General features: G+C 68.2%; 42 protein-coding genes and 1 pseudogene. 20 read left to right on the forward strand and 23 right to left on the reverse strand.

What is annotated here, in order from left to right; translation table 11 throughout:
• Positions 1 to 95 precede the first annotated feature (95 nt).
• Together Pth03_RS27975 and Pth03_RS27980 are read left to right on the forward strand one after the other, a co-directional pair.
• Positions 96 to 425, forward strand: a complete 330-nt coding sequence (locus Pth03_RS27975; protein ID WP_203947397.1) for a hypothetical protein — start codon at positions 96 to 98, stop codon at positions 423 to 425.
• Between the two features lie 154 nt (positions 426 to 579).
• Positions 580 to 1,845 (forward strand): hypothetical protein, encoded by a 1,266-nt coding sequence (locus Pth03_RS27980; RefSeq protein ID WP_203947398.1) that lies wholly within the window; start codon positions 580 to 582, stop codon positions 1,843 to 1,845.
• A 368-nt stretch (positions 1,846 to 2,213) separates the two neighbouring features.
• Here Pth03_RS27980 and Pth03_RS27985 read toward each other — a convergent pair whose 3' ends face one another.
• Complete coding sequence (locus Pth03_RS27985; protein ID WP_203947399.1) at positions 2,214 to 3,044, reverse strand: SDR family oxidoreductase; 831 nt, start codon at positions 3,042 to 3,044, stop codon at positions 2,214 to 2,216.
• 381 nt (positions 3,045 to 3,425) lie between these two features.
• On the opposite strand from Pth03_RS27985, the gene Pth03_RS27990 reads away from it, so the two are divergent.
• Positions 3,426 to 3,860, forward strand: a complete 435-nt coding sequence (locus tag Pth03_RS27990) for an SMI1/KNR4 family protein (RefSeq protein ID WP_203947400.1) — start codon at positions 3,426 to 3,428, stop codon at positions 3,858 to 3,860.
• A 113-nt stretch (positions 3,861 to 3,973) separates the two neighbouring features.
• On the opposite strand, the gene Pth03_RS27995 is transcribed toward Pth03_RS27990, so the two are convergent.
• Both Pth03_RS27995 and Pth03_RS28000 read right to left on the reverse strand, forming a co-directional pair.
• Positions 3,974 to 4,513 (reverse strand): DUF1990 domain-containing protein, encoded by a 540-nt coding sequence (locus tag Pth03_RS27995; RefSeq protein ID WP_203947401.1) that lies wholly within the window; start codon positions 4,511 to 4,513, stop codon positions 3,974 to 3,976.
• Between the two features lie 398 nt (positions 4,514 to 4,911).
• Entirely contained in the window at positions 4,912 to 5,787 is an 876-nt protein-coding gene (locus Pth03_RS28000) for an LLM class flavin-dependent oxidoreductase (protein WP_239119424.1), read from the reverse strand.
• Between the two features lie 593 nt (positions 5,788 to 6,380).
• Here Pth03_RS28000 and Pth03_RS28005 point away from each other — a divergent pair.
• Positions 6,381 to 7,181, forward strand: coding sequence for a hypothetical protein (locus Pth03_RS28005; protein WP_203947402.1), 801 nt, complete (start codon positions 6,381 to 6,383; stop codon positions 7,179 to 7,181).
• 674 nt (positions 7,182 to 7,855) lie between these two features.
• On the opposite strand, the gene Pth03_RS28010 is transcribed toward Pth03_RS28005, so the two are convergent.
• Both Pth03_RS28010 and Pth03_RS28015 read right to left on the reverse strand, forming a co-directional pair.
• Positions 7,856 to 8,851, reverse strand: a complete 996-nt coding sequence (locus Pth03_RS28010; RefSeq protein ID WP_203947403.1) for a WGR domain-containing protein — start codon at positions 8,849 to 8,851, stop codon at positions 7,856 to 7,858.
• Positions 8,852 to 8,941: 90 nt separating this feature from the next.
• Entirely contained in the window at positions 8,942 to 9,166 is a 225-nt protein-coding gene (locus Pth03_RS28015) for a hypothetical protein (protein ID WP_203947404.1), read from the reverse strand.
• Here Pth03_RS28015 and Pth03_RS28020 point away from each other — a divergent pair.
• A complete protein-coding gene (locus Pth03_RS28020; protein ID WP_203886291.1) occupies positions 9,138 to 9,752 on the forward strand; it encodes a dihydrofolate reductase family protein in 615 nt (204 codons plus the stop codon). The genes Pth03_RS28015 and Pth03_RS28020 overlap by 29 nt on opposite strands.
• Before the next feature lie 367 nt (positions 9,753 to 10,119).
• Here the strand turns inward: Pth03_RS28020 and Pth03_RS28025 are convergent, their stop codons facing one another.
• Complete coding sequence (locus Pth03_RS28025; RefSeq protein ID WP_203947405.1) at positions 10,120 to 10,962, reverse strand: nitroreductase/quinone reductase family protein; 843 nt, start codon at positions 10,960 to 10,962, stop codon at positions 10,120 to 10,122.
• 583 nt (positions 10,963 to 11,545) lie between these two features.
• Between Pth03_RS28025 and Pth03_RS28030 the strand changes: the two genes are divergently transcribed.
• Positions 11,546 to 11,755 (forward strand): hypothetical protein, encoded by a 210-nt coding sequence (locus Pth03_RS28030; RefSeq protein ID WP_203947406.1) that lies wholly within the window; start codon positions 11,546 to 11,548, stop codon positions 11,753 to 11,755.
• Positions 11,756 to 11,875: 120 nt separating this feature from the next.
• Here Pth03_RS28030 and Pth03_RS28035 read toward each other — a convergent pair whose 3' ends face one another.
• From Pth03_RS28035 to Pth03_RS28070, 8 genes are all read right to left on the reverse strand, one after another.
• The gene (locus tag Pth03_RS28035; protein WP_203947407.1) at positions 11,876 to 12,808 is read right to left on the reverse strand and encodes an alpha/beta fold hydrolase; all 933 of its coding nucleotides are present in this window, start codon (positions 12,806 to 12,808) and stop codon (positions 11,876 to 11,878) included.
• Positions 12,805 to 13,794 carry an NAD-dependent epimerase/dehydratase family protein gene (locus Pth03_RS28040; protein WP_203947408.1) on the reverse strand — a complete coding sequence of 330 codons (990 nt, stop codon included), beginning with the start codon at positions 13,792 to 13,794 and terminating at the stop codon, positions 12,805 to 12,807. The genes Pth03_RS28035 and Pth03_RS28040 overlap by 4 nt, the downstream gene beginning before the upstream one ends.
• Entirely contained in the window at positions 13,791 to 15,467 is a 1,677-nt protein-coding gene (locus tag Pth03_RS28045) for a fatty acid CoA ligase family protein (protein ID WP_203947409.1), read from the reverse strand. The genes Pth03_RS28040 and Pth03_RS28045 overlap by 4 nt, the downstream gene beginning before the upstream one ends.
• A 4-nt stretch (positions 15,468 to 15,471) precedes the next feature.
• On the reverse strand, positions 15,472 to 16,491 hold the full coding sequence (locus tag Pth03_RS28050) for a 3-oxoacyl-ACP synthase III family protein (RefSeq protein WP_203947410.1): 1,020 nt from the start codon (positions 16,489 to 16,491) through the stop codon (positions 15,472 to 15,474).
• Positions 16,492 to 16,627: 136 nt separating this feature from the next.
• Positions 16,628 to 24,172: a type I polyketide synthase gene (locus tag Pth03_RS28055; RefSeq protein WP_203947411.1), complete on the reverse strand. Its 7,545-nt coding sequence runs from the start codon at positions 24,170 to 24,172 to the stop codon at positions 16,628 to 16,630.
• A gap of 405 nt (positions 24,173 to 24,577) precedes the next feature.
• Positions 24,578 to 25,288: a phage tail protein gene (locus Pth03_RS42220; protein ID WP_275413221.1), complete on the reverse strand. Its 711-nt coding sequence runs from the start codon at positions 25,286 to 25,288 to the stop codon at positions 24,578 to 24,580.
• A gap of 121 nt (positions 25,289 to 25,409) precedes the next feature.
• Positions 25,410 to 25,697 (reverse strand): LysR substrate-binding domain-containing protein, encoded by a 288-nt coding sequence (locus tag Pth03_RS28065; protein ID WP_239119425.1) that lies wholly within the window; start codon positions 25,695 to 25,697, stop codon positions 25,410 to 25,412.
• Positions 25,694 to 25,957, reverse strand: a complete 264-nt coding sequence (locus Pth03_RS28070; RefSeq protein ID WP_203947414.1) for a LysR family transcriptional regulator — start codon at positions 25,955 to 25,957, stop codon at positions 25,694 to 25,696. Before Pth03_RS28070 ends, Pth03_RS28065 begins: the two co-directional genes overlap by 4 nt.
• A 54-nt stretch (positions 25,958 to 26,011) precedes the next feature.
• On the opposite strand from Pth03_RS28070, the gene Pth03_RS28075 reads away from it, so the two are divergent.
• Positions 26,012 to 26,752 carry an arginase family protein gene (locus tag Pth03_RS28075; RefSeq protein WP_203947415.1) on the forward strand — a complete coding sequence of 247 codons (741 nt, stop codon included), beginning with the start codon at positions 26,012 to 26,014 and terminating at the stop codon, positions 26,750 to 26,752.
• A gap of 205 nt (positions 26,753 to 26,957) precedes the next feature.
• Here Pth03_RS28075 and Pth03_RS28080 read toward each other — a convergent pair whose 3' ends face one another.
• Together Pth03_RS28080 and Pth03_RS28085 are read right to left on the reverse strand one after the other, a co-directional pair.
• Positions 26,958 to 27,854: a polysaccharide deacetylase family protein gene (locus Pth03_RS28080; RefSeq protein ID WP_203947416.1), complete on the reverse strand. Its 897-nt coding sequence runs from the start codon at positions 27,852 to 27,854 to the stop codon at positions 26,958 to 26,960.
• A gap of 158 nt (positions 27,855 to 28,012) precedes the next feature.
• Positions 28,013 to 28,624 (reverse strand): TetR/AcrR family transcriptional regulator, encoded by a 612-nt coding sequence (locus tag Pth03_RS28085; RefSeq protein ID WP_203947417.1) that lies wholly within the window; start codon positions 28,622 to 28,624, stop codon positions 28,013 to 28,015.
• A gap of 223 nt (positions 28,625 to 28,847) precedes the next feature.
• Between Pth03_RS28085 and Pth03_RS28090 the strand changes: the two genes are divergently transcribed.
• From Pth03_RS28090 to Pth03_RS28110, 5 genes are all read left to right on the forward strand, one after another.
• Positions 28,848 to 29,639: an oxidoreductase gene (locus Pth03_RS28090; protein WP_203947418.1), complete on the forward strand. Its 792-nt coding sequence runs from the start codon at positions 28,848 to 28,850 to the stop codon at positions 29,637 to 29,639.
• Positions 29,640 to 29,967: 328 nt separating this feature from the next.
• The gene (locus Pth03_RS28095) at positions 29,968 to 30,216 is read left to right on the forward strand and encodes a hypothetical protein (RefSeq protein WP_203947419.1); all 249 of its coding nucleotides are present in this window, start codon (positions 29,968 to 29,970) and stop codon (positions 30,214 to 30,216) included.
• Positions 30,217 to 30,666: 450 nt separating this feature from the next.
• Positions 30,667 to 31,023 (forward strand): STAS domain-containing protein, encoded by a 357-nt coding sequence (locus tag Pth03_RS28100; protein ID WP_203947420.1) that lies wholly within the window; start codon positions 30,667 to 30,669, stop codon positions 31,021 to 31,023.
• 324 nt (positions 31,024 to 31,347) lie between these two features.
• Positions 31,348 to 32,277, forward strand: coding sequence for an AraC family transcriptional regulator (locus Pth03_RS28105; protein ID WP_203947421.1), 930 nt, complete (start codon positions 31,348 to 31,350; stop codon positions 32,275 to 32,277).
• Positions 32,278 to 32,374: 97 nt separating this feature from the next.
• Complete coding sequence (locus Pth03_RS28110) at positions 32,375 to 32,854, forward strand: helix-turn-helix transcriptional regulator (RefSeq protein WP_203947422.1); 480 nt, start codon at positions 32,375 to 32,377, stop codon at positions 32,852 to 32,854.
• Here Pth03_RS28110 and Pth03_RS28115 read toward each other — a convergent pair.
• Positions 32,848 to 33,432 carry a TetR/AcrR family transcriptional regulator gene (locus Pth03_RS28115; protein ID WP_203947423.1) on the reverse strand — a complete coding sequence of 195 codons (585 nt, stop codon included), beginning with the start codon at positions 33,430 to 33,432 and terminating at the stop codon, positions 32,848 to 32,850. The two genes, Pth03_RS28110 and Pth03_RS28115, sit on opposite strands and share 7 nt — an antisense overlap.
• A gap of 319 nt (positions 33,433 to 33,751) precedes the next feature.
• On the opposite strand from Pth03_RS28115, the gene Pth03_RS28120 reads away from it, so the two are divergent.
• The 3 genes from Pth03_RS28120 to Pth03_RS28130 all read left to right on the forward strand — a co-directional run bounded on the left by Pth03_RS28120 (position 33,752) and on the right by Pth03_RS28130 (position 37,234).
• Entirely contained in the window at positions 33,752 to 34,468 is a 717-nt protein-coding gene (locus Pth03_RS28120) for an alpha/beta fold hydrolase (RefSeq protein ID WP_203947424.1), read from the forward strand.
• A gap of 36 nt (positions 34,469 to 34,504) precedes the next feature.
• Entirely contained in the window at positions 34,505 to 34,741 is a 237-nt protein-coding gene (locus Pth03_RS28125) for a hypothetical protein (protein ID WP_203947425.1), read from the forward strand.
• A gap of 189 nt (positions 34,742 to 34,930) precedes the next feature.
• Positions 34,931 to 37,234: an XRE family transcriptional regulator gene (locus Pth03_RS28130; RefSeq protein WP_203947426.1), complete on the forward strand. Its 2,304-nt coding sequence runs from the start codon at positions 34,931 to 34,933 to the stop codon at positions 37,232 to 37,234.
• Positions 37,235 to 37,288: 54 nt separating this feature from the next.
• Here Pth03_RS28130 and Pth03_RS28135 read toward each other — a convergent pair whose 3' ends face one another.
• Positions 37,289 to 38,269 carry an AraC-like ligand-binding domain-containing protein gene (locus Pth03_RS28135; RefSeq protein WP_203947427.1) on the reverse strand — a complete coding sequence of 327 codons (981 nt, stop codon included), beginning with the start codon at positions 38,267 to 38,269 and terminating at the stop codon, positions 37,289 to 37,291.
• A 316-nt stretch (positions 38,270 to 38,585) separates the two neighbouring features.
• On the opposite strand from Pth03_RS28135, the gene Pth03_RS28140 reads away from it, so the two are divergent.
• From Pth03_RS28140 to Pth03_RS42615, 4 genes and pseudogenes are all read left to right on the forward strand, one after another.
• Positions 38,586 to 39,557 (forward strand): alpha/beta hydrolase, encoded by a 972-nt coding sequence (locus Pth03_RS28140; RefSeq protein ID WP_203947428.1) that lies wholly within the window; start codon positions 38,586 to 38,588, stop codon positions 39,555 to 39,557.
• Between the two features lie 19 nt (positions 39,558 to 39,576).
• Positions 39,577 to 40,296: an alpha/beta fold hydrolase gene (locus Pth03_RS28145; RefSeq protein WP_239119427.1), complete on the forward strand. Its 720-nt coding sequence runs from the start codon at positions 39,577 to 39,579 to the stop codon at positions 40,294 to 40,296.
• Positions 40,297 to 40,479: 183 nt separating this feature from the next.
• Positions 40,480 to 41,355: an alpha/beta fold hydrolase gene (locus Pth03_RS28150; protein ID WP_203947430.1), complete on the forward strand. Its 876-nt coding sequence runs from the start codon at positions 40,480 to 40,482 to the stop codon at positions 41,353 to 41,355.
• A gap of 121 nt (positions 41,356 to 41,476) precedes the next feature.
• Positions 41,477 to 41,782: pseudogene (locus Pth03_RS42615) on the forward strand (hypothetical protein); the annotation flags it as partial.
• A 206-nt stretch (positions 41,783 to 41,988) separates the two neighbouring features.
• Here Pth03_RS42615 and Pth03_RS28160 read toward each other — a convergent pair.
• Positions 41,989 to 42,534: a hypothetical protein gene (locus Pth03_RS28160; RefSeq protein WP_203947431.1), complete on the reverse strand. Its 546-nt coding sequence runs from the start codon at positions 42,532 to 42,534 to the stop codon at positions 41,989 to 41,991.
• Positions 42,535 to 42,957: 423 nt separating this feature from the next.
• Between Pth03_RS28160 and Pth03_RS28165 the strand changes: the two genes are divergently transcribed.
• A complete protein-coding gene (locus Pth03_RS28165) occupies positions 42,958 to 43,167 on the forward strand; it encodes a hypothetical protein (protein ID WP_203947432.1) in 210 nt (69 codons plus the stop codon).
• A 269-nt stretch (positions 43,168 to 43,436) separates the two neighbouring features.
• On the opposite strand, the gene Pth03_RS28170 is transcribed toward Pth03_RS28165, so the two are convergent.
• From Pth03_RS28170 to Pth03_RS28185, 4 genes are all read right to left on the reverse strand, one after another.
• Positions 43,437 to 44,018, reverse strand: coding sequence for a GNAT family N-acetyltransferase (locus tag Pth03_RS28170; protein WP_239119428.1), 582 nt, complete (start codon positions 44,016 to 44,018; stop codon positions 43,437 to 43,439).
• 187 nt (positions 44,019 to 44,205) lie between these two features.
• On the reverse strand, positions 44,206 to 44,973 hold the full coding sequence (locus tag Pth03_RS28175; RefSeq protein ID WP_203947434.1) for an SDR family oxidoreductase: 768 nt from the start codon (positions 44,971 to 44,973) through the stop codon (positions 44,206 to 44,208).
• A gap of 186 nt (positions 44,974 to 45,159) precedes the next feature.
• Complete coding sequence (locus Pth03_RS28180; protein ID WP_203947435.1) at positions 45,160 to 46,185, reverse strand: NADP-dependent oxidoreductase; 1,026 nt, start codon at positions 46,183 to 46,185, stop codon at positions 45,160 to 45,162.
• A 42-nt stretch (positions 46,186 to 46,227) separates the two neighbouring features.
• Positions 46,228 to 46,864 (reverse strand): SDR family oxidoreductase (locus tag Pth03_RS28185; protein ID WP_203947436.1); only part of this gene is annotated, 637 nt, incomplete at its 5' end.

The raw sequence follows: 46,864 nt of genomic DNA on the forward strand, positions 1-46,864 counted from the left end.
GCGCGCCCTTCTGCCGCGAGCACGCGGTTATGCCGATGCATTGACGTTCTCTGCATGACATTTTCGATGAGCACCATTGAGTGCGACGATGAATCATGATGTCCGGATTGCGTGACGGTTGGGATCCTCTGGCAGCGATCGCGGCTCTGATCGCCCTGGTCATGATGGGCCTCTACGTGGGGCTCATACTTCAGCAAGGCGACCAGGCGGTGGCCTGGTTCCTCGGCGGACTGGCCGCGGCCGCACTTCTTGCGATCTACGGTGCAGCCCGCGCGGCACCCCGACGGGGGTTGGCGCTGGCGGTGGCGGGCACGGTCCTGACGGTGCTGGGAATTCTCGGCATCCTGTCGATCGGTCTTCCCATTCTCGGCGCGGGTGTGTTGGCCTTGGTCGCAGCTGCACGTTCGCAGCAAGGTCGACGTTGAGGCGTGACTTCTGCGTGGACCGCTACATCACTATCGCCAACATGCGCTCATGCCGCGAATCGCGCGGTCTTCGACTGTTGCGCCGTCGTCCGACTTTGCCGAGTTGAGTGCGCCGGGTTAGCTCTGCCTACGGAACCGTTCGTAGGCTGGGCGGGTGTTTGATGCCGATCATGTCCGGTTGGGGCGGATCGCCGGCAAGCTCGCGGCGGCGCGTGCCATGCTCGTGCCGCCGAAGGCTTTCGGCGTAGAAGCGCATGGGTTCAAGCTCGGTGCGCCGTTGTTCGAGGCCGTAGTGGCCGAGTTTGAGGAGCGGCACGAGGTGACGCTTCCCCCGGCGTATCGGTTGTTCGTCACCGAATTGGGCGACGGCGGTGCCGGGCCGGGCTACGGGCTGTGCCGCCTCAGCGCCTCGTGCTGTGCGCGTCGCCGGTCGGGGCACCTGGCTCAGCCCAGTCCGTACCTGCCCGGGCCGCGTTACCTCGACGATTGGGACCAGCGGTATGAGGACCCGCCGGGCCCGGATCGGATCTTCCTGCGGGGCACGCTGCGGATCGCCGATCATGGATGTTCCCTCGGCACCCAGTTGATCGTAACGGGACCGGCACGAGGGCGTTTGCTCAACCTCGACTACGAGGGACCGGTCGGCCCGTACGTGGTCGAGGACACCGACTTTCTCGCCTGGTATGAGCGGTGGCTGGACGAGGCTATTGCCGGATACGACGTCGGCTGGTTCGGTGAGCGGCTCCCGCTGGAGGAACCCGAGCTGGTCGCCGTGCTCGCCGATGATCCATCACCAGAGCGGCGGGCCCGGGCCGGGAATTCGCTGCTGCAGCTACCTGCAATCAGCGACAGCGCCTGGACTGCTCTGGTCGGCACCATGACCACCGACGTGGACGCCACCGTGCGCGCCGAGGTGTGGGATCTACTGAGGTGGCAAAGACACAAGCACCAGCGCCGGCTGGACAACGCCGAGGCGATCGCGGACGATGTCGCGCGGTACGCCAGGTCGTGTACCCCACCGGACCTCAACGCACTCGGCGTCCTGCGCAGACTCACCTTCACCGATGTGCTGCCGGAACTGGCGTGCCACGATCTCGAACGGCGCCGACGGGCGGCGTACCAGCTGGCCCGGCAGCCTTGGGAGTTCAGGCGGGAAAACCTCCGGCAAGACCTGCTCGACGACGTGGTCGGTGGACTCCTGGGCGACGCGGACCCGCTTCCTCGTTCGCACGGAGTTGCCGTGGTCCGCTGGTTCGGCCTTACCCACCTTCACCCCCTGCTGCGCGACCTGCAGGAGACCGAGACCGACCCCTGGGTCCAGCACCACCTCAGCTGGTGTCTCTCCGAGCAACCGACCTACACCTGGGACGAGTCCTTGACCTCAGCAGCGCGGGAGTGGAGTGAGCAACCCCCGTTCTGACCCACACGTCCCTAGCGCTAGACCGACGAGAGGAGGGCAACGCGCAAGACCCACGACCGGCGCCAGTTGGGTCCGGCGATCACCTTGGAGTATTTGCTGGGCATGCTCGCGGCACACCATGTCGAGATCGACTTGCGCTGAGCCGTGAGCCAACGCTGACCACGGCTACGTCGCCCGGTCGAACCCGACGAAGGACTGGAATCAACGGTGTAGGCGGCCGGAGCCGCGATCCTCCATGATCGGGTGCACGCTCATGCCGCTGAGGCGGTGCTGCGGCTCACGTCGATCGTCACGGTCCGTACGCCGCTCAGCAGGCCATTGATCACAAGTCTGGCGAGCGCGCCACATGGCGACGATCTTGGCTCGGCTTACGCCACCAGCTCCTCGCTGAGGGTCCATAGACGCGCGGCCGCCTCGGGGTCGCGGGCCAGGGAGCTCGGCTCGATCTGCTTGCCGCGGAAGAAGTAGCCTCCGGTGACCTCGGCCGCCTCTGGGGCGCTGGCCAGGTGGACCGGGGTGGCCGCGCCGGTCTGGACGGTACCCATGAAGGGCTTGGCGGCCGCGACGAGGAGCTTCGCGATGCCGCGGACCTCGCGGCCCAACTGGGTGCGGATGAGGCCCGGGTGCAGGCAGTTGGCGACCACGCCGGTGCCGGTCAGGCGCTTGGCCAGCTCGGCTGTGAACAGGACGTTCGCCAGTTTCGACAGCGGGTAGCTCGGCTCGCCGCGGGCCAGTTCGTCCCAGGGAATCTGCTTGGCCGAGCGATGCACATTGGACGAAACCGTGATCACGCGGGCCGGCGCGCTGCCTACCAGCCGTTCCCGCAGCAGGCTGGTCAGCAGGAACGGCGCCAGATGGTTGACGGCGAACATGGTCTCGTAGCCGTCGACCGTGAACTGCTGCTTGAGCATGATCACACCGGCGTTGTTGTCGAGCACGTCGAGCCGGTGGTACTTCTCCAGCACCTCGGCGGCCAGTCGGCGCACTTCGGCCAGGCTCGACATGTCGGCCGTCAGGAGGTCCACCTCGGCGCTGGGCGCCCGATGCCGGATCTCCTTTACGGCCGCTCGCCCTCGCTCGACGTCGCGCCCGACGACGACCACGGTGGCCCCCAGCTCGGCCAGCCGGGCCGCCGTCTCCCGGCCAATCCCGCTGGTCCCGCCGGTCACCAGACACACCTTGCCGGACATTGTGGTCATCGACCCTCCCGGATCTACTTGCCGCAGCGCCATTCTCTCCACGGCGACGCCTCGGGTACCAGGTGTGGCTCGACGCCGTCAGCAGACGTGCCCAAGACACACGAGCGCGACGAGCAATCCCTCCGTCGAGCGAACGCGTCTGCCCTCGTACATGTGGCAAGCGCCTGAAGACGTGCCAGCCTTCAGGTATCTCTGATTTCCGTGCCCGGCGCACTCATTTGCCGCCGAGCGGGCGCCGCCCGTCGGTACTGGGGCAGCCGGCGCTCATACGATCATGCGGTGACGTCGTCAGAAGGTTCCCTGACTGCCTTGGCTGAAGTGTTGCGCGAGATCGCTGGTCGGCCGGGGTGCCACGTGGTCCCCAGCAGTGGGTCTGCCGCCATGTCCGGCAACATCGTGCTTCCCGAAGATCTGCGGCAACTGTACGAGCTATGCGGCGGGGCGCTCCTGTTCGAAGACGCCCCTTTTCCGCGGCGCGTGTGTGGGCCTGGTGATTTCGTGCCCGCCAGTCCGCGATTGCTGACGCCGGAGGTCGCTCAGCAGGTTGCAGAGGAAGATCCCACAGATCTGACGAACAACTGCTACGTGATCGTGGACGGGGGCGAGGGGCTGTCGACCGAGCCGCATGTGGTGATGGACCTGTCGCCCGAGCGAGCGGGACGCTGCTATGCCGCAGCGTGGGACACGTACGGTGTGCTCGGTGAGATGCCGGTTCTCGCGACGACGGTCGTCGAGTTGCTTCAAGCGCTCCTGGCTGACGGAGGCAACAAGGCGCTGCCAGCGGGGGTATCCGGCGGCGACGCCTACGAGTTTTGACCCCCGCCCGCTCCTGGTGCCTGACCAGACGTTCGGCAAGTCCAACGCATCCTCATCTGCCGCGATGTGCTCTGGCCGTGGGGTGAGTGCGTGTACCGCGCGATTGCGAGAGGTCAGCGTTCATCACGCAGAGCATCGATGTAGCGGTCGGTGACCAGGGACTGTACCTTGCGGGTCATCGGTCCGCCGAGACGGCTGAGCAGGCGGGCAGGACGCGAGAACGCGCGGATGTCGAGCCAGACCTGGTCCTCCGGGGTCCGTTCGACGAAGAATGCTTCCTCGCCGCATTCGGGGTGGCCTGGAAGGGTGCCGTAGGCAAACCCACGACGGTTTGGCTCCTCCACCGCGTACACGACGCGGCACGGCGCGCTGATGCTCAGCCAACGCCACCTGATGGTCAACAGGACGACGCTACCGGGGACGGCTACGGGGGCGGACGTGGTTACGCCGAGTCCCGCTCGGCGGTGCATGTCCCAGTGGGACAGCGCGTGTGCGGCCCGTTCGAAGGCGACTTGGCCAACGCCCACCAGTGCGCGGCGATAGACGTGGTGGTAACCGGCCGGAAGCGCGTCACGCGTGGCGCCCTGTTCTCGGTAGGTCAGACGTGCTTGCCGTAGTGCCGCACCGCCGCGCGACGCACGCAGGATTCTCATGACTACAATTCTCGGCGCGCGAGCCCGACAGCCGGTCGAACATGCTCATCCGCCACAGTGGGCAGTCCAGCGCGTCGGCCCAGCACACGGTCATGCCGCGTAGCGGCGCGCGCTCTTCTGCCGCTGATCGCGCGTTGATCTTCGAATAGTCAACACGCGACTTTGCCGATGTCAGGATGTTTCAAAGGGTGCGATCAAGCCATTGCTGTTCTCGCTTTGGCCACTGTGGGCACGTCAACCTCATGCGAGTCTCATGCGAGGACGGCGGACGGCGGTGGAACCATGGCCGCCAGGCTGGCTGTCAACGGACCGAGGAGCAAGGTCGTGTCCACCCGAAGTCGGACTGGGCGACGCGTGGCCGGCTTCGGCAAGTCCGCGACAGGACACCGGCGACCTGGTCAGATTGTCCGCAGGGTGAGCGCACGGACCAGCCGATCCACGGACCGCCTGGTCCTAGGCGTCAGCGCGACGATCAGCTCGTCGACGCCCAGCATGGCGTATTCATCGATGACGCGGGCCAGATCGTCGGGTGAGCCGACGAACGCGCCGTCGTTGTCGTCCACGCCCGTGTGGTCGGGATCGGTCACGGACACGCCCACCATGACGCGTAGCGAGCCCGCTTCTCGGCCCTCGTCGGCCAGTGCCTGCGCCATCGCGGCAAGCTGTGCACGCAGCCGGTCATCGGGCGCGCCATGCCAGGCGGTGGTCCAGGCTTGGGCGTGGCGGGCGGCCAAGCGCAGCATGCGCGGGCCGCCACCGGCGACCAGCAGTGGTATCCGTCGGTCGGGCGGTGGCAGCAGCAGCGCATTGCGCAACTGGTGGAACCGGCCGGACGTGGTGACGACGGCGCCGCCCAGCAGCCCACCGACGATCTCCAACGTCTCCTCGAAGCGAGCAAGGCGATGATCGTCCGGGAAGCCGTACGCTTCGTACTCGAGGCCGGGGAACCCGGCGCCGAGCCCGAGCACAAGGCGTCCACCGCTGATCGCGTCGACCGTTGCCGCCATCTTGGCCAGCAGCGCCGGATGCCGAAACGAACTGCAGGTCACCAGCGTGCCCACCGTCACCCGCCGGGTGGACGCGGCCAGCGCGGACAAGATGGTCCATGCCTCCAACACGCCTTCCGGTGGGTGCCCTGCCGGCTCACTCACCAGATGGTCACAGACCCACACCGAATCCAGACCCGCTGATTCCGCGTGCAGAGCCAGTGCACACACCTCGGCCCAGCCCGGCATCCGACCCGGCCCGTCCGACATGGACATCGGCAGCGTCACACCAATCCTCACCAACGCACAGTAAGCCGGGTTCGCACAAACGACGAGGGCATCGCCACGCACCGGGCGTCAGCGTGACCGAACCGGCACCTGCGAGGAGTTCGGCCGATCGCCAGCAGAGATTTGTTGATCATGGTCGCCAGGGCGGCGAAGGCCCGCGTCCGCCAGCAGCGGTCGGAGCCGCGCGAATGGCATCGCTTGGGGTCAGGTCCGGAGCTGAACCGCCATCGATGTCGACGACCGGCCGGAGCACGGCAAGCTCACCATTGGGCGCCTCCCAAGGCGCGAGGTCTCGGCGTTACCAGGCTTTCCAGCGGGTGATCCACTTGCCCCACTGACGACCGCCCACCCATGACGACCCTCAACACAGCAACCGACCAGCAGATCCGCAATCAGGAAGGCGAAGGCTCTGGACCAGCGCCCAGCGCCCGCTGGCTCATCTGCGCTGAGAACGCACGCACATGCCGCGATCCGCGCTCTCTCATGCCGCCGACCGCGCGCTATGGGGTGTCATGGTGAGCGGATCGAGTCGGCGCCCGGACGTGCCGATGTGCGTGCATGTCAGGTCGATGAGGTCCCGGTATGCTCCCCCCATGGGGGCAGACGAGATCACGCCGCAGCTGTTTCCCAACCGTTTTGCGGATGCAGTCGGACCCAGTGCGGGCGGGCCTGCCCGCGATCATTGCCGGTGCGTCGGCCACTCGGTCGCGACCCGGCCTGCGACCGTCTCCTTCCACGGGGACCGGCAGGATACCGAGGCGGCGGGCTGGCAGCATCTGCTTGCGCTGATCGACGAGGCGGTTGCGGATGGACGGACGGTATTCAAGCCGTTCGTGGATCTGAGCGCTCCCGAGCGGCGGCAGATTGTCACGCTACCGCCAGCGATCGCGAAGCTGACCGCCGTCAAACATCTGGTGCTCTACGGCACAAATCTGGTTCGCATCCCGCCCGAGATCGGGGCCATGACGAGCCTTGAGGTCTTCGAGCCCTACACCTCCCACAGACTGCATTGGTACCCGTATGAGCTGACCAGATGCGCCAAGTTGGCCGACAGCACGGTGAGCACGCGCGTCCTCTACGGCAATTTCAAGTTCCGGCCGCCGTTTCCGAAGCTGCGGCCGGTGACTGGCGTAGGAGAGGCAGACTTCACAGCGCTCGACCCGGGCATGTGGGGCGCCGACGCGGTGCGGACCTGCAGCATCTGCGACGGGCCGGTCCAAGGTGAGCTTCACCAGGTCTGGATCTCTCGCCTGGTGGGCACCGACGTGCTGCCGTTCCTGGTGAATGCATGCTCCGTGGCGTGTGTGGCGGCGCTGCCGGAGCCGCACCCCGGGTACTTTCCAACGCCGCACACCGGCGGTCCGGACATCGTGCAACCGGCCGCCAGACGATGAGGTAACGACCGCGATCCCGTCGCGAACTGTCACCACGGACCACCGGCTCGCTCTGGCTTGGCACGCTTTGGCGGACAGCAGGCGATTGCGGCTCAGCTACGCACCGTCGAGGCAGGCGATCCATCCCAGTCACTACGGCCGTGGTGAGGCGATCCGACACGCTGATCGACCGCTCCGCTCCCAGAAGCATCCTCTTCTGCCGCGAGTCGCGTGGATACAACCATGCTGGCGAGTGGACGTCTGGCGTCGGACCTTACCTATACGACGGGCTGGTAAGCGTCGTGCTTTGCGTAGTAGATGATCGCCAGCGTTGCCTCCTCGGGTGTCGGTGTGGCCCCGTCCCTCCATGCGCTCCAGACCTCCACTACCTCGTGAGCGATGTCGACCTCCAGCAGATAGGCGTGGTCTGGAGCAGTCGACGCCATGCAGTCAACGGCCTGGTCTCGGAGAACGAGAGCATCGGACTCCGGTGCCCATGGGCGACGAGCGAAGATGGTTGGTCCCGCTCCCTCGAATCTGTTCCCGTCAGGGATGTCATTAAGGTGGGTGACCACGTCGAGCAGGTTCGGCGTGCCGCCGATCGTAGTTCGACCACCTTCCTGTGAGTGTCCGTCGCCACATCAGCGCCGCCCGCTCATGCCGAGATGAGGGCGTTGCTAGTCCCGCCGGGGCAGCTATATCGCCGGTTGGGAGTCGAGCAGGAATCTGTCTAGGTCACTAGGGGCAGCGAGATTGGTTGGGGTCAGCCGGCGGATCTCACCGCGAAAGGACCGGACTTCCAGCCAACTGTCGGGTGCAGCTGCCGCGAGCTTGGGCATCAGGGTGTCCAGGCGGACGCGTTGGTACACCTTGAAGGTGCGATCGCGCTCGGGGTGGGGGCCTTGGATATCGAAGCGCAGGTCGACGACCGGATGTGGTCGACGGGCCCAGTCGCTGTACGGCAACGCCCCATGCCCGCGGATCCGGGCGTCGACGAAGACCTCCGCATCGGCGTCGCCGATCTCGCAGTCATAGATCGGGAAAGCGGTGGCCACCCTGGCCGCGATCGTCGGGTACGCGACGGCGGCTTGACCCAGCGCGGGCGAGCACAGCAGCGCGTGGCTGAACGGCCCTACTGGACGGGCAAGGGCGATCTTGTGGTGCGGTTGCCCGTCGAAGGGCAGGTCACGAACGGTAACGACCGTCTCCAGGAACCCCGCGACGGCCTCCGGCCGATGTGACGATTCGCGGACATTGAACGCGAGAGCGCTGCGGCCTTCGTCACGCAAAACCAGGTAGTGGTAGAACCCCCTACCCGGAGACTCCGGATGGATTCGCGCGTGGCAAACGACGTCACGGAACCCATCCACGGGCCGATACTGAGGTCGGGGAAGCCCGTAAGCCGGCTTCGCTTGCGCGTCGGCAATGGTCTCCACCACGAGCGCGTCCGGGTCGCCGATCGGTGCAGGTAGCCCGGCCACCTCAAGGAAACCCTTGCGAAGCTGCCCCCTGATCTTCTTCTCGACGTGGGACTTCGCGTGACGCTCATCCAGCAGTGCCACGGTCGTCGACCCGCCACGACGGCTACCGTCACTGCCCCAGCTGATGTGGCAGCGGATGCCTTCCTGACGAATCTGCCAGAACTCACAGGCGCCGTCTTGGACCCGCTCGAACCGCCGCCAATTTTCCACCCGAGGCCCGCCTTCCTGCCTCAGGGACCCTACCAACGACGCACGCTCATGCCGCAGATGGTCCGGACTGATCGAGATCCCTTGAACGCATCACCGGTCGGGACAGAACGACAGGGCTCGAGGAACCCGGTCGCCCATCTGCATCCGGTCGGCGAAACTGTGCCGATGCATCACGCCGACCTCGAAATGCCGACTCTCCATCGGGACGGGTCTGTGGCCGGCGATGAGTTTGGGATGCTGCGCCGGTCTACCTACCGATACCGCCTGACTCGAAGGGATCACCACGATGGCAAAGGTCATCTCCACGCTGTTCATCTCGGCCGACGGTGTGGCCGAGATCAACCCCGATTGGCACTTCCCCTATTTCGACGAGAACATGGGCCGCGCCGTGGGCGAGGATTATGACACCGCTGATGTGCTGCTCATCGGCAGGGAGACCTACGACAGCTTCGCCGGAGCCTGGCCCGACCGCGAGGCGGCGGGTGGGGACGACGCACCGTTCGCCAAGCAACTCGGGGACGTGCGCAAGGTGGTCGTCTCGCGCCAGCCGCTGGAGTTCTCCTGGCGCAACTCCGAGCTGATCAAAGGCGATCTACTCGATGCCGTCACCTCGCTCAAGGCCGATGCCGGCATCAGAGGCATCCTCATCCCCGGCTCGATCTCCGTGGTGCAGCAGTTGCTCGCCGCGGGGCTGGTCGATGAGCTGCGCCTGCTGGTGCACCCGGTGGCGGCGCGTAAGGGCCGCAGGCTGTTCGACGACGGCGAAGCGCCGTACCACCTGAGAATGACGGCGACGGAGGCGTTTCCGACGGGCGTGATCCGCGTGATCTACTCGCCGACCGAGGCACCCACCAAGGTCGGCTACGACGAGGTCAAGGACCAGGTGCCCGGCGGGAAGTAGTGGCCTTCTCGGGAGGATCGCCGTAGCGGCGCCACATCCGGTGGTCGGCGATGTGATCGTCCGATGGCGCCCCACCTGGGCAGAGTGAGCCGAGAGACCAGGTAGGCGGATGCCGGACTACTGGGTTCACTCTCATGTCGCGAGTCGCGCGCGCATGCCGAAGTGAGGACGTTCGCGATGCAGTACGCCTGTCCGCGCCGTCATGATCGTGACCGTTTCCGAACCTCGTCGGCCCGGCGAATGGAGAACGGGTTTGAGCCCGCATCTTGGTACGGCCTCATGCGGCCCGCGCGAGGTACTTCGGCAGGAGGGATCTGGTCGGATGACGACGCAGATCCCTCCGGATCGTGCCGAAGAGCCGTCGTGGTTAGGGCGCAGTCGCGTCGAGCAACGGGATGAGTTGTTCCTCCTCGTAGGTCAGGTGGTTCTCAAGTTCGGCTGTCAGGCGCTCGACTTCCCGGCATACCGTTGCCGGGTCGGCGTCCACTGTTGAGACGGCCGCCTGCAGGTCGGCCAGGAGTGTTGCCAGTCGCTCGTGTTCGGCGCGTAGGCGGTCCAGCGTGGGCGAGATCTCTGGTCGGTTCCGCTCCAGGAACGGGAAGATTCCCCGGTCTTCGCCGGTGTGGTGGATCTGCAGGCCGTGGCAGGCGGACAAGCAGTTCACGCGCAGTTGCGCGCCAAGGGTAGGCCCGGATGTGGCGATCTCCTTGCGGATCCTCGCCAGTTCACCGCGGAACGCGTCGTGGATCAGTTTGAGGGCCGCGCCCCACGACGGTGCGTTCGTGTTCGGCGGTCCGCTGGAGACGTTCCGCAGAGCGACCACCGGGATGACGCGCGCCGTCTTGGCTTGGTAGGCAGCCCAGCCCGGATCGGCCTCGGCGGCGCGGGCGAAGACGCGATCGCGCTCGTCGCCGTCGAGGACGGTGGCCTCGGCCTCGTAGATGAAGGTGCCGTCCTCGACCGTGACCCGGGGGTCGGCGATCAGGTTGTGGAACCAGTCCGGGTGTTTCGCTGCGCCACCAGCCGAGGCGATGATGAGGATCTGGTCCCCGCCGTCGGGAAGGTAACCGACCGGGTTCGTATGCAGTGCGCCGGTCCGGGCGCCCTTGGTGGTCAACAGGATCAGTCGGCCGCCCTCGAACGGGCCGCCGACCCGTCCCTGGTTGGCGCGGAACTCGTCGATGACGTGCTGGTTGAAATCGTTCGGCATATGTTGCTTTCTGCTCAGCCTTAAGGGGCCCGCTGGACGGGCGAGGGAAGGAAGACAGAAAGGCAAACGGCGGGCTGCGGGCCCGGCCAGCGATCAAGCCTGGGCCGGGTGCCTCACTCGGTAATGGCCAAGGGCCGACCCGGCAGTCACATGATCAACCGTACTGGCATGTCGTCGACAATGACAACCCACGAAACGAGGCCTTTATCACGCTCATGCCGGTGAGCGCACGACGTACGACGCTCCCCGCGAGGTGCGTGCCCTAGCTTAAGGCTGTGTCGGGATTGACAGATCTGGAGCGGCGGTGCGTCTTGCCGTTCTACTTGGCGATGATGGGCCTGAATGCACTAAGGCGTGACGTCCCGTTCGACACGCTGCGCGAAGTGGCGCGAGGGACGACCGACGACGAAGTCGCTGAGCTGCTGGCGTCGCACGGGCGGCCGCGCGTCATGGGCGCTTGGCTCGCGTCTGGTCGGACTCAGCGCCTAGAGGCTGCGCTGCTGGAAGCCTGGAGACCTCGCTAGGGACGCTGACAGCGCCGCCTCTGGCGATCGTCGCCCTGCATGGTCTGGGAGCGAAGGCCGTGCCCTCGCTCAAGACCTACCTGCGACTGGACCTCGAGCATCGACGGGGCTCGGCCTCGTTCGTAGCCGCCGTACTCGAACGACCGGACGTCACGCCGACCGGCGTTGCCATCGACGACCAAGACCGCAGGGCCGTAGACGGAATGCTGATCGTCGCGCGCCGCCTAGCCGAGGCAGAAGCAGAAATCCCTCTGGACGCCGCTCACTGAAGCAACGCAAGGAATGCTGGGAGCGTCCTTCAGCGCGGGGGACCTCGATCCTCGTTGCTGGACAACGGGTGCTGCCGTCTTATCGTCTGACAAGGAACTCCTTCATTGACGAGCCTCGTGTCAGCCATCGGTACGAGGCGGGGTGCGCAGAAACGAGCGGATAGCGGGGACGAGGTCGGCGTGGGCGTCTTCCAGCAGGTAGTGGCCTGCGCCGTGATACAGGCGAGTCCGGGCGGCGGGAAAACGCCGCCGCCATTCGCCCAGCACGGCACGGTCGAAGACCGGGTCGCTCAGCCCCCAGGCGATCAGCATGGGCCGGTCGGCGAACTGCGCCAGCGACGCGCCGGTGCCCTGCAGGACAGGCCAGGAAGGGTCGCCGGGGCGCAACGGGATGTCCTGAACGAATTGCTGGATGGCCACGCGGTGCTCGGGCCGGTCGTAGGGGGCCAGGAACGCCGAGCGCACCGCAGCGGGCATCCGGCGCCGGACTCCCAGCGGACGCCAGGTGGCGCCGCGGGCGAAGAGGTTGTGGCGCAGGAACAGGCGGGTTCCCAGCCGGGTGTCGCGCAACACCCGGAACGGCAGCCGCAGCAGAGGACGTACGCGTTCGCCGTGCGGGTTGGGAAAGGCCGCGGTGTTCAGCAGCACCAGGCGGGCGACGCGGCTGGGGTGGCGGCAGGCCCAGGCCATGCCGATCGGCCCGCCCCAGTCGTGCAGGACGAGTGTCCACCCGTGTTCGGGGGCACCGCCGCCGGTGATGAGGTGTTCGATCAAGGCGTCCAGGTCGTCCACGCGGGCGGCCAGGTCATAGGGGTAACGGTCGGCTCCCGGCTTGTCCGACAGGCCCATGCCGATGTGGTCGGGAGCGATGCAACGGAACTCCTCGCGCAGCGCGAGGATCGGCCGCCGCCACAGGTAACTCCAGGATGGGTTCCCGTGCAGGAACAGCACCGGCTGTCCCGCCCCTTCGTCCAGGTAGTGCTGGCGCAGGCCATCACGACGCGGGTGGGCGAACCACCGGGAGGTGAACGGGTAGTCCGGGAATTCGGTCACCGGGTGCTGCCCGCGGACAGGTGGGCGGTGAGCCGGGCCAGTCCTTCCGCCATGCTCACCCGGGGCTCGTAGCCGAGATCGCGACGCGCCGCGGAGATGTCGAACCAGTGCGCCGTCGAGGCCTGCTCCACCAGGAACATCAGCGGGGGCAGGTGCCGCGTCCACGGTAGCCGGCGACCCTGCTCCAGCAGCCGGGCCGCCCGCAGGACCGGTCCGACCGGTGCCCGGCGTGTCACCGGAGGCAGCCCGGCGGCGCGTAGCAGCAGGTTGAGCCATTCCCCGAAACCGCAGGGCTGGCCCTGGGTGATGAAGTAGGCCCGGCCGGCCTGCGGTGAGCCGGGACGTAACCGGTCGAGAGCGAGCAGGTGGGCGTCGGCGGCGTTGTCGATGTAGACGGTGTCGATGGTCTTGTCGGTCTCGCCCAGCAGCCACACCAGGCGGCGGTGTGCCACCAGCCTGGGCAGGAAGTGCGGATCTCCTGGCCCCCAGATGAGATGCGGACGCAACGCGACCGCCGTCACCCGCCCGGCCGCGGCATCGGCGAGGACGAGCCGTTCGGCTTCGGCCTTGGTCCGCGGATAGGCGGCGAAAAAACGGCGGGCGTAGGGCGCCGACTCGTCCACTCCCTCCAGGTCCCGCCCGTCGTGGACGACACTCGGTGAGGACGTGTGGACCAGGCGTGCCCCGTGGCGCGCGCAGGCGTCCAGCACGTTCCGCGTTCCCGACACGTTGATCTCCTCGTAGTCCCGGTCCCGTCCATGTACGCCGGCCTTCGCGGCGCAGTGGACGACCGCCTCGCATGCGGCGATGGCGGTCAGCACCGCCGCGCGGTCGCGGACGTCGGCCAGGTGCTGGGTGACCCCGAGAGCCGCCAGCGCGGGGCTGTGGTGACGCTGAAGGGCGTGCACGGTGTCACCGCGGGCGGCCAGTCGCCGGCAGACGGCCTCTCCCAGGAAGCCGCCGCCCCCGGTCACCAGGACCCTCATGATCGGCCTGCCCGGAGACGCCGCGAGGCCCACAGGGCGAGCTCGTGCCGGCGGATCTTGCTGTTGTGCCGGGCGTCGACCGGGAACCCGGGGTGGAACAGCACCTCCCGGAGCTCGGCGGTGTGCGGATGGCGGGCCGCGACGTCCAGGATGTCGGCCTTCACGCGAGCGTTGTCCCGGGATCCCGGTTCGCACTCCACGACCAGGACCGCACGCTGGCCGCCGGCGGGACCGACGCCGACCAGCGCGGTGCGGCGGACCCCCGGCACGGCGGCGAAGACGGGTTCGACCTGGTCGGTGTACAGGTCGCCGCCGGCGGTGCGGACCCGTTCTGATTTACGTCCGGCGAACCAGAGCCTTCCCTGCTCGTCGAACCGGCCGACGTCGCCCATCCGGTGCCAGATGCGGTCCCCATCGCCGATCCGGGCCAGCGCGGTGGCCTCCGGATCGTCGAGGTAGGGGTCACTGACGGTAGGGGCGGCCACGGTGATCTCCCCGATGGCGCCGGGCGGCACGACCAGATCCTCACTCCACCGTTCGATGGGGTCGTCGCTGAGGGCGATGACGCGTACCTCGGTGCCCGGGAGTGGAGGACCCAGGCAGGTGCCCGCCCCGGCGGCGGTGGCCGCGGCGTGCTCGGCGAGCAGGCGGCTCTCGATCGCGGCCACCGGCATGCATTCGGTGGCGCCGTACACCGACAGCACCCGCGCGTCGACGCGCAGGCAGCCGCGCAGGCGGTCCATCACCGGCATCGGCAGCGGCGCCCCGGCGGACACCACGTCGCCAAGCGTGTCCAGCACCAGATCATGGGCGGCGCAGTGACGCGCGAGCCGGTCCAGCAGCGCGGGAGCGGCGAACATCCCGGCCACGCGATACCGCTGGATGTCGGCGACCAGGGCGGCCGGGTCGACCCGCACCGGATGCCGCGGGTCCATGTCCGGGATCACCACGGTCGCCCCGAACGCCGCCGCTCCCAGGGCGAACGGCACGAACGTCGACAACACCGGCGTTCCCGGTTCCACCGTGCCCAGCACGCCCAGCAGGTTGAGCTGCGCGGCCAGGTGCCGGTGACGCAGCGGCACACCCTTGGGCGGGCCGGTGGATCCGGAGGTGTAGGCGATCAGCGCCAGGTCGTCGGGGCCGGCGGGGGACCACCGTCCCGGCTCGCCGGGCCCAAGGCTGCGTCCAGGCCCGCCTGACGGCCATGCCGAGCTGCGGGGCCGCCGCGAGGGGACCGTGATGGACACGCGGACGTCAGGGGTCCAGCCCAGCAGCCTCCTGGCCAGTTGCACGGCGGGAATCGCGATGAACGCCTCGGGCGCCGCCTGGCGCAGACAGCGCTTGATCGCGTCGAGCGGCAGCCCGGGATCGACCAGCACCGGCACCGCGCGGAGCCGTAACAGGGCGACGGCCAGCGCGCCCAGTTCCGGACCCGGCGGTACCAGCAGGCCGGTACGCATGCCCGGGCGGATCCCGGCCCTGGCGAGGGCCGCAACGGTACGGTCCACCGACCGCGACATCTGCCCGTAGGTGGTGGCCTCCGGGGTGCGGCCACCGACCTGGCAGGCGATCACGTCGGGCTGCTCGCGAAACCAGCGCTCGGCGCGGAAGGTCAGCTCGCTCTCCGGCTCGGCCGGGCCGGAGTCACTCGGCGGGGTCGCCTGTGCGGTCACCCGATCACCACCGCACGACGACGATTCCGGCACTGGCCCCGCTGGCCAGGCCGACCAGGGCGACCAGGTCGCCGCGCCGTACCCGTCCCGAGCCGACCACCCGCGCCAGTTGCACGAGCAGCGTCGCCGCGACGAGGTTGCCGTGCTGGGCGATGGTGACGACGACCTTGCCCTGCGGTATGCGCACCTGGTCGCAGAACCACCACAGCGTCGCCAGCGATGCCTGGTGCACGCAGATGGCCGCGAAGTCGTCCCAGGTCAGCCCGAGATCGGCGAGGGGTTTGTGGAAGACGGCGTAGTCGATGTTCTCGATGCCGCGCACCAACTGGGCGGAGTTGACGATGAGCGGCCCGATGGTGGGCCGGCCAGCCCACGGGTCGGTGGTGAGGTTGTCCACCGCGGAGACCGCCGCCTCCCATCCGGCGGAGTACGCGGAGAACCGGTGGGCGAGCACCCCCGGTTCGGTGCCGGCCTCCAGCAGCAACGCGGCGCCGGCGTCGGAGACGGTGTAGGACGCGGCGACGGTGACGTACTCCTCGGCGCCGGCCAGGGTCCACGGTGTGCCGGCGGTGGGCAGTTCTCCGCAGCAGATGAGGACCCGCCGATGACGGCCGCCGGAGATCAGCGCATCGGCCACCTGGATGGCGTTCAACACGCTGTTGCAGGCGTTGCGTATGTCGAACACCGGGCAGCAGGCCCCGATCTTGGCGGCGACGACGTGTCCGGTGGCCGGCTCCACGGCGTCGGACGACACTCCCGCGTAGATGAGCAGATCGAGGTCGGCGGCCTGCAGGTCGTTGTCCTCCAGGACCCGGCGGGCGGCGTGCGCCGCCAGGTCGGACGGTTTCTCGTGGGGGAGGGCGATGTGCCGGCGCCGGACTCCGCTGTGGTCGTGGATCAGTCCTCGGGGCAGGTCCAGGGTGGGGTTGCGGTCGGCGAGCCGGTCTTCCAGCTCAGCCGTGCTCAGTGTGGTCTCTGGCAGGTGGGCGGCCACCCCGGTCATCCGGGTGTGCAGCTGGGTCAACGCAGACCTCTCTTCAGTGCCGTTCTACTGGGCCGTTCTTCTGCGCCGGGCCTAGCACGGCCGGCGGTCGGGAGGGGGACGGAAGGGGCCGGTGACCGCGGACGGTGCCGCGGTCACGGGCCGCATCGTCGCTGGTTCAGGCCGGCTCTCCGGTACGGGGGCTCGCACCGGCGGGCTGCTGTTCGCCGCGCAGCCCGAGGCGGATGAGCATGCTGTTGGCGATGTCGGTGACGGTGCCGCCGCCGCGCATCAGCTCCATGGGCGGGATGTCGATGCCGAACTGGCTGCGGATGGAGGTCAGCAGTTCGGTGGCCATCAGGGAGTCCAGTCCGTACTCGTCCAGCCGCCGGTCCTCGGCGATCTGGTCGGCTGGGGTGAGCAGGACGGTGGACAACAACCGGGTGATCTGCTCGGTGACGTACGCGTACTTCTGCTCGTAGCTCATCTCCGCCAGCAGCGACAGCAGGTCGGGCCCCTGCTGCTCCGTGCCGGGCGGCAGCACCAGGGACAACCACGGACGCTGCAGGCTGGGCAGGACCTGCCGCAACCGGCCCCAGTCGCAGCGGCCCACCATGGCGACGTCGGCCTGCTCGCCGAGCATGGCCTCCACGGCGTCCAGCGCCCGGGCGGGAGGCATCGGCGGGATCCCGGCCTTGGCCAGCGCCTCTCCCTGCCTGCCCCGGGTCAGGACCCCGGTTTCCGCGAGCGCGCCCAGGCAGGCCGCCAGTCCGGGCAGGCCCTGCCGGTGTCGCTGCCGGGCCAGCGCCTCCAGGAACAGGTTCGCGGCGACGTACGACGTCTGACCGATGTTTCCGACGGTGGTGAGGGAGGAGTACATGACGAACAGGTCGAGGGGGCGATCCCGGGTCAGTTCGTCCAGCACCATCGCGCCGGCGACCTTGGGGTGCAGGACGGCTCGGATCCGGTCGTCGCCGAGGTCGGCGAGCGGGCCGTCGTCGAGGTGCATGGCCGCGTGTACGACGCCGCGCAGCGGGTGACCGCCGGCGTCCAGGTCGTCCAGGATCCGCCGCATGGCGTCGCGGTCGGCCACGTCGGCCGCGTACGCGCGGACCTCCACCCCCGATCTCTCCAGTTCCTCCAGCAGAGCGGGAGCCTCGGGCGCCTCGGCGCCCCGGCGGCCGAGCAGGGCCAGGTGGCGGGCACCCCGCCGGGCGAGGCGGCGAGCCGTCGCCGCGCCGAACCCGCCCAGGCCACCCGTGACCAGGTAGGTGCCCTCCGGTTCCAGGCGTGGCTCCATCTGCTGGGGCCGGACGGTGACCGGTTCGTCGCGTGGGTCGAAGGACACCACGACTTTTCCGATATGCCGGGAATGGCGCATCATGGCGAAGGCGTCGGCGACGCGGGCCGCCGGATACACCGTGTGCGGCAGCGGCCGGAACCGCCGGGAGCGGTAGAGGGGCGCGGCCTGCGACGTGCTGTCCGCCATCAGCTCGGGCGCCTTCCACATGAGAGTGCCCACGTCCACGCCGTAGAACGCGATGTTGTCGGAGAACGGGCGCAGCAGCAGGGACCTGTTCTGGTAGATGTCCCGTTTGCCGAGCTCGATGAACCGGCCGCCGTGCCGCAGACATTCCATGCCCCGGGTGATGGCCTCACCGGCCAGCGAGTTGAGCACGATGTCCACTCCCTGGCCCCCGGTCAGTTCCTTGACCTGCTCGGCGAAATGCAGGCTGCGCGAGTCCAGGACGTGGTCGGCTCCCATCGCGAGCAGCAGGTCACGTTTGGCGGCGGTGCCGGCGGTCGCGATCACGCGGGCTCCGTGGTACTGGGCGTACTGCAGCGCGGCCAGGCCGACCCCACCGGCGCCGCCGTGGACCAGGATCGTCTCACCCGCCTTGACCCGTGCGCAGTACCCCAGCGAGTGGTGCACGGTGGAGAACGCCATCGGCATGGTGGCGGCTTCGGTGAAGGTCATCCCCTCGGGCATGGTGACGGCCGCCCACGCCTTGACCCTCGCGTGACTGGCGAATCCGACGGGTCCCGCGGCCATGATCCGGTCACCGGGCTGCGTCCCGGTGACGGCGGCACCGACGGCGGTGACGATCCCGGCGCATTCCAGGCCCAGTTCGTGCCCGCCGAAGACCGCTTCGACGGCCTCGGTGGGCAGCAGGTTCACCGCGCGCATCACGTCGCGGTAGTTCAGCCCGATCGCCCGTACCTCGACCACGACCTCGTCAGGCCCGGGCTGCGGCATCGGGATCTCCTCCCAGGCCAGCGTGTACGACAGCCCGGGATCACACACCTTGAGCCGGTAGGCGCCGCCCGAGCCGACGGGCAGGCTGCGGGCGTGCTCGCCTGACTCCAGCAGCCGCGGCACGAAACGTCCTCGGCGGGTGAGCAGGATCTCGTCCTCCTCACTCGGGGCGAGCAGTTCTGTGGCCAGGCGGCCGGCGTCCTGTGCGGCGTCACCGGTGGGGTGCAGGCAGAGCCGGCGTATCGCCAGCCGCGGCTGCTCGTTGCTCAGCGAGCGCATCGTCCCCCAGGTCGCCGCGTCCTCGGGGTGGAGCCGGACGTCGGTGAGGCGGGGTTCTGGCAGCGCGGCGCAAGGGCGGGCCACCAGCCACACCGTGGTCGCGACGTGCTCGGGCAGTTGCTCGCAGGCCAGCGCGACGGCCCGCAGCGCCGCGGCCCGCCGGGTGATCTGCTCGACGGTCTCCTTCGGATCCGTGTCGTCCGCTCCGCCCAGGATGACCGCGATGGTGACCGTCTGGGCGGTGGGTGGGAGGTGAGCGGTCCAGTGGTCGGGATCGTCGCTGAGCGGCGAGCGGAGCACGTCGCCGCCGCGGGTTCGCAGCAGAGCCTGCAGTTCGGCGGTCAGAGCGTCTGTGCCGTCCTCACCGGCGAGGATCCACGTGCCGGCGGCGTCCGGTACGGGGTGGCCGGCGGCCGGAGTGCCCCCGGCGGTGGCCAGCATCACCGAGAAGTCGCCCGCCGCGAGTTCGTCGTCGTCGCCGGTCTGGACGACCTCGGTGTATCCGGCCTCCGCCAGCACCTCCGGCCATCTTTCCCGGGACAGCAGCGGCGAGCGCGGGCGCAGGTGCCGGTCGGTGAAGTTCCAGAACTCCTCCTGCATGCCGAGGAACGGCAGCAGGGTCCCCATCCGGTGCGGTTCGGCGATGAGCAACTGGCCGCCGGGAACCAGGAGGGCGGACAGGTGGTGCAGCGCGGCGGGCAGGTCACGGGCGAGGTGCAGGCTGTTCGCCGCGACCACGAGATCGAATCCGCCCGCGGCCAGCCCCTGCTCGATCGGGTCGGCGTCCAGGTCGAGGACGGCGTAATCGACGAAGTCGAAGCCGGCGAAGCGCTGCCGTAGCCGGGTCAACGCCCCTTCGGCGAGGTCGGTGACCAGGTAGCGGGTGCGGTCGGCCGGCAGGACGGGCAGCAGCATGGCGGTGGTGCCGCCCGTCCCCGCACCGGCTTCCAGGACACGCAGGGGACGGTCGGCCGGCCATCGCCGGACGATCTGGTCGACGAGCGCCCTGGCGATCCGGTTGGTGAACAGGTTGACCGGTCCGACGTCGTGGAACTGCTCCATCAGCTCATGACCGCCGCCGGAGCCCAGGACGTCGGAGCCGGCACGCCGGCCTGCGAGCAGTTCGGGCAGACACCGGCCGGCCCGCACGGCCAGGGCGCTCTGGGCGGGGAAGGCTGCTCCCCGGGTGAGGAGGTTCCGGTGCAGCTCGCGCGGGTCCGCACCCGTCAGCGTCAGGCGAGGGCCGCCCTCGACCGGCCGCTCCAGCAGTCCGTGCTGTTCCAGCAGCGGCAGCGCCGCATGGAGCATCCGCCGGTGGTGCGCCTCTGGGCACGCCTCGATCAGTTCCTCGAGGCCGGTCGACCGCTCGGCGGTCAGCTCGCCGAGCGCGCCGGCCAACGTGTGGGCGAAGACCTCTTCGAGCCGTGCCGCGTACCGCGGGTAGTCCAGTTCGTGCCACGCCGAGCGCAGCCGGTCGATCTGCTCGGCCGCGCCGGACAGGATCTGCCCGGGGCGGGGGGCCGGCCACGGCTCGGCGGGCGTGCCGGTCCGGGGCGCGGCCCGTAGCGCCATCTCGTAACGGGTGACCGGGGTGATGTGGACGCCGGGCATCCGGCGTAGCCGGCAGCCCTCCACTTCGGCGGCGATCCGGCCGTCGTCGTCGGCGACCACGATGTCCCAGCAGACCTCCTCGGCACTGCTGGAGCGTTCCCGCACGTACACCAGTCCCTGTGCTGCGGGCGTTCCCCACAGGCGGACCGAGCCGATCGCGGCGGGCATGTAGCCGCGGCCCGCTCGCAGCGACTCCACCAGCCACAGAACGCCGGCCTGCAGGGCGCTGTCCAGCACCACCGGATGCATCTGGTAGCGCCCCTGCCCCTGCTCCGGGCACGAGTAGGCGCCCAGCACCTCCCGCTCGCCCATCCACAGCTCGGTCAGGACCTGGAACTCCGGCCCCCACACCATGTGTCCTTCGGCGGCCCGCGCGTAGTAGCCGGGCACGTCGACGCGCGTGCCGATGCGAGCGCGGAGCGCGGCCACGTCCAGCGGCGGCGGGATCCGGCGCAGCAGCGGGCGTACCCGGGCCCGGAAGTGCTCGCGGGGCTGCTCCGCCTGCCGGCCGGCGCTGGCCACGGTGACCACCCCGGTCTCGGCGGAGAGCGACGTCTGCGCGTATATCGGATCGGCGGCGGCCTGTGACGGCACCACCATGGCCCGGCTGATGTCGACCCTGTCCACCTCCACCGCGTCGGCGGCGTCCGGCATGGCCAGCCGGGCGGCGGCGATGGCCATCTCCACGTATCCGGTGGCCGGCATGACGGCGGCGCCGCCGGCCCGGTGGTCGGCCACCCAGGGCACCCGTACCCGGTCGATCTCCCCCTGCCAGGTGGGGTCCAGCACCGGCATCCGCTGTCCCAGCAGCGGATGCTGGATCGTCGTGTCGACGTTGGTCTGCACCCAGGTGTGCGGGCCTCCGATCCAGTGCCGTTCGCGCTGCCAGGGGTAGGCAGGCAGCGATCGCACCGCGCCGGGGCGGGGGAAGTACCGATCCCAGTCGAGCCGCGTACCGGCCGCGACGAGTTCGGCGACCGCGGAGCGGACGCGCGCCGGGCCTGGCTCGTCACGGCGCAAGGTGGTCACGACGGCTGCGCGTACCCGGGCGGTGCCGCTTATGCGGCGCAGGTACGAGCGCAGCACCGGATGCGGGCCGATCTCCAGCAGCACGTCGAAGCCGTCGCCGAGCACCCGCTCGACCGCCCCGGCGAACCGCACCGGCTCCCGGACGTTCCGCCACCAGTACGCCGCGTCCAGCTCCGGCCCCCGGACCAGGTCGCCTGTCACCGTGGACACCATGGGGACACGCGCCGGGCAGGGCCGCAGCCCGGCGAGTCCCTCGGCCAGGGGCTGCCGTACCGGGTCCATGGCGCCGCTGTGGAAGGCGTAGTCCAGGTCCAGCTCGCGGAAGAAGATCTCGCGCGAGGAGAGGTCCTCACCCAGTTTCTTCAGCGATGCGTCCGGTCCGGCGATCGTGACGTCGCGGTCGGAGTTGACCGCCGCGACCTCCAGTTGCGGGTAGCCGGCCAGGATCTGCCTGGCCGCGGTCTCGGGCAGCCCGAGCGCGGCCATCCGGCCCTGCCCCCGGGTGACCGACTGCGCCATGCCGCGCTCGGAGATCACCTGCGCCGCCTGGGCCAGCGACAGGGCGCCGGCGGCGTAGGCGGCGGCGACCTCGCCCACGCTGTGGCCGAGCACCGCTCCTGGCCGTACGCCCGCCGCCTTGAGCATCTCCACCAGCCCGACCTGGACGGCGAACAGCAACGGCTGCGCCACTTCGGTCGCCGACAGCCGTGACTGGTCGGCAGGCAGGGACAGTTCCTTGAGCACCGACCAGCCGAGCCGATCGCACAATTCGGCGTCGACCGCTTCCACAGCCGAGCGGAAGGTCTCGTCGGACAGCAGATCGGCGCCCATTTCGGCCCACTGCGAACCGTTGCCGGAGAACACGAACGCCACCCGTCCGTGCTCCACCGTCTCCGACTCCGCCACCGCCGCGTCCCCGGCTCCGAGCCGCCTGCCCGCACCGGACTCACCGGTGGGGCCGGTCGAATCCGGGGCGTCCGCCAGGCTCGCCAGCGCCCGTGCCGCCGCGGCGGCGGTATCGGCCAGCACCACGGCGCGATGCCGGTGGCCGCCGCGCCGCCGGGTCGCGGTGTAGGCCACGTGGTAGAAATCGCGTTCATCGAGTGACGCCAGGTGCGCGGCGGTCCGTTTCACGGCCTCCCGCAGCGCGGGCTGGCTGCGCGCGGACACGACGACGGGCAGCGCTCCTGCGGGGAGTGCCGCCGATTCGGCCGCCCTGGGCGCGGGCGGTGCGGCCAGCGCCACATGGGCGTTGGCGCCCCCGAACCCGAAGGAGTTGACTCCGGCCACGGACCGCTCGCCTGCTTCGTCCAGCGGCCGCGGCTCGACGGTGACGCCCAGCCCCAGGGCGTCGAAGTCGATACGGGGGTTGAGCGTGGCGGCGTGCAACGAGGCCGGGATCATCCGGTGCCGGAGTACCAGCAGGGCCTTGAACAGCCCCGGCATGCCGGAGGCGGGCTCCAGGTGCCCCAGGTTGGACTTCACCGAGCCGATGGGCAGGACTCCGCGCGTGCGCCGGCTGCCCAGCGCCCGCCCCAGCGCCTGGCATTCGGCCGGATCACCGGCCTGGGTGCCGGTACCGTGCGCCTCCACGTACACGATCTCGTCGGGGCCGATGCCCGCCGTGGTGTACACCTGCCGTAACAGGGCTTCCTGCGCCTCGGCGTTCGGCAACGCCAGCCCCATGGTGTGGCCGTCGTTGTTGGCGGCGGCGCCGACGATGACGCCGTGGATACGGTCCCCGTCGGCGATCGCGTCGGCCAGGCGCTTGAGCACCACCACGCCGCCGCCCTCCGCGCGTACGAACCCGTCGGCGTCGGCGGAGAACGCCCGGCACCGGCCGGTCGGCGACAACATCGACGCCTGGCTGAAACCGATGAAGGGGCCCGGGCTGATCAGCAGGTTGACCCCGCCGGCCAGCGCCACCCGGCTGGATCCCTCCGCAAGGGACCGCCAGGCCCGCTCCACGGCCGTCAACGACGAGGAGCACGCGGTGTCGATGCTCATGCTCGGCCCGCGCAGGTCGAAGAAGTGCGACAGCCGGTTGGCCGCGATGGACAGGGTCGCCCCCGACATCGAGTACGGGCCCATGCCACCCGGCTCCAACGCCTGCATCGTGCCGTAGGCGGGATCTGAGATGCCGATGAACACTCCGGTGTCCGTGCCTGCCAGCACCGCCGGATCGATGCCCGCGTCGTCCAGGGCCTCGACCGCCATCTCCAGGAGCAACCGCTGCTGCGGGTCCATCGAGGCGGCCTCTTTGGGGGAGATGCCGAAGTAGGCGGCGTCGAAGGCGGTGATGTCCTCGTCGAGGAAGCCTCCGGCCCGGGTGTAGCTTCTGTTCAGCCTCGGCATGGTGTCGTCGACGAACCGATCGGCCTCGAACCTGCTCGGCGGGATCTGGCCGACCAGATCGGCGCCCTGCCGCAACGCCTGCCACAGCCCGTCCAGGTTCACGATCCCACCAGGCAGGCGGCATCCCACGCCCACCACCGCCGCCGCGTGCTCCGGCCATGCCTGCTCTACTGTCGGGTCGTCCGCGCTCATGTCGCCCTTCCTGCTCAGGTCCACTACGACTGGCACTTCGCCGGTCGGCTTGCTGTCTCGGCGAGGCTCCACCTAGCGCGCCTGGCGCAGGGCTAGGCGGGTCGGCCACTATGTCATCACAACTCCCGGTATATGCATAGATACTCTATGTATTTGCCCAAGAGAATGGTGTTATGCGAAGTAATGGGGGAGACCTGTGAGGACCGCCTGACGCACCGGCTCCACCGGCGCAATTCCAGCCGCTCAGCATGCGGCATGTGTCTGTGCAGAGGATGGCTGGACGCGTTGCGGCGCCTGCACAGCGGCCTCGACGCCCGTCCTGATCACAGCACCTGTCCGAGAGACTGTACGGCGGGGCGACCGGGGTTCAGCCGTACAGTCTCTTGACGTCCTGCCGCTCCGGGGTCAGCTCTCGCGCGCGGGGAAGACGCCGCGCGTACAGATCACGTAGGTCAGCCCGTTCGGGGCGGCACTGCGCAGGTCGGGCAGCTTGAACGTGGTCCGTCCGTCGCCCCCGTACGAGGTGCCGAGCAACGCGAACAGCGCCTGGTTCTGGTTGATGGCCAATGTCTGTCCGGCGGCCGGCGTGCCTCCGGCGACGCTGCCTGCCACCAGCCATACGGACCCCATGGTGCACTCCGTCCCGCTGCCCGCCGTCGCAAGGCTGGTTCCGGTGCCGAAACGCGGGTCCGGAACCGAGTCGCCCTTGGGGCCGGTGGGACCCGCCGGACCCTGCGGGCCCGCCGGACCGGTCGCGCCCGGCGAACCTGCGTCACCCTTGAGGCCTTGAGGACCGGTCGTGCCGGTCTTACCCGCCGGGCCCTGAGCCCCCGTTTTGCCTGTCGCGCCGGTCTTCCCGGTGGGACCCTGGGGTCCCCTTACATTCCAGGACAGCCGCGACTCGGTCGTCTTGCACTTGGTCGTCGAGGGAACGATCCGGGCAGCTCGTGTGGTCTTGCTGACGCAGGCGTAGATCGTGCTCGGTGTAGAAGATGCGCTCACCAGGGCGATTCCGCCAGATGTCGCGAGACCGCCCGCCGCTGCGGCCACGGCCAAGAAGGCCGCCAATCTCAGCCCGCGTCCCGTCGGACGGCGCCACCGTTCGTTGTGTGCCATATGAGACCTCCTAGCCCCATGACCGTCATGTCCTGACGGACACGGTTGGGTGGCCCCCTGGGTTGACGCATCTGACATCACGCTTCGGCACCGAAACATGGTGAACAGTCGTTGCTGCACGTCAAGCTGGGTAGCGGCTGGTGCGGTGTCGCATCTCGTGGTCGGTGGTACCGCGGGAGCCCGCTATCCACTGCTCTTCGCGTAGGACCCTGAGGTCCACTTCGCCGGTCGCGGCCCGGTGGTCTGCGGGAAGGGCGATCAGGATGGGCTCGACACTCAGGACCTGCCGGGAGACCCCGGGGGGAGGATCCCCGGCGATCAGGTTGTAGGTGAACGTGATCGCGAGGTCGCAGCTGCCGTCGCGGAGCGCCTCGACCGCGTCGTGGGGTTCGAGTTCGTGGACGATCACGTGCGGCTCCGGATCGCCGGTTCTGGCGGCTGCCATCGCGGGCAATAGGCGGTGACCGCGGCCGTGGCGAAACAGGCCACCCGAACCGGTCCTCTCGGGGTCGAGGCCGAGCGCAGGTCTTCCTCCGCGGCGTCGAGCGCGTTCAGGACGATGTGGGCGTGCCGGACGAGGCGCCGGCCTTCCGCTGTACGGCGCAGGCGGCGCCCGGCGCGTTCGAACAACGGGACCTTTGCCTCGCGTTCCAGGGTGGCGAGTGCCAATTGGACCACGCGACACTGTGACCCAGCCACAAGTCGTCGATAAGTGGAGGCAGGATGCTGACCGTCCTTGAAGTCCCTCAGTGGCAGGGGTCGGGCTCGCCCACGGCGCCCAGACTGGTCGAAGGAGCCTCCCGGCTGGCCGCGATGGTTCCTGAGGCCCGGCACGTCCGCGTGGACGCCGAGGGCACCCTGGACGAGAACGCCGGGCGCGTCCGGCGGGCCCTCCCTCAGGACGGCTTCACCGTCACGGTCGGCGGGGACTGCGGCGTCGAGCTCGAACCGGTCGCCGCGGCGCTGCGCCGGTACGGCGACCGCCTTCACCTGGTGTGGTTCGACGCCCATGGCGACCTGAACTCCCCTGCCACGTCCCCTTCGGGCGCCTTCCACGGCATGATCCTTCGCACGCTCCTCGGGGAAGGCCCGTCCAGCCTGGTGCCCTCGCCTGCGCTGCGTCCAGACCAGGTCGCGCTGGTCGGAACGCGCTCGCTGGATCCCGCGGAGGCCGACTTCATCCGGCGGGCGGGCATCGGCGGCCCGTCCACGATCCAGGAGAACGCGGTCCTCTACATCCACGTGGATCTCGACGTCCTGGACGGCATCACTTCGGTCGGCTATCCGGAGCCTCACGGCCTGTCCCCGGAGGCGCTGACCGAGGCGATCGCCGGTCTGGCCTCCCTGCACGAAATCGTCGGCCTGGGCATCACCGAATACGCGCCCTCGGACCCGCAGGACGAGGAGATGCTCAGGCGGTTGGTCCCCGAACTCGTCCGGCTGTGCAGCGCGTCCCGTCCGTAGAAGATCGAACGGAGATCCGGTCCGTAACCGTTACGGAAAGGCCCGAGGCAGGCGCCGGTAGGCCGGTTTGCCGAAGAACGCCGTGCCGGGCGCGACGGAGATACTCACGATCATTGAGTGGGCGGTCCTTGTCATCGTGGGACTTGGTACCTGCTCGCCCGGCACCTGCTCGTCCGGCACCTGCTCGCCTGGCAGCGGCCGGCGGTCAGGCGCTGGACCCGGGCAGGCCGCTGACGGGGGCGGGGTCGCGCTCGACCCATGTGGCGGTCTCGGGATGGGCGAGGATCCACTCGGCGATCTGGTCCTTGCGGGCCCACCACACGTCGTCGTGCTGGCGCAGCCGGGTGAGCACGCGGTCGAGTACCCGGACCCGGGAGGCGTGCCCGGACAGCCGGTCGTGCAGGGCGATGACCATCATCCGGCGCCTGTGTACCCCCTCTTCGTAGAGCTGGTCGAACTCGTCGATGAGTTGCCGTTCGTAGGCGACCGGGTTGAACGCGGCGAAGTCGTAGCTGACGATGTCGTTCAGGTGTGCCGTGTAGGGGACGGTGGCGAACGGCTTGCCGTTGATGGTCTGCAGGAAGGGCTCGTCGGCCGACAGGTCGTCGATGTGGTACCGGAACCCGAGTTCCTGCAGGATCTCCAGGGTGTTGACGCCGGGACGGATCCAGTAGCTGGTGTAGCCGGTCGGCCGGGTGCCGGTGGCCTCCTCGATGGCCTGGACGTTGCCCGCGATCCACGCTCGTTCCTCCGGGCGGGACATGTGGTACTGGCGCTGCCAGCTGAGCCCGTGCGCGCCGGCCTCGTGCCCGCGGCGCACGATCTCGGCGGCCAGGCCAGGGTGGCGGCGGACCGCCTCGCCGACCATGTAGGTGCTCACCTTGATGTCATGCTTGTCGAACAGGTCCAGGAGGCGGGGGATGCCCTCGCGGGCGCCGTACTCGAAGAAGCTGTTCTGCCCGAGATCGGGGAAGCCGGGCAGAATCGGCTCGCTGATCGGCCCGGGCGCGCCGCTGATCGGCTGCCCGCCTGTCTCGAACTGCACGGTGATCGAGAAGGCCAGCCGCGCCCTGTCGGGCCAGAAGGCGTGCGCCGTGGTCATGGTCTGCGTCCCCCGTGTCGCCGATGGTCCTGGTCCTACCCGGCACTGGCCGCGCCGTCCGGTGCCATCCGGTGCCGGAAGAACACCGGCCAGGGCCGTACGCGGGCGGGCGCTCCGGGGCTGGGACAACCACCAATGGAGGCAGGCGCAGAGCCTGTTCAGCCCAGGAGTTCTCGGGCGAGAGCTCGAGCCAGCCAGTCCTGAAACGCTTCGTGGGTCCAGCCTCGGGCGCCTACCAAGTGGTGGTAGATGCCGGGGTCGTTGTAGACCGTGATCACGTCTGCGGCGTGGTCGGCATCGAGATGTTTCGACAAGGCACCCGCAGCGACGACGAGGGCGATGATCTGCTCGGCTCCGGCTCTCCGTTGCCGCTGGACGTCCTGCCAGAGGGCGGCGACGTCCGGATCCGCGTCGGACGCCACCCGTACGACGTGGTATAGGGCCGACACACGTGCCACTGCGCCGGCAAGGATGGCAGCGTAGGCGGCCACGATCTCGGCGCCGTCGGTGAGGGACTGCATCGCACGTGATTCGGGCCGTTCCGCAAGGCTCTCAGGGCGATCATCACCGACAATCGCCTGGTCGTAGGCGGTTTTGAGGAGCCATGGCTTACCGCCCGCTGCCGTGAAGACGGTGGAGCGGCTGACTCCAGCGGCCTCGGCGATGGCATCCACAGAGGTCGCGGCGTAGCCGCGTGCGGTGAACAGTTCGGCCGCGGCTTTGAGGACTGCCTTGCGCGTGTTCGCGGCTTGTTGAGCCCTGATGCCCAAGCGGTACGGCGCCCTGCTCCCTGGCGTCCCCGGCACGTTGCTCCACCCTCCCGGTCATCGCGCGGTGGGAACCCTCCGTGGCGGGGTTCCTGCTCCTGCGACCGCATCGGCTCCGGATCGCCATTATCCAACCTGAGCCAGGCTCGGCTCCACCCCGCTGCGGCCCGGCAGACCTCACCAGGTGCGGCTATAGACTTTCATCAGACTCTGAGTATGATGATTTATGTTTCAACTTCTTGATCGTTTCCGGAAAGGCATGTTCATGTACATCCCAACCTCCCCCGTCCCTGGAGAGTTCGCCGGGCGGCGAGCGCTCGTCACCGGTGGCTCCCGAGGAGTCGGGGCCGCTGTCGCACAGCGCCTGATCAGCGGTGGTGCCGCTGTTGTCACCAGCGCCAGGAGCTGGAGCGCCGAGACGCCTAAGGGCTCCACGTTCATCAGCGCGGACATCCGGACGGCCGAAAGTGCGCGCCAGTTGGTCGACGCCGCACTTGAGGCGCTTGGCGGACTGGACATCCTGGTGAACAACGCGGGGGCCGCTCGTGCGCACTTCGGTGCAATTCCCGACGGGGAGTGGGAGGACTCCCTCGCCATCAACTTCCTGTCCGCGGTGCGCGTGACAAACGCGGCTCTACCGGCGCTGCAGCAGGCTGACCGAGCCTCCATTGTCAACATCTCGACGGGCGTCGCCGCCAATCCGCCCGCGCCCATGCTCCATTACGGTGCGGCCAAGGCCGCACTGGTCAGTTGGTCGAAGGGCCTGGCCGCTCAGCTTGCCCCGGCCGGCGTCCGGGTCAACACCCTCACGCTCGGCACGGTTGAGACGCCCGGCGGGACCGAGCTGCTGCAGTCAGTGATGGAAGCAATGGGAGGCAGTGTGCAACAGGCATACGCTGCCGTTCCTCTCGGGCGCGCAGGCGACGCCCGAGACGTGGCCGAGGCCGTTGCGTTCCTCGTCTCCGACCGAGCGCAGTGGATCGCCGGGGCCGACCTCCATGCCACTGGCGGAGCCTGATCCCAAGCGCTTCGTTGGGGGAGAGCCCTCCCGAGGGCCCCTGGTGTGCGACGGCGCCCCGAGGCGCAGCTCCTCGGGGCGCCTAATTACACCTATATATAGAGGCTCACGACAGGCGGCCGCCCGGAGCGTCCGCGTACGAGACGAATCGGGCGGTCGTGTCCGGCTGTGGGCTGGTCCCATTCAAGAGGGCAGACTTCGTTTCTGGTTTTGTCGACTTCAGTGGCACTGAAATGGGTCGTTCAGGCGTCACAATGCCGTCTGTGGTTCCATTCGACGGCGCGGTTGCGTGCGCCTCGTCGGGCATCGACCAAGTGGAGGGGGCGACGTGACAGACCACGAGCAGCCTTGGGCGAGGCAGTTGCAGGACGCGGTAGGCGCCCTGCAGGAGGGCATCGCCGAGGCCGGCCGCATCCTCGCGGCGCAAGGCGCGATGTTCTGGGCGTACAGGGGCGACATCGCGCAGGTGGAGACTACTGTCGCAGGCATGTCGCCGGACCAGCTGCGGGAGGTGTCGGCCGCTGCCGCGCTGCTCGGCGCGGCCGCCGACCAGGAGCTTGGCCGCCGTGCCGGCTGACTCGGACAAGCAGGCCCGCGACCTGGAAGGCCGGTCGGAGGATCGCGCGGCGGGGCGCGGAGCTTTACCGGCGGCGGGTCATGGGACGTCGGTGAGACTGCTCCCGGCGGGCCATGATGAGGCCGAAGCCGATCAACCCTGCCACGGCGAGCAGTAGGGCAATGGCGAAGGTCTTGATCATGATCCCCCTCCGATTGGCGGGTAGTCGATTAGCTACCTTGCGTAGCTTAGCTATGCATGTCACTTGTGGGTGTCTCCGTACCGGAAGAGATCATTTAAGCGGCTGGAAGCTTTCCGGCGAGTTCCCTTTACGTGCTTGCCGCCGCATGACCATGACCTGTGGGCGGGAGCCGTTTTTGATCCGGTATTGAACGCAGCCGTTACCGATGGCTGAGGTGCCACCGGGTACCGTAAGGGCAAACCCATCGCAATCAGGCGAAGGTGCGCGTTATGGCGGCGCAAGAGAGCATTTCCGTTACGGACGTCCTGCGGACCTCCGTGGTCAGTGTGTCAGGGCGCCTCGATTTCTCAGCCGCGCCGGCGGTGCGCGAGGTCCTCAAGAACTTGATCGATGACGGCCGCACGGCGCTGGTCATAGACACATCCGCTCTCCAGTTCTGTGACATTGAGGGCTTGGAGGTCTTACTGGAGATCCGCCAGGATCTCGAGCGGGCCGGGGGCGCCCTGCGGCTGACCGGAGTCCACGGCAACCTGGAGCGCATGCTTGATTCAGGACGGCTGAGTCACCTGTTTGAAATCGATGAAACCACCGTCGAAGCTCTCTCCGAATTGATGTCGCGCTCGTAGCCATCGCGCCATCAATCGTCCCGCTCACACAGGGCTTCGACGGTTAGGCCCCGCGCCTTCGGGGAGCGGGGCCGTCTTCATGCTGTTCATACGTTCTGCGACACGAGTGCAATCCTGTCCCGCCGGTCAGGTGACCCCGCGGGCGTGCACCGCCGCCCCCGTCCCGGCTGAACGGGCCTTCGCGGCATGCACCACATCTGCCGCTGCCCCGGCCGGAGTTTCACGCGACCCACGTACCTTTGGGTAGACCCGAATGCCGGCGGTGGACCGGCCGACCTTGATACCGGCTCCTCGGCAGAGGCTGCCGGTGGCGGAGAGGATGTGATGACCACGCTGTTGCCGTCCAGCCCTTCGTGCGTATTGGTGCAGATGGAAGCACAGATCATCGACGATGGCCCCTCCTACCGCCGCATGCGCCGTCATTCTCTGGGGCCGGTTGCGATGGCCACGATCGAATCGGTGCCGCAAAGGGTGCGCGCGCTTCTCGATGAGGTTCCTGCCACGGCCGAGGAAGGTGTGCAACTTCACCTTGTTCACGCAGGTCGCCTCGCCGTTGAGCAAGGTCGCGGTGCCACGGTGGCGAGCGCGGGGCAGGCACTCTTCTACGACGCTGCGAGGCCATTCCGGTTTGTGTACCCGGACCCCTTTTCGGTGTCCATCGTGCAGATCCCCAAACGAGTTCTCGGGTTCGACTCATCTCGGCTGGCCGCGCTCGCAAGCCGTCCCGTGGGTGCCCGGTCGGGGATCGGGTTTGTGCTCGGAGCCCTCCTGTCTCGCACCGCTCACGTGGAGCAGGATCTCGACCCGGTTGGCCGTGAGGCGGTGGCGGCAGCCATCGTCGATGTGGTCGCACTGCTGGGCGACTCGCAGCTCGGGCGGACTTCACCTGCTGAACTGCATCAGCGCGGGCTCGCCGCTGCCGCCAATGAATACATGCGTTCGCACCTCGCCGACCCTTTGCTCGGGCCGGACATGATCGCGCGAGAGCTTGCTGTCTCCGTCAGGACGTTGCATGCGGTGTTCGAATCCGAACCCGACACTGTCGCCCGCACGATAGCGAAGCTGAGATTGGAAGCCGTCCGACGGAGCCTCGCCGACACGTCGTTCAGTCATCTTCCGGTGAGCGCGATCGCCCGCAGTTGGGGGTTCACGAGTAGCGCTCACTTCAGCAGGTCATTCCGGCGAACCTTCGGTATGTCGCCGACGGAATGGCGCAGAACCGCCCTCGGCGGGAGCCTGACTGATGAGTCGTAGCTCCGCGGGCTCGGTCCGCGCACGGTCTCATGACATCAGCGACGGGCGACTCGAAGCAGCGCCAGGGTCTCGTTCCGGACGCGGTGCGCTCGAAGCGGTGATCGACAGCTTCGTCGAGTCGATCTGGGTCGCCCGGCCCGGGATCTCGGACGCGGACGCACGACGGTTGTCGGCCACAGCCGATGCCCTCATCGCCGCCTGCCCCGAGGCCGCTCAACCAAGATCGCTGGGCCGCCCAAGCGAAGTGAGAGGCCGCGCGCACCGGTACGTCTCAACACATCTGCGAGATCCGGAGTTGAGCGTCACGGGTGTCGCCCGGCACCTCGGCATCAGCGTTCGCGCGCTACACCTGGCGTTTGCGAGCGAGCCGGAAACGATCGGCAACTTGATCCGGCGGCTCCGGCTCGAGCGCGCGCGTGACGATCTCCTGATCGAGCGGAGCGAGCGCGGACTTGTTGCAGTGGTGAGCCGGCGTTGGGGGTTCAGCGGTCCCGCGAGCTTCGCTCGCGCGTTCCGTCGAGAATTCGGCTGTTCGCCAGTCCAGTGGCGACGTTCGAAAGCCATCCTCGATCAGTAGACCGGGCTCATGCTCGCCCGTGGAAACGGCAGCGCGTCGCAGAAGACCTCCGCGACCTCGTGCAACCGTTCGGCAGGTGTTCCCAGACGACTGAGCTGGATCAGGCCCTGTGAGACCAGCAGGATGTTCGCGCTGAGCGCGGAGATTCTGTCTTCGCCGACATCGGCGATGTCTGGACCGGTCGCGCTGCGGAGGCGGTCGGCGATGCCTGCTTCCATCTGTTCCGTGGCCCGGGTGCTGATCGCCACGACCTCGGGCATGTGGTCCCCGAACTGCGCGATGCTATTGATCATCAGGCATCCCCGGCGATCGGGATGGGACGCGCAGTCAGCGATGATCGCTTTGAAGAGTGCGTGCACCGCCGACCGCACGGACCCCGGGGCCGACAGGATCACCTCTCGCACGAATTCGGTACGGCGTTCGCAGTATCGGTCGAAGACGGTCAGGAACAGCCTCATCTTGCTGCCGTAGGCGGCGTAGATGCTGCCGTTTCCAACCCCTGCCGCGGCTGAGACGTCTTCCACTGAAGTGCGGTCGAATCCTTTGGACCAGAACAGTTCCAGTGCGGCGTCGAGCAAGGCCGACTCGTCGAACCGTCTCGGACGTCCCATCTGGCCCACGCTACCAACAACGAAGGTTTACGAGCCATGCCGAATGGCCCGTCCATCGTTGACGGCGGTCGCCGATTGACCGTGAGCGCTGGGTCTCTGTGCAGTTCGTGCAGGGAGTTGATTGTGGAGGCGCGATTCCATAACCATGGGGGCGTGGCTCTTCCGTCCCTACGGCGGTCGCGGCGCGTACATCCAGTGCGGCGAACCCGCGCCGCCCGGCGAGTGCATATCCGTGCTGCGCCACAGCCCAAGACTTGAGCCAAGATCTCGAAAGAAAGGGATATCTGTGTCCGAAACTCCCACCATCGTGCTTGTGCACGGCGCCTTCGCCGACGGCGCCAGCTGGGCGCCTGTGACGCTGCGGCTGCTTGACCAGGGCTACAAGGTCCTCGTGCCACCCGTCTTCAACCGCAGCCTGTCCGGCGACTCGGCCTACATCAAGTCGTTCGTCGAGCAGATCGACGGGCCGGCCATCCTCGCCGGCCACTCTTACGGGGGCGCCGTCATCACGGTCGCCGGTGTCGCCGACAACGTGGTCGGGCTCGTCTACGTGTCCGGATACGCCCTCGAGGAGGGCGAGAGCCTGGGACAGCTGCAGGGCGGATTCCCCGACTCCGAGCTCGCGGCGAACCTCGTCTACTCCCCGTACCCCGTCGAGGGCGGCGAGCCCGGCACGGATGTGTCGGTGAACATCGACGCGTTTCCTGCCGTGTTCGCCGCCGGCGTCGAGCCGGACAAGGCGAAGGTGTTCGCGGCATCGCAGCGGCCTTTGTCGGCGATCGCGTTCGGAGAGCCCGCATCAGTGGCGGCGTGGAAGACCAAGCCGGGTTGGGGGATCGTCTCCGGCGCCGACCGTACGATCAATCCCGATGTCGAGCGCTTCGGTTACAAGCGGGCCGGGCTCCGGAAGGTGCTTGAGATCGATGCCCCTCACCTGGTGATGCAGACCCACCCGGCCGAGGTGGCGACGTTCATCACCGACGCGATCGCCGAACTCGGCTGACATCCAACCTGGCTCACAAGGAGCAAAGGCACGATCATGGCAGGAAACCCCTTGGGCATCTCGCTTGAGAAGGCGGCGCAGGAATTCGTCGATGCGCCCTCGGAGCCCCCGTTTCTCTACCAGCTCGCTCCGGAGGCGGGACGCAAGGCCGTCGACGGAGTGCAGGACAGCCCGATCTTCAAACCCGGGGTCGACGAGGAGTGGATCAGCTGCGCGAGGCGGGCGTTCCCGTCACGCAGGTTCGGTACGCGGCGATCATTCACGACTTCGTGATGGTCAATTCCATGCATGACACTCACGCGACCAAGGCCGCCGTCGCGCAGGCCGTCGCCGTACTCAAGGAAGCCCTGCACGGCTGACTCAGACGTCGGTGCCAGGTCGACACGGAAGGCCCTGGCAATCTGGACGGGCAGTGCCACTCGGGGGAGCAGTGGAAGCGGGAGCGGGATGCGATTCGGTCGGATGTTACGGGAGTTGCGGCAGGCTCGTGGCTTGACGCTCGAGGAGCTGGCTGAAGCGTCCGGTGTTTCAGGGCGAGCGATCGGTGACATGGAGCGGGGGCGGAGTCTGCGTCCGCATCGTGGAACGGTCGCCGCGCTCGCGCAGGGTCTGCAGTTGGACGAAGGGATGCGTGCCGAACTGCTGACGGCCGCCCGTGGCGCCCGTCCATGCGCGAAGCCCGTCGAATCCCTCAAGGCGTCACCCCACACGTTGCCCAGAGGCGTCCGGGACTTCGTCGGGCGTCACGCGGAATTGGCCAAGCTGCGCGCCCTCGTGCAGCCGCCGCCCGAGGACACTGCGGTGCAGGGCCAGGGAAGGATCGCCGTCGCACCACCGGTGGCGGTGCTGTTCGGTGCGCCCGGAAGCGGCAAGACGACCCTGGCGGTCCGGCTGGCCGAGGAATGCGCGCCGAGTCTCGCGGACGGGGCGTTCCTGCTGGACATGCGAGGCCTGGATGCGCAGCCACTCTCAGCGGAGGAGGCGGCGCTGCGTCTGCTGGGCGCATGGGGCGTCGCTGATCTTGAGGCGGCACGACTGAGCGCTGAGGAGCGCCTCACGCGCTATCACACGATCGCAGCCGGGCTCCGGACGGTCCTGATCCTGGACAATGCCGGCAGCGAGGCTCAGGTCAGACCCCTGCTGCCGCGTGAGGGGCGTCTGATGGTGGTGGTGACCAGTCGTCGGACCCTCGCCGGCTTGGAGGGAGTGCAGCGCGTAGAACTGAGTGCACTGACCCAGCAGGAGTCCGCCTCCTTGCTGCGTGCCGTCGTCGGCGCCGGCCGTGTGGACGCGGAGCCGGAAGCCGCACGCTCGGTGACCGAGTTGTGCGGGGGTCTTCCCCTGGCCTTGCGTGTGGCCGCCAACTGGGCCGCGACCCGTACGAACTGGAGTCTGCAACGACTCGCCGCCCGGCTCATTGACGAGGATCGCCGGCTGGACTCGCTCAGCGCCGGTGACGTGCGCGTCAACACGGCGTTCTCTCTGTCCTACTCGCGTCTCGCTCCTGAGGTCGCCCGGATGTTCCGGCTGTTGTCGCTGGTGCCGGGACAGGATTTCAGCGTGCCGCTGGCGGCCGTGCTCGCGGGCGTGTCCCTGCCTGCCGCGGAAGACGTCCTGGAGGAACTGCTGGAGGCGGGGCTGCTGATGACCTACGGCGAGGATCGCTACCGCTTCCACGATCTGCTGCGCCTGTATGCCAGGGCTCGCCACCGCTTGGAGGACGGCGAGGAGGAGTCGGCGGCCGCCAGTTCTCGGCTGCGTACATGGCTGCTCGACACGGCAATCGTCGCCGGTCGCTGGTATGAGCCGGGGTACGGTGCGCCGCCGCCGGACCCCTCTCGCTTGGTCGCTCTCGACGAGCGTGAGCAGGCGCTGCACTGGATCAAAGTGGAGAGTGACAACTGGTTGGCGGCTTTCCGCGAGGCCGCCAAGGGTGGCGAGCACGCCAAGGTCACCGAGGTCGCGGAAGCCATGCACTGGTTCTCCGACAACTGGGTGTCCTGGAGCCACTGGGTTGAGATCTACGAATGCGCCGCCCAGGCTGGAGCGGCCCTTGGCGACGCCGTACTGGAAGCCACCCACCGCAACTACCTCGCATGGGCCTATTGGAGCTGTGAACACCGCCTTGACGAGGCGATCGAGGCCGCTACGTGCGCACTCGACCTCGCCAGGGCCGCTGGGGACGTCGTCCAGCAAGCGTGGGCGCACTCCTATCTCGGCGGACTGCAGAACCGGGTCGACGACGTGTCACCCGCCGCGGACAACTATCGGCGAGCCATGCGACTGTTCGCCCAGGCCGACGAGATCAACGGATACCTCCAAGCCTGCAACGTGGCCATCGGCATCCTGGACAAGGCCGGCCGGGGGCACGAAGCCATCACGGTTTACCGGGAGGTGATGGACGCCCTCGCTGATCCGCGTAACCGCGACCGCATTCCGCCGAACGTACGGGACTTCACCGCCTTGATCGCCACGTATTACGTGTCGTTCGTCCATCTCAATCAAGCGAACTGGCCGGACGTGGTCGATGTTCTGCGTCCCATCCGCGGGCAGTTCGACGCCCGCGGATGGCACCAGCAGGCGGGCAAGGTCCATCTCAACCTGGCTCATGCGCTGGCCCACCTCGGTGAAGACGCCGAGGCCGCCATCGAGTACCACACAGTGCTCACGCTGGAAGGCCGCATCCCCTCGGTCACAGTGGAAAAGGCCCGCGCAGGCCTGGACGCCCTTGCCGCCGGCCGGCCGCCGTCGCCGATCCGGTTGTGAGTGGCGGGTGGCCCGGTCGAGGTGCGTCGGGGCCGGAAGGAGGACAGTGCTACTTCAATCGCTTCCAGTGGCGCGCCGTTCGCCGGACACGCTGTCCGCCTGCCAGTCACGAGGCGTCATGCCGTAAGCCGTGCGGAAGACGCGGCTGAAGTGGCTGGGACTCACGAAACCCCAGCGCCGGGCAATGGCCGCCACCCCCAGTTCCCTGGCCATGGGCCGGAGAAGGTCCCGGCGGCACCGCTCCAGCCGCTGCATCCGAATCCACCCGCCCAGCGTGACGCCCTCCATCTGGAACAACTGGTGCACGTAGCGGACCGATACGAAGTGCGCTTCGGCGATTTTGGCCGGTGACAAGTCGGGGTCGGAAAGGTTGCGCATGATGTGGTCCTTCACGCGTACAAGCGTGGCCGCACCAGTCTGCGGAGCCTTGGGAGCAGAGCGACCCCGCCGCTCTTCGATGAGCAGTTCCACCAGGTCGAGCGCAGTGGCGGCGACTCGACGGCCGACGGCGTCGTCGAAGCCCGCCGCTTCGTGCGCCACACGCGCCAGATAGGTGGCCACCAGTGCGGCGCTGCCCTCTTCGGCGGTGAAAGCCGTTGCAGTCAGCGCCCGAAGATCCTCGTCCCGCACGTGAAGCTCTTCGCGAGGGAAATGGAACGAGGTGAAACTGAATTCGCCGTCGAGCTTTTTCCTGAACAGGCGAGACGAATCGCTGATGGAGAATTCGCCTGGATTTATCAGGGATTCTCGCCCGTCCTGCTCCTTTAGCGCGGTGCCTCGGTGCTGAAGACTGAGGATGAGTGATGTCTGGCCGTCCTGGGAGATCAGTCGCCGGTTGCGCGTCACCACTTGCGGTCCCGCCTGGACTCGAGAGATCCGCAGGGGACCGAGCTGATCGCTGACGATCGTTCCAGGCGACGGCGCCTTCTCGAGGAGAGCCACATCCATTGGCATGAAGGTGCGAGACACCGCTTCGTGCCAGCGCTCCGCCCGGTCGGAGGCGGACAGAGGCGCGGTGGACAGGACGACGGACACCGAACTCCTCCACGGTCATCGGGATCGACCGGCGGTCGGAGCCGGTACCGAAATGACACAGTTTCGACGCCGGACAGTCCAGGAAGAATCGCAGGAAGATTTCACCCGCGGAACTTCCCCCGCCCTCAGCGCACCGATGCGCATCGGGGATGCCGCCGTCTTCTGTGCGCTGCTGGTGCAGCGGTGGTGCGCTGGCGGGCGATCACTGCCCGATCCGTGGTTTTAGCGTGAAGCGACGACATCGGAGCACGTCGCACGTGACCCGGGTCGCCTTGCCGGAAGGACCGGCGTAACAGCGAAACTCCAGGAGATTCATATGTCCGACTCCGTCACGCCCGTTCAGCCGGTGCTGGAGCCCGCGGCAGCCGCCTTCGCGGAGGCCACCGCCAACCCGCCGTACCTGTTCGACCTGCCCCCGGCGGAAGGGCGCAAGGCCGTCGACGAAGTGCAGTCCGGCGAGATCGAGAAGCCGGCGATCGACGAGGAGTGGATCACCATCTCGGGCGGCCCGACGGGCAGCGTCCGCGCCCGCATCGTCAGGCCCGCCGGCGCCGAGGGGACCCTGCCGGTGATCCTCTACATCCACGGCGCAGGCTGGGTTTTCGGCAACGCCCACACCCACGACCGCCTGGTGCGCGAACTCGCCGTCGGCGCAGGCGCCGCCGTGGTCTTCCCCGAGTACGACCTGTCGCCCGAGGTTCGCTACCCCGTCGCCATCGAGCAGAACTACGCGGTCGCCCAGTGGATCGTCCAGCAGGGCGCCCTCAAGGGGCTGGACGGCTCACGGCTGGCCGTGGCGGGAGACTCCGTCGGCGGCAACATGACCGCCGCGCTCACCCTGATGGCCAAGGAGCGCGGGGACGTTCCCCTGGTCCAGCAGGTGCTGTTCTACCCCGTCACCGACGCGAGCTTCGACACCGCTTCCTACCACCAGTTCGCTACCGGCTTCTTCCTGCGCCGTGACGGCATGCAGTGGTTCTGGGATCAGTACACGACGGACGAGGGCGAGCGCGCCCAGATCACCGCGTCTCCGCTGCGTGCCACCGTCGAGCAGCTCACCGGCCTGCCCCCGGCTCTGGTCATCACCGGCGAGGCCGACGTCCTGCGCGACGAGGGCGAGGCCTACGCCAACAAGCTCCGCAAGGCCGGCGTGCCCGTCACCGCTGTGCGCTTCCAGGCGATCATCCACGACTTTGTGATGCTCAACGCCCTGCGCGAGACCCATGCCGCGGAGGCCGCCATCACTCTGGCCGTCGGCACGCTGCGCGCCGCCCTTCACACCGCCTGAACGAGGAGAGAACCCAGCCGTGACCACCTCTACCCCCACCGTCGTTCTCGTCCATGGCGCGTTCGCGGACGCCGCCAGTTGGGCCGGGGTCATCACCGAGTTGCAGAGCCACGGCATTCCCGTCGTGGCCCCGCCCAACCCGCTGCGCGGACTGGCCTCCGACGCCGCGTACATCGCCTCCGTGGCCTCCCAGATCGACGGTCCCGTCGTGCTCGTCGGCCACTCGTACGGCGGTGCGGTCATCACCGTGGCCGGCGTCACGGAGAACGTCGTCGGGCTGGTCTACGTGGCCGCCTACGTCCTCGAAGAGGGCGAGAGCCTCGGCGAGCTTCAGGGCCGTTTCCCCGCCTCTCCGTTGGCCGCCAACCTGAAGGAGGCGACCTACCCCGTCGAGGGCGCCGATCCCGCAGCAGAGGTCGCCATCACCCAGGAAGCGTTCCCCACCGTCTTCGCCGCCGATGTGCCGGGGGAAGTCACGAAGGTCCTGGCGGTGACACAGCGTCCGCTCGCCGTCGCGGCCTTCTGGGAGACGGCTTCCGCGGTCGCGTGGAAGACCAAGCCCTCCTGGGCGCTCGTGTCCGGCGCGGACCAGGCGATCAACCCCGAGGTCGAGCGCTTCGGCGCGAAGCGGGCCGGGGCGACCATCGTGGAGCTCGGGGGTGCCTCGCACGCCGTCGCCGTCTCCCAGCCGAAGGAGGTCGCCGACCTGATTCGTGACGCGGTACACGCCACGAGCTGATCAGGCGGCACAGGCAACCGTCGGCGGGCCGTCTCCGGTGCCGACGGCCGACCCAACGTCCTTCGGTTCCGATCCACATCGCCCTCCTGGCGTGCCCGATCCCGTACTCGCACCGAAGTCGCATCGGCATTCGGTGACTTACTCATGTGGCCCATGACAGGGCCACCGAAAGGACCTTTCGTCATGCGATTCCGAGGAACACGGCTGCGCAAGTCTCGCGTGCTGGCCGCCGCATCGGCCCTGGCCGTCACCGGGGTGCTGGTGTCGGCCACCCAGGTGGTCGCGCAGGCCACCACCACCGCGAAAGACCGCGGTCCCAAGCCGACGATCGTGCTCGTACACGGTGCGTGGGCGGACGCGTCGAGCTGGAACGCGGTGATCAGCCGCCTCCAGCACGACGGTTACACCGTCGCCGCCCCGCCCAACCCGCTGCGCGGCGTCGGCTACGACGCGCAGACCCTGAAGAACTATCTGGCCACCATTCAGGGCCCGGTCGTCCTGGTGGGCCACTCCTACGGCGGCATGGTCATCACCAACGCCGCCGTGGGCAACCCCAATGTCAAGGCCTTGGTCTACGACAACGCCTACATCCCCGCCAAGGGCGAGACCGTGTTCCAGATCAACGCCGCCAAGCCCGGTTCGTGCGTCACCGCCGACCCGTCGACGTTCCTGAACCTGGTGCAGTACCCCGGCTCTCCCCAGGGCGACTACGACGCCTACCTCAAGGTCGCGCCCAACGGCACCTACCAGGGGTTCGCGGACTGCTTCGCCAACGGTGTCCCGAGCGCCCAAGCCCGTCTCCTGGCGGCCGGCCAGCGCCCCTTCGCCGTCAGCGCCGGATCCGAACCCTCCGGCACACCCGCGTGGCAGACCATCCCCTCCTGGGCCGTCGTCGGAACCGCCGACCATGTCATTCCCGCAGCCGAGCAGTCGGCCATGGCCGTCCGAGCGGGCGCTCACATCACCAAGGTCGACGCCGGTCACCTGTCCCTCATCACCCGGCCCGGCGTGGTGACCGACGTCATCCTCGACGCCGCCCGAGCGGCCGTCCGCTCCTGACAGGGGTCGCCTCTGACCTGCACGACGCGGCCGCCGGAGGCGCTCACACGCTGTTCCCTTTCGGGGCCGGAGGCCGCTCAGACCGGCCTCCGGCCCCGAGGCACCCCGAGCCGAACCGCATACGACGACGCTGTCCACGGCCGACAAGAACGGAAGGCCATCTGCGCGTGTGTTGATCTGTAAAGATGCCGACGGCTCCGGGCGCTGGTACTTCGATTCCAGCTTGCCCAGCCGCAAGGGGCACGAATTGGCAGCCAACTCGCACGCGGCGAGCATCCGACCGGGCCAAGTGGCGGCGTACGCAGCTAGGCGATCAATGGCAAGGCCCGGGTTGAATCACCCGGGCGCTTTGACGTGCCTGTGGCGCTTCAGGCGAGGGCATCACCAAGCTTGCCCAGGGCGTTGTGCTTGTCCTCGAGAGACGTGAGCGTAGATGGTCATGGTCACCTCGCTCGGCCCGGAAGCCGTCCTACCGTCTCGCGATCACCGTCCGGTGATGACCGCGATGGCCCCCTGACCTCGGCATACGGACATCAGCGGAAGCGCGCGGACACCTCCGAGCGGCCGACATGAGGGCTCGTAATGCGCAGGACGTCCTCCCGCTTACGTTCCAACTCTCGGTCTGCCATCGGATCAACGCTCGGTCTGCGAGGAGTCGTCTGGGGTGCATATGGCGATGGTGCTTACGGTGCCATTGCCCCAGACAGTGGTGTTCATCATCGTCCGCCCGTCCAGGGACGCCACCGTGAACTCCGGCACGAAGCGCGTCGTGAACAGCCCCGCCATTGCGCTTCGCAGCAGATCTACTTCACTCGCGACGAAATCCCAGTCATCGAGGAGGCGTACCTGAACCCATGCGTTGTCATCGTACCCATCGTCCGTTTCGTAGTATCTCGCGTAGCAGGCTCCGAGCAGGAACTCGCGGTTCTCATTGAAGAGCCCGTATTCGGTTGCCATTCGGAACCAGCTCGCATGGACCTTGTCAGGCATGTCCGGAGCATCGACATCGGCTATCTCGTCCGGGCGGGAATCGAATCGGCCGTGCTCGGGGCCTGCGCTCGCGGGTGAGTATCCCGTTGGCAGCGGAGGCAACCGGACATCCTCCTGGTTCCACCGCTTGACGAAGTTCAGGCCGGCGGGTGCGAGCTTAGCGGCCAGATCGGCGTCGGTGAGCGTCACAGCCGTACGATAGCCCTCAGTTGGATCTTGCGTCCGCTGCTGATTGCCAGGATGACGGTCCGTCATGCGATGAAAGAGCCTTTGAGCAAAGCTGATCCATACCGTCCATGTGAGGGGCGCATCCGCACTCGGCACTGGGACCGCGGCTGAGGTGACAGCAGCACTGAGCAACGTTCCCGCACGCCGACACATTCGCGCCACCCCGCGCTCGCGCCTGACCACGTCCTCGACCACCCGAACAGGGTGATCGCTCCGCCTGAAGAGTGGAAGGTCGGCAGTTCGACCCTGCCCCTGACCACAGCACCTGAGCAACCCGAACGGCCCGAGCCGATCACGGCCAGGGAGTCTTTTGGTCTCTAGTGACGACAACGCTGACGACAACAGGGTTGGCAGCCGTGCCAAAGGTGCTGCGAATATTGAGGAGTGAGCCGCACCGATAACACGATGCCGCTACGTATCCAGGAGCAGGACGGCCGGCGCTTCAGGCGTGACATCGGTGGGTCCTACAAGGGCATCGGCGTGGACACGAACATCGCCGAGCGCAAAGCCCGACAGCGCGTCCGACTCGCGCTCCTACAGGGTGAGGAGCCGGAGCCGACGAAGCATCGCCACAGTGAAAAGTGGCTCTATTGACCACCAATGACAGAAGCGCCCCGGAAGCCCGGAGCGCTTCTCAGTGAAAGGCAAGATCAGCCTAGGTTGCTGAGGGCCGCACACTTCGCGTCAAGCGAGGTATGGGCGTAGATCGTCATGGTGACCTCGATATTCGAATGTCCAACGATCTCGTGGACGACGTGGGGGGGTCTTCAAGTCGCCGCCCCGCCGCACAACCGGTCGCCGGCACAGACGCGACGGCAGTTGCTGGCATTCTAGGATCACCGACCGATTTAAGACTTACTCGTTCAGCTGATCGGTGCTTCCGCCGACGGCCGGGTGAGCACAAGGGTTGCAGCGCGGTGAAGTCGGAATCCCAGGGATTCGTACAGCCGGAAGGCGTTCATGTTGGACGCGACCACATGCAGAAACGGTGTCTCGCCGCGTTCCCGGATGCCGGCCGCGACAGCCAGCACCAGCCGGGTCCCCAACCCCTGTCCGCGCCAGTCCGCATCCGTACAGACTCCGCTGATCTCCGTCCAACCCGGAAGGCGCAGTCGTTCACCGGCCATCGCCACCAGACGCCCGCGCCGGCGGATACCCAGATAGGTGCCCATCTCGATCGTGCGCGGCAGGAACGGTCCCGGCTTGGTGCGTTCGGTCAGAGCAAGCATCTCCGGAACGTCCGCCTGGGTAAGGGGGAGGGCCTCCTCATCCGGCACGGCGGCGATCCCGTCGTCGACGAGTTGCAGTACGGCGCCTCGCGTCACGACCTCCCAGCCATCCGGCGGCTCGACCGTGAGGCCGGTCAGCGTGGCTCCTCCACTGGGACCGGCGAGTGCTGCGATGTCCGCCCAGTCGGCGTCGTCGGGGGAGTCCGGCAGCGCCATGAACGGTGACACGTCCAACGGGTAGCGCAATGCGTTGCCCCGTCGCTGCGCGAAGTGGGCGTGCGGCCCGGTCAGCGCCGAGTAGACAGAATTGTCCAGCGGATGTGACTGTCCGATCGGAAAACCAGCCGAGTTTCTTACCATGGCTCACACCACCCAAGATCCACCCCGTCTGGCTCCTCGACGACTACCAATTGATTTCGGCCATCAGGAAGGGCTCGCTCTCCGGGGCCTCTTTGCGGGCTTGCAGAACCCGCTTGGCGGGTGCACCGACCGGCACGCGCAGCGGAGGTTCGGGCTCCTCGATCGTGTCGGCCACCGCGGCGGCCACCTCCTCTGGGGTGATGGACTCACCACGGAGGACACCGAGCGCCTCATACAGCGGGGTGTACGGGTCGTTCTCCTTCAGGAACACCTTGGCGCGCCCAGCGCCGCCCGAGGAGACCACACCGGGCTGCACCACACTCACCTTGATACCGAAGTGACCCGTCTCGATGGCGAGTGTCTCTGCGAGCGCCTCCAGCGCCCACTTGCTGGCGCCGTAAGGGCCGATCATCGGCAGCACCAGCCGCCCCTGGATGCTGGAGACGAAGACGAGGCGGCCCGCTCCTCTTTCGCGCATCGCCGGAAGCACGCCTTGCGCCACCCGCAGCGCACCCAAGGTGTTGAGCTGAAAGAGCCGTTCGACCTCCGAGAGCGGGACGCTCTCCAAAGGCGCGCGCACCGTCTCGCCGGCATTGCTCACCACGACATCGATGTCGCCGGCGTCCTGAATGGCCTGGTCGACGCTTTCCTGAACAGTGACATCAAGGCGCAGGCGCTGGTCGACAGGCAGGTCGGCCAGCGTTTCCGGACGACGTGCGGTGGCGATCACCCGGTGGCCTCGGCCTGACAGTTCGATGGCGATAGCCCGGCCGATGCCTTTGGAGGCGCCGGTGATGAGCACAGACGACATGATGGATCTCCTCATCATGAGTTGGTGATTCGAGCGGGCCCCGCAGCGAACAGGTTGCGCCGTTGCGTGGCCACTTTGGCGCCGATGATGAACGCGCTGCCGACGCTCCGTCGGGCGGCCCGGATGAGGCAATCCGTTCCTCATGCCGGCTCGGCCCGGTGGTCTACGCGGCGCGGTGGATTCGGGTCAAGACTGACCGACCCGAACGAGAAGCTTGCCCGTGTTCGTGCCGTCGAAGAGCGTGTGAAGCGCCGCTGGGGCTGCAGTCAGTCCCTCGACCACGTGCTCCCGGCTGCGCAGTTCGCCGTTGCGCAGGCGGGGGAGGAGATCGGCTTCGATCTCGTCGAAGCGGGCCTCGTGGTCCATGTAGATGAAACCTTCCATCCGGACCCTGTTGACCAACAGGTGAAACCAGTTGTCCAGAGGAACAGGACCATGTCCGCTCTCATGCCGGGAGATCGCACCGCACAGGACGACCCGGGCATTGACTGCCACGTGCGGGAGTAGCGCGTCGAGCATCGCCCCACCGACGTTGTCGAAGATGACGTCGATCCCGTCGGGACACAACCGTGAGCACGCCGCGGACACGTCGTCTTCCCGGTAGTTGATGCAGTCGTCGGCGCCGATTTCCCGCACCCAGTCACACTTGGCCGGCGTTCCGGCGACGCCGATCACCCGTGCGCCGGCGGCGGCCGCCAGCTGGACGGCGATGGAACCTACGCCGCCGGCCGCCGCGGTGACGACGACCGTCTCGCCCTTCCGCGGCCGTCCGATGTCGTGCAACCCCAGCCAGGCGGTCTGTCCGGCGATGCCCAAGACGTTCAGGGAGGCGTTCAGCGGCACGCCTTCGGGCACCCGCCGCAGGATCGAGCCGTCCACCACGGCATCCTCCTGCCAGCCGAGCAATCCGCATACCTGTTCCCCGACCGCGAAATCCGGGTGCTCCGATGCGCTCACCGTGCCCGCTCCCAATGCGCGCATGGTCTCGCCTAGCGGTGACGGTGGAAGGGAACTCGGGGTGTCGTTCATCCAGCTTCGGGTGGCGGGGTCCAGCGACATCCACTCGACCTTCACCAGAACCTGTCCTGCTTCGAGCTGCGGCACGGGGACGTCGTCCTCGTAGCGCAGGACGCCTTCCTGCAGTGGCCCGGTGGGCGCGACGGGGCGCTCCGCGAGAACGTAACGGCGGGTTCGCTTCAGAGTTTCGGACATGGATACCTCTTTTGGACAGCCGGCTAAACGTCCGCCGCCGTGTCAGAGGGCGGCTTCGACGATGGGACGGATGACGATCTCGTTGACGTCGATGGAGGCGGGCTGCTCGATCGCGTAGGCGATGGCGTCCGCCACGGCGTCCGCGGGCATGTTGAGCTTGTCCGCCAAGGTGCGCACCCAGGCCATGGTGTCGGGATCGCCGCCCAGGGTGTTCAACTCGGTTTCGGTGAACGACGGACTGATCACGGTGACCCTGATGTCCTGTTGCTCCTTACGGAGCCCGTCGGCCAGCGCGCGGACCGCGAACTTCGTGGCGCTGTAGACGGCGGAGTTGGGTACGACGTCGTGGCCGAGGGTGGAGGACACATTGATCACGTGGCCCGACCCTTGCGCGCGCATCAGGGGGAGCGCGGCAGCGATGCCGTGCAGGGTGCCGCGGAGGTTGACGTCGATCATCTGGTTCCACTCCTCGACGCGCAGCGCGTCGAGGCGCGACAGGGGCATCACGCCGGCGTTGTTGACGAGGACGTCGATGCGCCCATGGCGGCGGTGGGCCGACTGGACGAAGGAGTCGACGCTGTCCGCGCTGGTCACGTCGAGGGCCGCGTGCTCGGCGGAGCCGCCGTCCTTCCGGATGTCGGCGACCAGGGCGGCGAGCCGGTCGGTGCGGCGGGCGCCG

Origin of the sequence: Planotetraspora thailandica, assembly GCF_016863335.1 — a bacterium.
GTDB lineage: Bacteria > Actinomycetota > Actinomycetes > Streptosporangiales > Streptosporangiaceae > Planotetraspora > Planotetraspora thailandica.

What these genes read in the sequence shown, in the direction of transcription:
- Pth03_RS28100 (WP_203947420.1), top strand. Translation starts at nt 30,667, where the DNA reads ATGGCGGCGCAAGAGAGCATTTCCGTTACGGACGTCCTGCGGACCTCC.
- Pth03_RS42220 (WP_275413221.1), bottom strand. Translation starts at nt 25,288, where the DNA reads ATGGCACACAACGAACGGTGGCGCCGTCCGACGGGACGCGGGCTGAGA.
- Pth03_RS27995 (WP_203947401.1), bottom strand. Translation starts at nt 4,513, where the DNA reads ATGAGAATCCTGCGTGCGTCGCGCGGCGGTGCGGCACTACGGCAAGCA.
- Pth03_RS28080 (WP_203947416.1), bottom strand. Translation starts at nt 27,854, where the DNA reads ATGACCACGGCGCACGCCTTCTGGCCCGACAGGGCGCGGCTGGCCTTC.
- Pth03_RS28075 (WP_203947415.1), top strand. Translation starts at nt 26,012, where the DNA reads ATGCTGACCGTCCTTGAAGTCCCTCAGTGGCAGGGGTCGGGCTCGCCC.
- Pth03_RS28020 (WP_203886291.1), top strand. Translation starts at nt 9,138, where the DNA reads ATGGCAAAGGTCATCTCCACGCTGTTCATCTCGGCCGACGGTGTGGCC.
- Pth03_RS27985 (WP_203947399.1), bottom strand. Translation starts at nt 3,044, where the DNA reads ATGACCACAATGTCCGGCAAGGTGTGTCTGGTGACCGGCGGGACCAGC.
- Pth03_RS28090 (WP_203947418.1), top strand. Translation starts at nt 28,848, where the DNA reads ATGTTTCAACTTCTTGATCGTTTCCGGAAAGGCATGTTCATGTACATC.
- Pth03_RS28175 (WP_203947434.1), bottom strand. Translation starts at nt 44,973, where the DNA reads ATGTCGTCTGTGCTCATCACCGGCGCCTCCAAAGGCATCGGCCGGGCT.
- Pth03_RS28025 (WP_203947405.1), bottom strand. Translation starts at nt 10,962, where the DNA reads ATGCCGAACGATTTCAACCAGCACGTCATCGACGAGTTCCGCGCCAAC.
- Pth03_RS28170 (WP_239119428.1), bottom strand. Translation starts at nt 44,018, where the DNA reads ATGGCGCTGCCGGACTCCCCCGACGACGCCGACTGGGCGGACATCGCA.
- Pth03_RS28130 (WP_203947426.1), top strand. Translation starts at nt 34,931, where the DNA reads ATGTTACGGGAGTTGCGGCAGGCTCGTGGCTTGACGCTCGAGGAGCTG.
- Pth03_RS28015 (WP_203947404.1), bottom strand. Translation starts at nt 9,166, where the DNA reads ATGAACAGCGTGGAGATGACCTTTGCCATCGTGGTGATCCCTTCGAGT.
- Pth03_RS27990 (WP_203947400.1), top strand. Translation starts at nt 3,426, where the DNA reads ATGTCCGGCAACATCGTGCTTCCCGAAGATCTGCGGCAACTGTACGAG.
- Pth03_RS27975 (WP_203947397.1), top strand. Translation starts at nt 96, where the DNA reads ATGATGTCCGGATTGCGTGACGGTTGGGATCCTCTGGCAGCGATCGCG.
- Pth03_RS28125 (WP_203947425.1), top strand. Translation starts at nt 34,505, where the DNA reads ATGGCAGGAAACCCCTTGGGCATCTCGCTTGAGAAGGCGGCGCAGGAA.
- Pth03_RS28180 (WP_203947435.1), bottom strand. Translation starts at nt 46,185, where the DNA reads ATGTCCGAAACTCTGAAGCGAACCCGCCGTTACGTTCTCGCGGAGCGC.
- Pth03_RS28055 (WP_203947411.1), bottom strand. Translation starts at nt 24,172, where the DNA reads ATGAGCGCGGACGACCCGACAGTAGAGCAGGCATGGCCGGAGCACGCG.
- Pth03_RS28005 (WP_203947402.1), top strand. Translation starts at nt 6,381, where the DNA reads ATGGGGGCAGACGAGATCACGCCGCAGCTGTTTCCCAACCGTTTTGCG.
- Pth03_RS28140 (WP_203947428.1), top strand. Translation starts at nt 38,586, where the DNA reads ATGTCCGACTCCGTCACGCCCGTTCAGCCGGTGCTGGAGCCCGCGGCA.
- Pth03_RS28105 (WP_203947421.1), top strand. Translation starts at nt 31,348, where the DNA reads ATGACCACGCTGTTGCCGTCCAGCCCTTCGTGCGTATTGGTGCAGATG.
- Pth03_RS28040 (WP_203947408.1), bottom strand. Translation starts at nt 13,794, where the DNA reads ATGAGGGTCCTGGTGACCGGGGGCGGCGGCTTCCTGGGAGAGGCCGTC.
- Pth03_RS28150 (WP_203947430.1), top strand. Translation starts at nt 40,480, where the DNA reads ATGCGATTCCGAGGAACACGGCTGCGCAAGTCTCGCGTGCTGGCCGCC.